The sequence below is a fragment of the Streptomyces sp. NPDC002698 genome (assembly GCF_042888945.1).
Classification (GTDB): Bacteria; Actinomycetota; Actinomycetes; order Streptomycetales; family Streptomycetaceae; genus Streptomyces.
The window spans coordinates 158,760-200,394 of sequence record NZ_JBIAQM010000002.1; the positions used below are offsets into that span (position 1 = coordinate 158,760).

The window sequence follows — 41,635 nt, forward strand, 5'->3', positions numbered from 1 at the left end:
CCCCTCCCACCCCCCCCCGCGCCCCCCCCCACCCCCCCCCCCCCCCCCCCCACCCCCCCCCCCCCCCCGGCGGGCCCCCCCCCCCCCCCCCCCCCCCCCCCCCCCCCCCCCCCCCCCCCGTGTCCGACGCCCGTCAGCCGTGCGAGACCTTCAGGCCGTAGAAGGCGACCCTCGCCCCCTTCGTGGTGCTCCCGGAGGACGACTGGTTGTACGAGCCGGCCTTGAAGTACTGCTTGTAGGGGAAGAACGACGACGGGATCGCGTAGTGCGTGGTGCTGCCGTTGACGGTCAGGTCGATGGTGTCGCCGCCGGAGACGGCGATCGTGTACGTCCACGTCTTGCCGACCGCCACGTGTCCGACCGTGTGGGTCGTCTGGCCGCCCGAGGGCGAGTTCTCGGTGCCGACCACGATGTCACCGCTCGCGCGGTAGTACAGCTCCACCAGCGGTTTGGTCGACGATCCGCCGGAGCCGAGGTGGATCTGACCGACGCACACGTTGGAGGTGACCGACACCACCCGAAGTGTCGCGCTCAGCCGGTGGCTGCCGCCGAGCGACCAGTTCGCCGCGCTGCCGCTGCGGTTCATCTCCCGCAGTTCGGAGCGGGCGTAGTTGGAGTTCGGCGTCGTGACGCCCTTCTCGGGCGCCCAGAAGGTCATCGCGCCGTCGCGGGTGTCGGTGTAGAAGTACGCGTCCTGGTAGCCGTTCGCGCCCTGCAGCCGGGCGGAGGAGATGGTGGTGGGCGAGCCCGGGGAGCCCACGGGCTCCTGGAGTTGCCACACCGACAGGTCGAAGTTGCCGCCGGGCGCGACGTTCGGGTCGGCGGCGCCGGCGCTGGACGTGCCCAGGACGGTGACTACGGCGACGACTCCCGCGACGGTGGCCGTCGTCAGGAGCCGGGGCGCGGCACGTCCGGCAGCGAAGGAGGGGGTTCGGGTATGTGGTCGCTTGTTCACCATGGCGGTCGGGGCCTTTCGTCTGGTCGGATGGAGCAGACGGTGGGGAAAGGCGAGGTTCACATGGATGAACATTGAGTTCACCTGTGAACCTCATGTGCCGTGACGCTAAAGGTCTGCACCAACTCCGTCAAGAGGTCCCGCGCCCACGGCGGTCGAGGACCTCGGCCAGGACGTCCGAAGAGCGCGGGTGCGCCTGGGCGCGCGGCCGACGAGCCCGAGGAGGAAGCCGGCCGGAACGGTGACGAGCCCCGGTGTCTGGAGCGGGAACCAGCGGACGTCGTGGTCGGGGAAGACCGCGAACGGGGTGCCCGACACCGCGGGGGATCCCGCGAGCAGCAGCACGATGAGCGGAAGGGTCCCGTAGACGGTCCAGCGCACCCCGGTGGAGGAGTGACCGGGCAGGAAGAGCGCGTACAGCAGAACCGGGGCCAGCACCGAGGCCGCGACGGTGAACGACAAGGAGAGCAGCGTGAGTCTGCCGCGGTCCCCGAGGAGCGCCGACACGACGACGGCGACCGCTCCGACCAGGACGATCCCCAGCCGTGCCCGGCGGATCTCCCCGGCGGGCGAACGGCCCCCGCCCCCGTGCGCGGGCCGCCCGCCGAAGTCACGGGCCAGACTGGAGGCGGCCGCCAGCGTGATGCCCGCGACGGCCGCGAGGGTGGTCACGAAGACGGCGCAGGCGACGATCGCGAACAGCATGCTGTGCCGGGTGCCCCCGGCGACGGGGTCGAGCGCGCCCGTCACCATCAGCAGGGCGGTCGCTCCCCCGGGGTCGGCGGCCCGCACCGGACCCCGGCCCAGCAGGGCACAGGCACCCAGCCCGGCCACCACGACCCCGGCGCACACCACCGCCACCGGTCCGACCGCCCAGCCGACGGCGCGCCTCGCGGTGCGGGCCTCCCGGACCGGGTACAGCCGCATGGTGATGTGCGGCAGACAGGCGGCTCCGACCAGGAGGGTGGCCTCGAAGCCGATCAGGTCGAGGCGTCCGGCGACGGAGTGACCGAAGTGGAGCCCGGGGCGCGCGTAGGCGGCGCCCGCTCCGGACTGCTCCCGGGCGGCACCGAACAGGGCCGGCGGCGACCATCCGTACCGGGCGAGGACGACCCCGGCCAGCAGCAGCATGGCGATGAGCACCACACCGACCTTCAGGATCTGTACGTACCCGACGCCGCGCATCCCGCCGAACGCGGCGTAACAGACCATCAGGATCCCTCCGGCGACGGTGCATCCGGTGAGCGCGCCGTCCGGGAGCCCGAACATGGCCGCCATGACGCGTCCGGCGGTGGAGAGCTGCACCAGGAGCAGCGGGGTGAGGACGACGAGAGAGGCCACGCCGAGCGCCCGGCGCACGGAGGGGGCGCCGAGGCGGTCGGCGACGAAGTCCCCCAGGGTGAACACCCCTTTCCTGCGCAGGGGTTCACCCAGGAACCGCATCATCAGATAGAGCGAGACGACGGTGGCGCAGGCGAACAGGATGCCGTCCGCGCCGTCGAGGGCGACCGCGCCGGTGGTGCTGAGCAGGGTGGCCGCGGAGATGTAGTCACCGGCGATGGCCAGCCCGCCTCCGACCGGCCCGAAGGCCGCGCCGCCGCCCGCGTAGAAGTGCTCGGGGTCGTCCAGATCGGCCGCCGCCAGACCGCACAGCAGCAGGGACACGGCGACGAAGCCGAGGAAGACCATGACGGCGAGCGACTCCCCGTCGCCGGAGCTCATCGGCGGTCCTCCGACGGCGCCGCCGCGCACGGCCTCGTCCCTGCGCCCGGGACGGAAGCGGACGGAGATGCTGGAGATGCGGGAGATGTGTGACGTGAGGGCGATACGGAGGATGCGGGAGACGCGGAAGCTGCGGGAGACATGCCGGGCATGGCATCAACCGCGCCGGGGGCGCGTACAGGGCACGGCGCGTTCGGGCGGCCGGTGCACAGTGGCCGCGGCGCGGGTCTGTGCGGCGGCACAGCGCGTTGATCCATTGGGATGATTCACGGGCGCGGCGGGGTGAACGACGGGACGGTACCCGCCGCTTGGGCGACCGCCGGTCCCCCGTGGTCACTAGCGTGGCTCCCTGTGTCGATGAGCTATGCCTTTGTGAACCTGAAACCCGGAGTGGGCAAGACGACGAGCGCGGTGTGGCTGGCCCACGCGTTGCACGAGTCGGGCTTCTCACCCCTGTTGGTGGACAGTGACCCCGCGTCCTCGGCGCTGCGGTGGAGCGAACTGGCGGGAGGTTTCCCCTTCCCCGTGTTCTCCCTCCCCGTGGGCGACGTGCACCGGCGCGTGAACGACTTCCTCGGCGACCGGCAGGCCGTGGTGTTCGACGCCCCGCAGATGGAGGATCACGCCCACATCGCCCGGAGCGTCATGCGGTACGCGAGCGAGTGGATCGTGCCGGTGACACCGTCCCCCATCGAACTGGACCGCATGGCGCCCATCGGCCGCGAGATGGGCGACGTCCAGTCCCTGCGGGCCCGTCCGGCCCGCTCCGCCGTACTGCTGAACCGTACGAACCGTCCGGACGCCACACGTACCGGTCCCGACGCCGATGCCCGCGAAGCGCTCACGGAACGCGGCTTCGACGTGCTGTCCACCCACATCCCCCGACTCGACCTGTACTCCCAGTCGTTCGGCAGCCCTGTCACGGTCAAGGGATCGGCGTACATGGATCTCGCGGACGAACTCGTCAAGCGTCAGGACACGATGTGAACCAGCGCAAGGACACCTACCGGGCCGCCCTGCAACGGGAACCCGATGCCGCCCCGCCCCGTCACACCAAGGTCGCGCGGCTGCACACGCGATACGTCCGGGTGACGATCGAACTGGACCCCGCGCTCCCGGACGGACTGACCCGCTGGGTGGGACCGCCCGTGTCAGCGATCCTGCGTGTCGGCGCCGCCGCCCTGCGGCCTCTGACGGGTACCCCGTAGGCGCGTCGGGGGACCCCGTCCCCCGACGCCGGCAGGGTCCGGGGTGTCCGTTCGTCCGGGCCGGGAGCGTGTCGCTCGAACCGGCCGGGCACGGCGCCGCGACGAGGGCTCAGGTCTCCAACGGGTGGCCGCCGTCGCCCTCGACGACGACCCGGTCGACGCCGGGCTCGTCGCCCCGTTCGACCATCGTCAGGTCGATCCGCCCGTCACCGCTGGTGTCGAACTGGTAGAGATCGGCCTTGCCGTCGCCCGTGGTGTCGGTCATCCAGACGTCGGTCTTTCCGTCGCCGTTGGTATCGGCGCTGAGGACGACGTGATGCTCGTCGCCCTGGGTCTCGATCACTTCGTCCGTGCCGTCGTTGGTCTCCATGACGGCCGGTTGCCCCGGTCGACGGGGCCGAAACAAGGGCCCGCCCGGGCCCGGTCACTCCCGAGGCGGTACGCCGCGGTGCGGGGCCACCGGCCGGTGCCTCGTCCGTAAGGCAGGATGGGTGCCATGACCGAGATCCGCACCCCCCGCCTCCTCCTCCGCCGCTGGTACGACGACGACCTCGCCCCCATGGCGGACATCAACGCGGACCCCGAGGTCATGCGCTGGATCGGCGACGGTTCGGTCCGCGACCTCGACGCCACCGCCGAGGAGATCGAGCGGTGGGAGGACGAATGGGACGAGGAGGGCTTCGGCATCTTCGCCGTCGAACTGCTCGCCTCGGGAGAGCTGGCCGGTTTCGCGGGGCTGTCGGTGCCCGAGTACCTGCCCGAGGTCATGCCCGCCGTGGAGATCGGCTGGCGGTTCGGCTCACCGTTCTGGGGCCAGGGCTACGCGTCCGAAGCCGCCCACGCCACACTGGAGTTCGCCCTCCAGGACCGCGGCCTCGACCGTGTGATCAGTGTCGACCGGATCAGCAACGAGGCCTCGCTGAACGTCGTCCGCAAGCTCGGCATGAAGCCCGAGAGGGAGACCACCCACCCCGTGTACGGCTTCCCCCTGACCGTCCACGCGATCGACCTCACCGAGTTCCAGGCGTGATCCCCTCCGCGGTGTGAGCCCGCTTGCCGTGGGAACACGACTTCCCTTACGGCGAGGCTGCGGCGGCATGCGCGGTGGTGGTCGGAGAGCCGGCCCGGCTCTCCGCGCGCGGAGAGCCGGAAGTACCGATCGCCCGCGCCCACCCGCTGGAGCGGGTCCGGGACGCGTTCCGCGAGCTGGAACCGCGGAAGACCCACGGCAAGACCGTGCTCCCGCCCCGACCCCGGCCGCCGGGACGACCGGCGGCAGGCCGGGTGCGGCCATCAGCGGGATCCGACGTCACGCGTCCGCGGCCACTGCCCTCAGACCGGCCAACGACTCCCGTATGAACCGGACCAGTTCCTTCTCCTCGGTCCGCTCGACCCAGCGCCGGAAGGCGAACTTGAAGACGGCGATCCCCACCTCCGCGGCAAGGCCCGCGGAGGCCTCGTCGACCCCGCGCAGCCGCAAGGCGTCCGCGAGGGTCGCGGACATCGACGCGAGTTTGATCAGCTCGCGCTCCTGAAGGTCGGAGTTGGCGTCGATGACGGACTGCCGCTGCCGAGCGTGCTCCTGGCGCGCCTCCAGCACAGCCGCGGCACCTTCGAGGGCCGCCGCCACGGCATCCATCGGGGTGGCTGACTCGGGAGCCTGCGCGACGGCGTGCGCGAGCACCTCCCGCAGCTCGCCCGAACCCGCGAACAGCACCTCGCGCTTGTCCGCGTAGTGCCGGAAGAACGTGCGCTCCGTCAGCCCCGCCCGTTCGGCGATCTCCGCCACCGAGGTGCGGTCGAAGCCGCGCTCGACGTAGAGCTCCAGTGCCGCCCGTGCCAGGCGGCCGCGCGCGTCCGGCTCCCATCGACCCATGCCCGGCATCGTACTCGATGACAGTCACTGACATCGAGTGCTACGTTTGATGACAGTCACTGACATCGCGTGGTGGCCTCCCGTGTGCCCCGGGTGCGCGGACGGTCACCCCAGGCTGGAGGCTTTCTCATGCGTGTTTTCGTCACCGGGGCATCCGGATGGATCGGCTCCGCACTCGTCCCCGAGCTCATCGGCGCGGGGCACCAGGTCCTCGGGCTCGCCCGCTCGGACGCCTCGGCCGCGGCCCTGAAGCAGGCCGGGGCGGACACGGTGTCCGGCACCCTCGACGACCTCGACGTCCTGCGCGAGGCCGCCGAGGCGTCGGACGGCGTGATCCACCTCGCCTTCAAGCACGACCTCGCGTTCTCCGGCGGTTTCCAGGACGCCGCCGACGCGGACCGCCGCACCGTCGAGCTCTTCGGCGAGTCGCTCGCGGGTTCCGGGCGACCGCTGCTCATCGCGTCGGGGCTGATCGGCGTGGCCTCGGGCCGCCCGAGCACGGAAGCGGACGGACGGACCCCGGACGACCGGTCCGCACAGCTGCCGGGCGGCCCGCGCACCCGTATGGGCACCGCCCACGTGGCCCTCGCCCTCGCCGACCGGAACATCCGCTCGTCCGTCGTACGGCTCCCCCCGACCGTGCACGGCGAGGGTGACAACGGATTCATGGCGGCCCTGATCGGCATCGCCCGCGACAAGGGCGTCGCGGGGTACATCGGCGACGGCACCCAGCGCTGGCCGGCCACGCACCGCGGCGACGCCGCCCGCCTCTTCCGCCTCGCCCTGGAAGGCGCACCGGCGGGATCGGTCCTCCACGCGAGCGCCGAGGACGGCGTTCCGATCCGTGCGGTCGCCGAGGTCATCGGCCGTCACCTCGACGTGCCCACCCGCTCCGTCCCCACCGAGGAGGCGGCCGAGCACTTCACGTGGCTGTCGGGGTTCCTCGGCCTCGACAGCCCGGCCTCCAGCGAGCGGACCCGCGACCTGCTGGGCTGGAACCCGACCGGGCCGGGCCTGATCGAGGACCTGGACCTGGGGCACTACTTCCGGAACGGCGGGCAGTAGGGCAGCTCTCGCCGGGCCGTGACGCCCTGTTCCACCCGGGTTCGCGAACCCCTTCCGCAGGCCGATGGACGGCCCCGGCGCCACAGGAGTCCGGCGGCCCGCCGAAGCCTCGCCCCGTCGTCCGGGCCGCTCAGTTGCTCCGCCGGCGCGGCCGCCACGCCCACGTGCTCCATGAACACCGCCCGGTTCGGCGAGGACGGCGGGAGTACGTGCCCGTGCCCACGGCCGACCGGGCGCCCCCTCTCCCGGGTGGGGCGGGGCGGCGGTCGCGTCCCTCGGGCTTTCAGCCTCTCCGGAGTTCGAGCGTGATCGGTGTGGTGATGCGGACCTTGGCACCCGGGCGGGGAGTGCTGGAAACGACGGTCCAGGCACCCAGTCCACTGCCCGGGTCGGCCATCACGTCATGTCCGTCGGGTGCCACGGCCTCGATGTTGTCGAAGCACATGAGGTCCTTGCCGAGCGGGTCGAACGGCCGGCCCTCGACATCGGGCATGGACTGGGGCCATTCCTGCGCCCGACAGCGCGCGTTGACACTGTCGGCCGCCGCGTACGAGGGCGATGGCTTGGAACGCTTGGACTGCGAGGCGCTGCTGCAGGCACCGAGAACGGGGACGAGCACGGCGGTGACGGCGGCGATGACGGCACGGCGTTGCATGCGGATTCTCCTCTGCTCGGGCTGGCTACTTGACCGTTCCGGTCCGGAGAGGGCCTTCGGTCATGAGGTCCGCCCGCTTGCCCACGCGGCCCATGGTGATGACGGTGTCCGTACCGCTCGCCCTGTCGTCGTCGACGGGTTCGGCTCGGCCTTGCCGATGGACTGCGGAGCCGAATCCGGTGAGCACGGTCGTACGGCCGACGACAGCGGTTCTTGCGTACATGGTCCTCCCAAGGACGGTTCCGAGCGCCGTCATTGTGGCGCCCATGTGACTTGGAGTGGATGATCACGAACGCTTCGTGTCGTACCTGTGACCCGCGACGGTGCGGTACCGCCGTCACGCCCGGGACGCCACGGGTGCCGGACGCTCGGCCCGCAGCCGGCGCCAGACCGCCCGGGGGCAACGGCCCTTCGGGCGGCCGTCGGTGAAGTCCTGGTAGGGCACTCTGAGCGGTTGAAGGCCGATCTCGACCCAGTGGTCCTTGCCCGAGGTGAGATCCCAGCCGTCGCTCGGCATACGGATGTGATCGTGCCGGTGGTCCTTGTTCTGGCTGGTGATCTTGAGGACTTCCGCGTAGTGGAGACGGCTCCTCATGACCACGCAGTAGCGTTCCTTGCCGCCCTCGGTGTCCCGGAACGGAACCGCCGCGTGCCAGATCTCGCCCGGACCCGGGCGACGGCTCCCTGAGGCGAGGCCGCCGTCGTCCCACCTGCGGACCGCCACCCGGCACAGGTAAGCGACGAGACCGGCCGCACCGCACTGGGCCATCGCGCGGGCACTCCACTCGGGCGCGTCGAACCGGGCCGCGGCCCAGTGGGCGGCGATCCGGCCGAGCACGAGCACCACTGCCGCGCGAGCGAGGACCACCCATCCGGCGACGGACCTCCGGCGGCTCGCGAACAGGGCAACACCCAAGGCGGCGACGACGGGTACGCCGTGGACGACCGTGTGCTGCACCGGGCCCCGGACGTGCAGCGGCGGTTCCTGAGACGCCATCAGGTCGGGCAGGGTGACCGGCAGAGCCAGGGCGTAGCCGACGATGATCCACAGGTTCAGCAGCAGACAGCCCTTGACGGCCGTGCCCAGGCAGGACGTATTGGTGCGACGAGCCACCGGATCCCCTCTTCGTCTGTACCGGGTGCCGGAGTATTCAGGAACCCGGGACCCCGCGGGACGCGAAGTCGGAAGTTGCCGGGCGGCCGCAGGCCGTGTGCTACGGCCCCGCGTGGTCGGCACTCGCCGCAGGACCGCCCGCCGTGCGCCCCTCCGATGTGCGGCGTTCGGGTCACAGCCGTCACGTCCCGTGCGAACCGAAGGGCGGTGTGGGCCGGGGGGCGAGGGGTCGGGGGTCGGGGGCCGGTGGCGAGGGGCCGGTGTCACGATGCCGAGGGTGTGCCGATGCCGACGCCAGGGCACATGAGCGAATATGCCCCTTTCCTTGCATCACATCGTCATCGACGCGCACGACCTCCCCTCACTGGCGCGGTTCTGGGCCACGGTCCTGGGCTGGCGGATCCTCTCCGAGCGGGAGCGGGAGGTCGTGATCGGGCCGGACGAGACGGCTCCGGTGGGCATCTGTTTCATGCCGGTCACGGACCGGAAGGCCGTCAAGAACCGTCTGCACCTCGATCTGACCTCCCCGGCCGAGGACCGGGAGGCGGAGATCGAGCGCGTCCTCGCGCTCGGGGCGCGCAGGGCGGACGTGGGACAGAGCGGCGAGGAGTCGTGGACCGTGCTGACCGATCCGGAGGGCAACGAGTTCTGCGTGGTACGCCCGAAGGCGACCCTCATCGGCTAGGAGCCCGGCAGGCGACGGGGGACCGGGGCGGACGCCGGCGGGGCGCGGACGAGCGCGGGCGGGGCCCTCGCACTCGCCGGGCCCGAAGACCCGACCGGCGTCGTCCCAGGTACCGCGTGCCCCGGGACCGCACGGTGGGCGCCCCTGACGCCGTGGATCCCCTCTTCGGGTGTACCGGTGCCGCGTTGTTCAGGCGGTCGGCGCCTCGCGGGGCGCGGCATCGAGGTCACCGGGTGAACGGCGGTCCAGGCACCGCGCCCCGGTGTCGGCGGCACTCGCCGCCCGGGGCGCCAGTGGCGTGTCTCCGGTGTGCGGCGTTCGGGTCATAGCCATGGCGTAGCGTGCGAGCCGGGGCGCGATGCGGCGGCGGGGCGGACGGACGGACCATAGCCTGAACCGACAGGGAGATCAGTCGACGTCTGGAGCAGCGCGTGGCCGGGCTGGATGTGTGGCAGCGGCTGGGAAAGTGGAGGCGCCTGCTGCCGGCGGTCCTGCTCCTCGCGGCCGTGGTGATCGACTTCGTCACGCCGCCCACGGTCAGCGCCGCCGCTCTCTACGCGGCCGCGATCCTGACGTCCGCCGCTCTGCTGTCCCTGAGCGGGACCGTCATCACCGGGGCGGTGGCGTTCCTCCTCGACCTCGCCATGTTCGGGTACTTCGGCTTCCACGGAACCGCGACCCAGTTCAGCGAACTGTCCATGATCGCGACGGTCACCGTGATCGCGGTCTTCCTCAATCGCCTTCTGTACCACTTGCACACCCAACTGCGGTCGGCGCGCGACATCGCCGCCGCCGTACAGCGGGCCGTCCTGCGGGACCCGCCGGAAGCGAGCGGTCCCCTGCGGTTCGCCGCCCGTTATCAGGCCGCGCAGGCGGATGCGCAGATCGGCGGAGACCTCTACGCGGTGGTCGAGACGCCGTTCGGCGTGCGGTGTCTGATCGGCGATGTGCGCGGCAAGGGGTTGAAGGCGGTCAGGGCGGTCGAGGGCAGCATCGGCACCTTCCGCGAGGCGGCCCTGCATGAACCCGCCCTCACCGCGCTCGTGGAACGGCTGGAGCGAGCCGTCGCCCTCGAGATCCAGCAGTACGGGGGTGTGACCGAACTCGAAGGGTTCATCACGTGCGTGGTGGCGGAGTTTTCCCGGCACGGCAACGAGGTCCGCATGATCAACCGCGGCCACCCCGCACCCATGCTGATTCTTCCGGACGCCGTACGGTACGTCGAACCCGGCCGGCCGGCCTTGCCCCTGGGCCTGACCGCGCTGGCCACCGCCCCGGAGCGCGTCGACACGGTGAGGTTCCCGCAGGGCGCCACTCTGCTCCTGTACACCGACGGACTCACGGAGGCCCGGAACTCGAAGGGCGACTTCTACGACCCTCTCGGCCGGTTCAGCCGGCTTCGGCACGCCGATCCGGACGCCTTCCTCGACGCCCTGCTGTCCGACGTGCACGAACACACCGGCGGCCGCAGAGCCGACGACTTGGCGATGCTGGCGATCACCCATGCGTCCGACACCGCGTGACGCCGCTCACGGAGAAGTCCGGGACAGCGCTCAGGCCGCTCCCCGCCGGCCGGCGTTCCTGGTCACGCCTCGCCGCTCGAAACGACCGGCCACGGGAGCGCTCACTACAGGACCCGAGCGGTGCGGGCCGACGAAAGCCAGCTGGGGAACTCCCGCAGAAGCCGGTCGTAGAGCAGATCGTCGCGCACCTTGCGCGGATCGCGGCCGGCGTGGAAGAAGCCCGCGTTGTCGACGACGCGGTGTCCGGGCACCGCCAGGTCGTCGAGGCGGCGGAGGAAGGCGAACTCGTTGTCATCGGGGTCGCCGAACCCGATGAACTGCCAGAACAGCGGCAGGCGGGCGGCTTTGCACAGGTACCGCTCGGCGGCGGACTTGCTGGTGGGCCCGCCGTCGGTCTGGAAGATCACCAGGGCTGGGGCGTCACTGCCGGAGGCCAGGTAGTGGTCGATGACCTCGTCCATGGCCCAGTGGTAGTTCGTCCGTCCCATGTGACCGAGGTTCTCGTGCAGTTTGTCGATGCGGCCACGATGCCCTCCGAGCCTGAGATCGGTGGATCCGTCGACGTCGGTGGAGAAGAACACCACCGGCACCGTGCCGTCGTCGTCGAGGTGGGCGGACAAGGAGAGGACCTGCTCACCGAGATGCTGCATGGTGCCGTCCTTGTAATAGGGCCGCATCGAACCGGAGCGGTCCAGTACGAGATACACGGCGGCGCGCACCCCCTCGAGACCGTGCGCGCTCACGCTGGATCCGGCCGCCTTGTACAGACTCACCAGATCCGGGGCCTGCGCCTGCATCTTGGACAGACTGATCGCCGGGGCGTCGTTCTGTGCCCTGCCCATGGTCACCGCTTCCGTGTCGCCTGACCCCTCATCCTTGCGGTTGAGGCGTTACCACGAGGCAGAGTTGGACAACGCGGTGGACTCGGCGCCGCGATCGGGGGCGTACCGAAAGCTCGACGCGCCGTGGGGAAAACCCGAGCGCCTGCCCCGTTCAGGCGTCGGCGACCGCCGTCTCCGCGGGGCGCTCCGCGACTTGCGGGCGAGACGTCCGGCGCCCCGCGAGGCGGCAGCCGAGACAGTCGCCGTGGCCGTCGCGGGCGGTGACGTCCCTGACGCGCCAGTCCCACTGGGCGACAGGGCGCGGGCCGCTCGGTTTGCCCCAGCCCGCCAGGTGAAGCGCCCACGTGGCCAGCAGGGCCAGGGCCAGCACCGCCGCTCCCACAAGCGCGAGAGGCCCCGACCCCGTGACCATCGCGAGTCCGCAGAGCCCGAATCCCAGCGTCGCGATACCCGCACCGCTCCAGCCGGCAACGGTGTGGCCAAGGTCGTGGTCGTCGTCACCGTGGATGAACAAGATCTCGCTCCTTGAGAGCTGTGAAAATGGCAAGGTTGACTACATCGCGAGATCTCTTATCTCGCGAGCTAATTATCTTAGATTCTAAGAGGACTCGTGAGTGATCACAAGGAGCGTCCGGCCGCCACGGCGGACCAGGCTCTCTACGCCATGGACCGGATGATCGCCACCGCCCAGTTCGGACAGCAGGACATCGCCCGCCGGATGGGCCTGAACGTCACGGACCTCACCTGCCTGGGCTTTCTCATGGAAGCGTCCATGGCCGGCGAGTCACTGGTCGCGGGCGATCTCGCGGAACGGGCCAGGCTGACCACGGGAGCGGTCACGGGAGTGCTCAACCGCCTGGAGAAGGCGGGCTACATCCGGCGCACCGCGGACCCGGGCGACCGCCGCCGCGTGTACGTGGTCATGGAGGAGACCGCCCAGGAACGCATTCTCGAGATCTACGGCCCCGTCTACCAGCGGTTGACGACGCTCTTCGCCGACTACGGACCGGACGAGATCGCCGTGCTGGCGGACTGGTTCACCAGGGCCCGCACCATGTTCGACGAGGCGTTGCACGAAATCCGGGAGGGAGTGTCCGCGTCACCGCCGGCCGAGGGGACTCCATCTCGTCGAGGGTGACGCTCCCGCGCCCCGGGAAGGCGGTACTTGTCGTGGCCGTAGCCGTGGTCGGCAACCAGGGCGTCAATGGCCGTGCGCGGCCGACCGGACCGGATCCGCTTCGAGCCCCTTCGGGCGGCCCGTACGGGGGAGGATCACGCCCGGGCCGAAGCCCCGCTTCCTGGGCAGGCACTCCCCCTGAATACCGGCGCGCAACACGAACAGGATCCCGCGCAAGGCCTGCCGGTCCGGTGCCGCGGTGTGCCCCTCCCCCCACCTCCATGGTGACGACCGACGGTCGACGGAGGGCTATTGCTCGCCGAGCAGGGTGGGCAGTTCGCGCATGTCGTGGAAGACGACGGTGTCCGGGCCTTCGAGCTGCTCGGCCGGGGTGAGTCCACCGGCGTAGCCGAAGGCTCGCATGCCCGCGGCACGGGCGGCCTGGACGCCGGGCCGACTGTCCTCGATCACCGCACAAGCTGACGGATCGACGCCCATTCGTCGCGCGGCGTGCAGGAAGAGGTCGGGAGCCGGTTTGCCGCGGCCGACTTCGGTGGCGCTGAAGATCCGGCCCGCAAAGTATCCGTACAGTCCGGTGCGCCCCAAGGTATGTCTCATCTTGTCGTGTGAGCCGCTGGAAGCCACGCAGGCCGGCAGGGTCATGCTGGTGAGCACCTCGGATATCCCCTCGACGGGGTCGAGCTCGGAATCCACGGCCTCGCTGTGGAGTTCCTCGAACCGCTTCAACCAGACCGCCGCCGTCTCCTCACCCAGCCGAGCGGCGACCTGCGCGTGGATGTCGGCGTGCGAACGCCCGATGAACCGGGCGATCACCTCTTCCGAGGTGATCGGCCAGCCCAAGGTGGCGCCGAGGGCGACCTGAACGCTTACGGCGATGCGTTCGCTGTCGACCAGCACCCCGTCGCAATCGAATATCACCAGTTCGACAGGTTTGATCATTTCGGCAGCATAGGGCTGGGGCGGGCTCCGCCGCCGCCGAGATGTCAGGCCGCCATGCCGTATCCCCGGTGCGGGGGCGGTCGTTCGAGGCCGCCACTCTTGAGGTGCGAGGCGTGCAGCGGTGTTCGGGCGCCTCTGGGCACCCATGAGGAGTTCTCGAAGCGAGCGGGCCCACGCTCTCCCGCGAGGGCCCGCCGTCGACGCCGGGGTCAGGATCCGCCGGCGGACTCCACGACGTCGCCCGCGCTCACCGCTTCGTCCCGTGCCATGCCGAGGAAGCGCTGGACCGTCTGGATCGGCATGTCGAGCCCCTCCGACGCCTCCTGCATCCCGCCGAACACCTGCACCGCCTCGGCGACGGCCATGGCCACCTCTACCTCGGCCTTACGGACCTTGGCCTCGGCCTTGTCCACGGTGTCGACGACCGCCAACTGACGGCGCTGCTTCTCCTGAAGGCGCTGCTTGCGCGACAGGGCTCTGTCGGAGTTCGAGTTCTGCACAGACATGGCCAAGATCATAATCAGTTGCCGGCGCACCCGTGAAATCTGCAACTTGCCTGCACGGCGTGGGCATTCACGGTTCGAGGCAAGGCCTCCCGGCACCAGCACCGGCTCGGTCTTCAGGCCCCCCGCATGAGCTCCGCGTTGACGGCGTCGACCTTGGCGTACAAGGGCCCGTCGACAAGGACGTCCTGGCCCCTCCCCCGCCGCCACGGGTCCACGTCGATCACGGTGACGAGCGCGTTGCCCAACCCGACGACGACCCACCAGTCCCGCCCGTCCGCCCGCACCCGCCAGGTCGACTTCACCCACTTGCCGGTGTCCGTACGCACCTCGGCCGAGACCAGTTCCCAGCTCGTCGGGTCGAAGGACACCAACTCCTCCACGGGAGCCTCGCGTTGACGGATCCGCTCGGTGACGTGGCCGCCGCGGGCCACCAGCCGCACCGGCTCGCGCAGGATGTGGCGGACGCGTACGAAGAGGGAGTCGGGGCCCGACTCGACAGGGAAACGGGCGGTCTCGAAACGGGGCGGCACGGCGAACTCCTCACGACCGGGCGGGTGGGCCGGAGACGGACACGGAACACCAGGTCAACAGGCTCCGGCACACCACCGACAGGAAGGCCTCTCTTCCCCGGCGGTCCGTACTAAAGTCCGTCCCCCGACGGATCTTGGCCCGGAGTGGAAATGACGCGAGACGGCACTGACATGCTCCGACCTCTTCTCATACCGCTGCCGGCGGCGGCCCTGGCCGGATGCACGCTCCTCGGCCAGGCCACGCCGTGCACCATGGCCGACGGCGACTCGCGGGTCTCCGTCGTGTGGCGGCCCGACGACTTCGGCGGCCGGGACTCGGCGAGAATCAGGCTCTGTGTGAACAGCCGCTGCGAGGAGTGGACGTCGGGTCGTCCCGCCGACCCGTTCGCCTCGCTGTCGGTCCGACTCCCGGACAGGGTCGGCGCGTCCACCCTGCCGGTGCGGCTCACCGTGACGTCGGCGGAGAGCGGTGACACGGTCGTCGAGGACAGAACCCGCGTCAGGCTGACCGAACAGCACCCCAACGGCACATCCTGTCCGCCCACCGTCTGGACGGCGACGTTCCGAGCCCACCCGGACAAGGGCCTCACATCACCCAGGGGCTTGAAACTCCAGGGGTGAGTCACGCCTCGCCACCCGACTCGGCGGGAACCGGCCGTCGGAGCAGATAGACGCCCGCGATCGAGACCAGTACGGCCATGCACGCGATGAAGACCAAGCCGGCACCCTCCAGGCCGATGGGGCCCACCAGTACGCCCACACCGATCACCGGCACCGAGATGCCCGCGTACGCGACCACGAACAGCGTGGAGATCACCGCCGCTCGCTGATGTTCCGGCGAGGCCTGGGCAATGGTGGTCAGAGCGCCGCGGAACGCGAGGCCCTGGCCGGTTCCGCCCACGATCGCGCTCAGCACCACCAAGGCCATGAGGTCCCATCGGAGCGCGCCCGCGAGCAGGACGAGGCCGGCGAGGAGCGCGGCGCAGCCCAGGGGCAGGGACCGTCCCGCTCCGACCCGGCCGACGGCGAGCTGCCCGGCGGTCGAGGCGAAGAAGGCGAGTGCGACGACCAGTCCGCTCACCGCGTGGTCGGTCACGTCCAGGGACTCGGCGAGGAACGCGGGGCTGACGGAGGTGAACACCCCGAAGAGGGCGAACCCCACGAACGCGGCGATCGCGGGCGGCGCGAACACCGGCCGCACCTGTGGGGGCAGGCCGGGCCGTTGCGGTCGTACGGTGCTCAGCGGCCGGCGTTCGCGTACGGTCTCCGGAAGCCGCAGCAACACGGCGGCGGAGAGTGCCACCAGGGCGAGGTGGACGGCGAACGGCAGGTACAGCGGCCAGGGGGCGTACTGCGCGAGGAGGCCCGCGAGCAGCGGACCGCAGCCGAGTCCGCCCATGTTGGCGGCCGTCGCGACGAAGGTGGCCCGGGCGGCGCCGCCCGGCGGTGCCAGCTCCATCACGTAGGCGGTGGCGGCCCCGGTGAACAGGCCCGCGGACAGGCCCGACATCAGCCGCCCCACGTACAGCCAGCCCAGACCGGTGGCGGCCAGGAAGCAGACGGCGCTCGCCGCCGCGAAGCCGAGGCCACACAGGAGCACCGGACGCCGGCCCACCGTGTCCGAGGCGTTGCCCGCGAGCAGCAGCACGCCCATGACCCCGAAGGCGTACACGGCGTACACGACGGTGACGGTCAGCTCGGAGAAGCCGAACTTCTCCTGGTAGAGGCTGTAGAGGGGGGTCGGCAGCGTGGTACCGGCCATGCAGACGGCGAACACCGCCCCGCTGAGCAAACACTGGCGCCACCCTCGGCGATCACCGTCCATGGCGCCGACAGTAGCGTCGTGGCCGCCGCGATCCGGCCCGACGTGCCGCCGGACAAAACCGGCGGAGGCCGTGGAGCGGCATGAGCGTTTCCGGACGCTCGTTCCTCGTGGGTGAGCGGTGTGGCTGTGCGCGGTCCGCCCTCCTCGGCGGGAGGGCGGACCGCGCCGACGCCCCGTCAGGGGGCCGGTGCGAGGCGCGTACGGAGCGACGGGGAGGCGTGCGCCGGGCGCCTCGTCGTCAGGAGCAGCCGGCCGGTGTGGCCTGTGACGCGTCGTGGATCAGCGCGTCGTGGGCGGCCTTCAGCCGGGCCACGTCGGGCTTGACCACCGTTCGGTCGTAGGTGACCAGGCCGTTCAGTTCTCCTTCCACGTCCGAGATCTGGGTGTAGACGGCGCCGTTGCCGCCCTTGCAGGCGAGCTTGTGCACCTCGGCGAGGCGGGCCAGGTAGTCGTCGGTGTACGCCGAGGGGTCGACGTCGACGTAGGACTGCTGGACGGACCAGGCGTGTCCGGGCACCGCGAGTCCGAGACCGCCGTACTCGCCGCTGACCAGGGCCCGTTTCCCGTCCGGGTTCGGTGGCAGCGCGGGGCTCGGGTAGCCGTGCTCGTCGATGATGTCGCCGGTGCCGCCGTCCACGCCGAGGTTGATGCCCGACATGGAGTTGACGAGGCGCGTCGGGTCCCAGGCCTTGGCCTGGTCGGCGATGCGGGCTTCGTCGTACTGTCCCCAGCCCTCGTTGAAGGTGACCCACATGACGACCGACGGGCTGCTGATGTGCTCGTCGATCATCTGCTTCATCTCGCGCTCGTACTCGGCGCGGGAGGCGGCGTTCGGGTTGACCCCGGCGGTCATGGCGGGCATGTCCTGCCAGACCATCAGGCCGAGCCGGTCCGCCCAGTAGAACCAGCGGTCGGGTTCCACCTTGATGTGTTTGCGGACCGAGTTGAAGCCCATCTCCTTGTGCGTCTTCAGGTCGTACGCCAGGGCCTCGTCGGTCGGTGCGGTGTGCAGGCCGTCGGGCCAGAAGCCCTGGTCGAGGGTGGCCATCATGAAGACGGGTTCGCCGTTGAGGACGGTGCGCGGGACTCCGTTCACCTGTTCCACGGCGATGGACCTCATGCCGAAGTAGCTTCCGACGCGGTCGGCGCCGACGCTGACCTTCAGGTCGTAGAGGAAGGGGTCGTCGGGTGACCACAGGTGCGGGTCGGTGATCTTCAGGACGAGCGGCTGCCCGGTGCGGCCCTTGACGGTGGCCACCTCGCGGTGTCCGGCGTACGCGGTCGCGGTGACCGGCACTCCGTCCCGCACGCCCTTCGGCTCGACGGTGAGCCGGCTGTTCCCGACGTCGGGCGTCAGCTTGAGGGAGTCGACGTGGTCGGAGGCCACGGGCTCCATCCACACCGTCTGCCAGATACCGGAGGACGGGGTGTACCAGATGCCGCTGGGGTCCAGGCGCTGCTTGCCGACCGGCGGGTTCTCGCCGCCCTGCGCGTCGGTCGGGTCGTAGACGCCGACGATCAGTTCCTGGGTGCGGCCGGGCTTCAGCGCGGCGGTGATGTCGGCGCTGAACTTGTCGTAGCCGCCCTGGTGTTCGGTGACCTTGGTGCCGTTGACATAGACCTCGGCCCGCCAGTCGACGGCGCCGAAGTTGAGCTGGAGGCGCTTGCCGGAGCCGACCTTCCAGTCGGACGGGACGGTGAAGGTCCGGCGGTACCACATGCGGTCCTCGTGCCGTTCGATGCCGGAGAGCTGGGACTCCACCGGGTAGGGCACGCGGATCTTCTCGGCGAGATTCTTTCCGACCGGGGGCTGTTCGCCGGCCTTGGCGGGGGCGAACTGCCAGGAGCCGTTCAGGTCGCGCCAGTCGGCCCGGGTGAGCTGGGGCCGGGGGTACTCGGTGCGGGCCTTGCCCGCCTCCACCTCGTCGGCCCACTTCGTCCGCAGCTCATGGGTGGAGTGGTTGGGTCCGCTGCTCCAGAAGGCGCTGACAACGTTGCCGTTCGTCCCGGAGAGGCCGCCCTTGCCGTCGTAGCGCAGGTCGGCGGTGCCCTTGGCCGTACCGGTCTTGTTGCCGACGACGGGTTCCTTGAGGCCGACGATCAGGGACTTGGGGTCGGCGGGGTCCAACTTCGCTGTGGCCAAGGGCCACTTGGCGCCGCCGATGACGGCTTCGACGTGATCGGTCAGGCCCGCCGGGGGTGCGGTCAGCGGCTGGGCGAAGTCGAGGCGCAGGCTGCGACCGTCGCCCTGGACGGTGGTCGCGACGGCGCCGTCGTAGGCGTATCCGTCGGGCAGTCGGAGTGCCGACCGCGGAACGGCCGTCTTGGTGCCGCCGGGCGGGGTCCAGCGCAGATGGAGGTTGGATCCGCCGAAGTGCTCGAAGTACTCGACCTTGATGTCGTAGGCCTGCCCGGCGGTCAGGTCGATGGGCTGGGCGGTCTGTTCGCGGTCCCAGTCGTCGACCCAGTGGTCGATGGCGAGGTGTCCGTCGACCCACAGCCTGAAGCCGTTGTCCCCGATGACCGAGAACGTGTGCGGGCCGGTCTTCTCGGGGACGATCCGGCCGGTCCAGCGGACGTTGACGTCGTCCGACCGTCCGGTGGCGAAGGCGAGTCGGGGCTCCAGGTTGTCGAAGTCGAGGTTGGTGTCCAATCCGGTGGCTTTGAGCTCGTGGAAGTCGAAGGCGCCGGGGGCGGACTGGGTGTAGTACTCGCCCTTCAGGCCGTGGACTTCCACGGGGTCGTCGGCCGCTGTGGCGGACGGGGCTCCCGTGAGGCCCGCCAGGCCGAGTAACGCGGCGACCAGGATGGCCAGTTGGGGTCGGAGTCTGCTGATGCGCACGGATCCTCCTTGGCTGAGGAAGGGTGGCGGCTCGTTGCTTCAGTCTGTACAACGTTGGAAGTAGCGGGAGTGGGCATCACAGCACGGGTCCCGGCCTCTGTCCAGGGTCATGACAAACGCCCAGGTGACAGAGGCGCACATCGATGAAGAGGAGATCCCTTGCGGGTCAGCCTGAAGGACGTCGCGGAGCACGCCGGCGTCTCGATCAAGACGGTTTCGAACGTCGTGAACAACTATCCGCACGTCACCCCTGCCATGCGGGCCCGGGTCCAGGAGGCCATCGACGAGCTGGGCTACCGGCCGAACCTGACGGCACGCCACCTGCGCAAGGGACGCACGGGCATCATCGCCCTCGCCGTCCCCGAGCTGGGCAACCCGTACTTCGCGGAGCTGGCGGGAGCCGTCATCGACGCCGCCGCCGAGCACGAGTTCACCGTCCTGCTCGACCACACCCGCGGCGACCGGGAGCAGGAAGTGCTGGTGAGCCAGGGTTTCCGGGCCAATGTGATCGACGGTCTGATCCTCAGTCCGCTGGAGCTCGAGGACGAGGACCTGCGCTCCCGCACCGACGACGTACCGCTCGTGCTGCTCGGCGAGCGGCAGTACGAACTGCCCTACGACCACATCGCGATCGACAACGTGTCGGCCGCGCGCAGTGCGGTACGCCATCTGCTGAGCCGCGGACGCTCGCGGATCGCCTACCTGGGGGCCCGCACGGATTCGGCCAACCGGCCCGCGCATCTGCGACTGGCCGGCTGGCGCGCGGAGTTGACGGAGGCCGGGGTGCCGGCGCCCGACGAACTCGTGGTTCCGGTCGGCGGCTGGGACCGCGACGAGGGCGCGCGGGCGATGGCCTGGCTGCTGGACTCCGGGGTGCGTCCGGACGCCGTCTTCGCGTACAACGACCTGGTCGCGATCGGTGCGATGCGGGTGCTGCACGAACGGGGTCTGCGGGTGCCGTGGGACGTGGCCGTGGTGGGTTTCGACGACATCGAGGAGGGGCGGTTCGGGGCGGTGACCCTGACGACGATCTCGCCGGACAAGCAGGCCATCGCGCGGATGGCGGTGGCCTCCCTGCTGCGGAGCCTGTCGGGCCGGACCGAACCCGGCGGACGTGAACTGACTGCGGATTTCAAGCTGGTTGAGCGCGAGAGCACGCTGGGGCGGCGCTGACGGGATTTCGGACGGAGGGGTTTACAGGCCCCTTCCAACGATGTAAAAACCTCCCGGAACGACGAGTACACCGAGTTGACCGCAAGAGCCGATCATCCCCGGGAGCGCTCTCAGCGCCGGGGCCGCGCCGTTTGGGGACTCCATGAAGCCGCTCGCACCACGTCACCGCACCTCCGCCAGGACCCTCCTCGCCACCGGCCTCATCACGAGCCTCGCGCTCGTCTCCGGATGCGCGAAGTCCGAGGACGACACCGCAGGCAAGGACAAGAGCTCCGCGAGCCAGGACGACCAGGGGCAGGTCGTCGCCTCACCGTCCTCGGGTTCGGGACCGGCCTGCGCCATCGACGCCTACGGTGCCGAGAAGACCGACCTGAAGTCGGCCACCGTCGGCTTCTCCCAGTCCGAGAAGGAGGCCAACCCCTTCCGGATCGCCGAGACCGCGTCGATCAAGGCCGAGGCGGACAAGCTGGGCGTGAAACTGCTGACGGCCAACGCCCAGTCGCAGTTCTCCAAGCAGATCAGCGATGTCCAGGACCTCATCGCCAAGGGCGCCGACCTCCTCGTGATCGCGCCGCTCAACTCCGACGGCTGGGAACCGGTCCTGCGCTCGGCGTCCGCCAAGCACATCCCGATCATCACCATCGACCGCAAGATCAACGCCACCGCCTGCAAGGACTACGTGAGCTTCATCGGCTCCGACTTCGTGGAGCAGGGCAAGCGGGCCGCGGACCAGATGATCGAATCGACCGGCGGCAAGGGCGAGATCGCCATCCTGCTCGGCGCCGCCGGCAACAACGTGACGACCGAACGCACCCAGGGCTTCGAGGACCGCATCAAGGAGAAGGCCCCCGGCCTCAAGATCGTCTTCAAGCAGACCGGTGAGTTCGCCCGGGAGAAGGGCCAGTCGGTCACCGAGAACCTCATCCAGTCCAAGCCCGGCATCACCGGGATCTACGCCGAGAACGACGAGATGGGCCTCGGCGCGGTCAACGCCCTCAAGGGGGCCGGCAAGCAGCCGGGCGCGGTGAAGATCGTGACGATCGACGGCACCCGCAACGCCGTCCAGGGCATCGTCGACGGCTGGATCGACGGGGTCGTCGAGTCCAACCCGCGCTTCGGGCCGCTCGCCTTCCAGACCCTGGACACCTTCACCAAGGGCGAGAAGGTCTCCCAGGACATCGTCATCCAGGACAGCGCGTACACCAAGGACAACGCCAAGACCGACCTGGGCAAGGCCTACTGACATGTTGTCGGTGACCGGCCTGTCGAAGACCTTCCCCGGCGTGAAGGCCCTGTCCCTCGTGGACTTCACGGCCCGCGCCGGGGAGGTGCACGCCCTCATCGGTGAGAACGGCGCGGGCAAGTCGACCCTCATCAAGGTTCTCACCGGCGTCTACCGGCCCGACGAGGGCGAGATGACGTACGACGGCGCCCCGGTCCGCTTCGCCACCCCGCTCCAGGCGCAGCACGCGGGAATCTCCACCATCTACCAGGAGGTCAACCTGGTCCCGCTGATGAGCGTGGCCCGCAACCTCTTCCTCGGCCGTGAACCCCGCGGCCGCCTCGGCCTGATCGACTTCCGGAGCATGCACCGGCAGGCCGAGGAGGCACTGCGCGACCTGGGCCTGCGGGTCGACGTACGCCGGCCACTGCGTGAACTGGGCGTCGGCGCACAGCAGATGGTGGCTCTCGCCCGAGCCGTCTCGGTCGACGCCCGGGTGGTCGTCATGGACGAACCGACCTCCTCGCTCGAACCGCGCGAGGTGCGGACCCTGTTCGGGGTGATCCGGATGCTGCGCGAGCGGGGCATCGCGGTGATCTACGTCAGCCACCGGCTCGACGAGTTGTACGAGATCTGCGACGCGGTCACCGTGCTGCGCGACGGCAAGGTCGTGCACACGGGCCGGATCGCCGAACTCGACCGGCTCAGGCTCGTGGGGCTGATGCTGGGGCGGGAGATCGCGGACGTACGGCAGGAGGGCCTGACCAAGTTCTCGGGCGGTCACGACACCGCGGCCGAACCCGTGCTGGACGCAAGGGAACTGACCGTACGTCACCGGCTGCACGACGTGTCCATCTCCGTACGGCCCGGTGAGGTGGTGGGGCTCGGCGGGCTGCTCGGTTCGGGGCGTACCGAGACCGCCAAGGCCATCGCGGGCGCGCTCCCCACCGACTCCGGGCGGGTCGTGGTGGCGGGCGTGCGCGTACGCACGGGATCGACGCCCGCCGCGATCCGGGCCGGCATCAGCCTGCTGCCCGAGGACCGCAAGGCCGAGGGGATCGTGCCGGGCCTCTCGGTCCGGGAGAACATCGCGCTCGCCGCGCTGCCGGGGCTCTCACGCTTCGGTCTGGTCGACGAGGCACGCATCGACCGGATCGTGGAGACGTTCATGAAGCGGCTGCGGATCAAGGCCGCGAGCCCCCACCAGAAGGTGGGCGAACTGTCCGGCGGCAACCAGCAGAAGGTGCTGCTGGCCCGCTGGCTGGCCATGCAGCCCAAGGTCCTGCTTCTCGACGAGCCGACCCGGGGCATCGACGTCGGCGCCAAGGCGGAGGTGCAGAAACTGATCGACGAACTGGCCGGCGACGGGCTGGGCGTCCTGCTCATCTCCTCCGACCCCGAGGAACTGATCGAGGGCAGCGACCGGGTGATCGTCCTCAAGGACGGCGCGGTCGTGGAGGAGCTGACGGGCGACGCCGTCACCGAGGACCGGCTGATGCGCGCGATCGCCACCGCACCCGCCGCACCCGCCGTCACGGCCACCGTCACAGCCGCGGCCACCGACAAGGGCACCGGACCGGGAGGCCACGATGACTGACCTGACCCTCGGCCGGGTCTCCGCCGACCGCGACCGTCTGCTGGCCCTGCTCCAGGAGTACGGCGTCTACCTGGGCGTCGTGGTCCTCTTCCTGGTGAACACCGTCTTCACCCCGCACTTCCTGTCCACGGAGAACTTCCGCACCCAGGCGGTCCAGGTCGCCCCGGTCCTCATCGTGGCACTCGGCATGGCACTGGCGATCGGCAGCGAGGGCGTCGACCTGGCGGTGGGCTCGGTGATGGCCCTGTCCACCTCGCTGCTGTCCCTCTATCTCGGCTACGGACCCGGGGTCGCCGTCCTGATCGCGCTGGTCGGCGGCGCCGTGATCGGTGTCGCGAACGGCTCGCTCATCGCGTTCGTCGGCGTCCAGCCGATCGTGGCGACACTCGCCCTGATGGTCGCCGGGCGCGGGCTGGCCCTGGTGCTCCTCCCCCAGCTCAAGGACGTCCACGACCCGGCCATGGCGGAACTCGGCTCCGGCGACGTCCTGGGCGTCCCGTACGTCGTCCTGATCGCCGCGGCCCTCGCCCTGCTCGTCGGCTTCGTCGTACGCCGCACGACCTTCGGCCGCAGCCTCCTCGCCATCGGGGACAGCCGCCCCGCGGCCCGGCTCGCCGGACTGCCGGTACGCCGCGTCCTCATCCTCGTGTACGTGTGCTCGGGCGTCCTCGCGGCCGTCGCGGGCGTCCTGGCCACCGCCCGCCTCACCGCGAGCGACCCGTCCTCGCTCGGCAACCTGATGGAACTGTCCGCCATCACCGCCGTCGTGGTCGGCGGGACACCGCTGAGCGGTGGCCGTATCCGGATCGGCGGCACGGTCGCCGGCGCCGTCCTCATCCAGTTGCTCACCACCACGCTCATCAAGCACGATCTGCCGCCGTCGTGGACCCAGATCGCCCAGGCCGTGGTGATCGTCCTCGCCGTGTACGCGGCCCGGGAACGAGGAAAGCGATGACGACCGACGTGGACGTTCCGGTGCGCGCGAAGAACACGGCCGAGGAGGAACCGACGGGCGCCGGCCGTTCCGAACGGCTCAGCGCCCTCGCCCAGCAGCACGGCGCGCTGGTCACGCTGGTCGTCGCGATGACCGCGGCGTCCATCGGCTTCGACACCTTCCTGACCGGCGACAACCTGGAGAACATGGCGCTCTCCTCGGCGTTCCTGGCCGTGGTCGCGCTCGGCATGACCTTCGTCATCATCACCGGCGGCATCGACCTGTCGGTGGGCTCGCTGTTCGCGCTCGGCGGCGTGCTCGCGGCCTGGGGATCGCGGTACGGAGCGGTCGTCGCGCTGCTGCTTCCCCTGGCCGTCTGCGGACTGATCGGCCTCGTCAACGGACTGCTGATCGCCCGTTCGCGGCTCGCTCCGTTCATCGTCACGCTGGCCTCGATGCTCGGCGCGCGGGGCATCCTGCTCTCCGTCACCGACGAGGGTTCGAAGACGTATCTCGTGGAGAAGGGGTCGTTCTTCGCGAAGATCGGACAAGGGGAGCTGCTCGGCGTCGGCGTGCCCGTGTGGATCACCGTCGCGCTCTTCGTGCTCGGCGCGGTGGTCCTCAGGCGCACCCGGTTCGGGCAGTACGTGTACGCGGTCGGCGGGAACGAGGACGCCGCGGCGCTGATGGGCGCCCCCGTGGCCCGTACGAAGATCTCCGTCTACACGCTGTCCGGGCTGTGCGCGGGACTCGCCGGAGCGCTCAACGCGGCATGGCTCGCGTCCGGCGTCACGATCCTGGGCTCGGGCATGGAACTGGAGGCGATCTCCGCCGTCGTCATCGGCGGCACCCTGCTCACCGGCGGGTTCGGTTTCATCAGCGGATCGCTCGTCGGAGTACTGCTCCTGAAGGTCATCCAGAACGTCATCAACCAGATCGGCTCCCTGGACTCCGCCTACCAACAGGTCGTCAGCGGTGCCTTCCTCGCCGTCGTCGTCATCGCCCAGACCTGGCTCGGACGCAGACGCCGGGTGCTGTGAGGGCCACGCCGGCCGGTGCGGAAACAGAAGACCCGCACCGGTCGGTGCGGGTCTTCTGCGGTGATGCCGTCCTGCGGGTTCGTGCCTCGTCGGGTCCGACCGGGCCCGGACTACGGCCGGTCATCCCCACGTTCCGACCGGATGCCACCCGCGTACGCCCCGGGTGGATGAGCCTGCGGTCGCTGTTCAGCGACCGAGGAGGTGGGCCGGACCCTAACCCTGGTGCCCCTGGCGAGGACCCTGACCCTGCTGGCCCTGCTGGCCCTGCTGTCCCTGCTGACCCTGGCGCGGACCCTGCTGGCCCTGACCCTGCTGACCCTGGCGAGGTCCCTGGCCCTGCTGGCCCTGCTGGCCCTGGCGCGGACCCTGCTGACCCCGGTGGTCGCCGTGGCCACGGTTGTCACCGTGACCCCGGTTGTCACCGTGACCCCGGTTGTCACCGTGACCCCGGTTGTCACCGTGACCCCTGTGGTCGCCGTGACCCCGGTTGTCCCCGTGGCCGCGGTGGTCCCCGTGGCCGCGGTGGTCGCCGTGCCCACGGTGGTCGCCGTGCCCACGGTGGTCGCCGTGGCCGCGGTGGTCGCCGTGGCCGTGGCCGCGGTGGTCGTCACGGCCGTGGTCGCGGTCGTAGTACCGGTCCCAGGAGACGCTGTCGACGAAGCGGCCGCGAGCGGTCCGCAGCGTGGCGGTGTCGGAACGGTTGTCCCAGACCTCGTTGCGGCGGTCCTGGAAGAGGTCACGGCTGGTGTCACGGCCGTAGCCGGTGTGGACACGGACGGTGGCACGGCCGGCCAGGGTGAAGTGCCTGAAGCTGTAGCGGTTGCCGTCCTCGTCCGACAGCGTCCACCCGTTCAGGTTCACCCCGTGGCGACCGGAGTTGGTGATTTCCACCCACTCCGCGTTCAGAGAACGCGCGGAGCGGTCGTCAAAGCCCGGCGCGTCGCTCTGGACCCTGCTGATGTCGACGTGTGAGCGGTCGAAGCGCGGATCCGCGGCCGAGGCCGACACGGACGCCGAGCCGACCAGCGCACCGGCCGCGATGACCGCGGCCGCCACGCGGCGGGCAGTGACAGACGTGGAAACGGACATGAATGCTCCTCAAGGTTCGAGAGCCGGCACACCCCGTGCGGGCACCCCTCTCGGGGAACCCGCACGGTGCGACCCTGTGCGAGTCCCGGCCCGGTGGCCGAGGACTCATAACTTGCTGCACATCCCCGCCCAGGACGGGCGACACCCGACCCCTGTTACCAATTACGGACATATCAGTTACAGGCGTCTGTATATGGCCTTTAACTACGGAAAGCTGAAAAGTGATGGACTGTCATTGTCAACTCCCTTACACAGACAACAACTAGGGCGTATCGGGCCATGCCGCCCGTCAGCACAGGCCACCCACAGGTCACCCGAAAGTGAGTAACACCCCTCCGGCCCGCGCCGAGGCGTTCGATTCCTTTTCGTTCGGCGTCCGGTCGACACACAGTTCCCGTAGTGGGCCGTGGCTGGGCCCTGACCGCCTGACTCAACGCCTGCACCGCCTGCGCGACCACCGGTCCGCGGGTCGCCGCACTCCGCCCGCCCGCCGTTCACGGGAGCACCATCGCCCCGAGATTTCGCGCCCCTGCCGTACGCGACAGGGGCGGCTCTTCGCCGTTGACAAACACCAACACCTTGCCGGGGTACGGCCTTTACCATGGGGAGGCCGAAGCCGCGCGGCCCGTCGGCGCATGGCCGGGAGGGGAGAGACCGTGGCAGCGGAACGCAGCCTCAGCAGGTTTTCCGGGTGGTCGGAACTCCAGCCGTTGTGCACCAGCGGAATGCTGGAGGACCGGCGGCCCTTCTTTTCCGGGACGAACGTGCAGAGCCGGATGTCCGAGGTACGGCGGGCGATCAACGACATCCGCATCCACTGGGACCGCTACCCCGATTTCATGTCGGAACTGCGCACCTATATGGAGCGGGTGAGTCCGGCTTCCCCGGAAGCGGCCGATCCCGAACTGAACGGCCAGTTGGCGGAGCTCTTCGCCAGCACCAAGGACTGGGCCGACCACCGGGCGGACGGCGGTCCGCAGGCGGAGGACTACAGCGCGGTCCGCCTCTACACCTCGGACGCCGGATACCAGCGCATCTTCAGCACCATCAACACCGCTTTCCGCACCGTGTCGCTGACCGGCGACCCCGTCGCCCTGCGCAGCGCGGCATTCCTCGTGGAGCTTCTGAGCATCGACCTGTTCAACTACCGCCACGCGCACCGCACGGCCGACAATTTCCAGGGCACCGTCTACCGGGGCATGGCGGTCAACGCCGAGGAACTGACGGCCTTCACCCGAGCCGCCGCGGGCCCGGTCGAGCAGCGCTACCTCTCCGTGCCCCTGGCCATGATGTCGGCCAGCCGCAGCAAGGAGAAGGCGATGGCCTTCGCCCGCGAGACCGCCAGGCGCTCCCCCGACCGCCACCCGCTGCTCTGGAGCATCGACGTCGCCGGGCTGCCGCCGGAACTCATGGGCGCCTACCGCTCCGCATTCCCGGCGAGCACGGTCACGTCGATGTGCGCCGTGCCCGTGGACGGGCTGTCGGCGTACGCATACGAGAAGGAGGTGCTGCTGCGCGGCCCCTTCTTCCAGATCCTCGGCATGACGGAGGACGGCGCCGCGGGCCCGGGCCGCGGGCCGATGCACACCATCGAGGCCGTCATGCTCAACAGCAATCGCGACCACGTCACCACGATCGCCTCGGACGAGGGGGAGGACCGCCGGGCCAGGGACCTCTTCCGCACGATCGTCACCATGCACCGCGCGGGGCTCTGCCTGGACTACGCGCGCACCCGCGGATTCGACGCGGACGCGGACGTCTACCGCGCACAGCTCGACAGGAGCAGGGCCGAACTCGACCGGTTCACGGCGGCCGCGTAGCGCCGGCCCCGGCGGATCGCAGACCAGAGGACGACAATTGGCCGTCACCGTGCCAGGCCCCGCATCCGGCCTCGGCCTCTACTACCCGTATTTCCACGTCCGCGACGAGCGGTGGCTGAAGATATCCGCGCTGTACTGGCCCGCCATCGTGCGCATCGTCCCGGAGGACTACGCGGTCCGCGACTCACGGACCGTGCGTGTCCTGACCGACCAGGCCGGCTTCATCGAGAACGCCGGCCCCACGACCGCGGTGGACGCCATCGCACCCCGCTTCCTCGAACTGCTCGCGGGCCACGAAGGCGCCCTGCGGGCCGGGCTGCGCGTACAGCAGCGCGACATGGCCGCCTTCGACCACACCGTGTCGGGCACTTCGGCCGCGGCGCCCCACAGGCCGCGCCTGGCCGCGCTCCACGAGAGCCAGGTTCGCCCCGACCTGACGCGGGCCCTGGTGGAGGCGGGGCTGGCGGTCCGGGGGCGGCTGACCCTGTCCCACGAGGTGGACGCCCGCTGGCTGGTCCTGCGCGAGCGCTTCGTCTCCCTGTACATGAGCTGCCTCGCGGAGGAGTTCGGCTCGGCGAACCACCTGGAGCTGACCACCGACCAGCCGCATGCGTTCGCCCTCGCCAACGGCTGGTCGGCCGATCTGCTGGCCGGGTATCTGCTGCGGACGCCCACACAGCCGGCTGCGCAGGCCGGGTCGTCCCTGGCCGAGCGCATAGGCATCCTCGCCCTGGGGCTGGTGGTGCCCGCGGACATCGACCGGGTGTCCGCCGAGCAGATCGTACGGCTGCGCCGGCGCCACGGCCGGGAATTCCTCGCCTTCCGCCAGGCGGTGAGCCAGGCCGCCGCCGAGCTGGCGTCCCTGGCGGACATCCCGGACGGCCGTACCTTGGACGCCTATCTGCGGAACGAGGTCAACGACCGTTTTGCCGTACCCCTGGACGAGTTGCGCCAGTGCCTGGCCGGGATGAACCTCGGCGCCGCGATGACCGCCGTCAACGTCAAGACACAGCTTCCCTCCAGCGTGACGCTGGCCGGCGGCGCCTGGATCGCCGGCCAGCCGCTCGTGGCCGGTGCCGTCGCCGCCGGGTTCGGGCTGCTCGCCATCGGCCACACCTCCCGCCAGGAGCGCAGCACGGCCCTGGCCGCCGCGGGCCCGGCCGGTTATCTTCTGCACACCGGGAACGCCCTCAGCCAGCGCCGTCTGCTGTCCCGCACCCTGCGCCGGATGACCGGTATCGCGGGCCCGGCGGCGCGCGGCTGACGCCCGGCACCTGCGGGAGCGGCCGGGCCTGCCGCTGCCGGGTCCTGGAGTCGGCGGGCGAGCACGGTGTCGTTGGACCGGGCGAGTAAATCCGTCGCGTGCGGAACGTGGGCCGTCTAGCCTCGGGGCATGCCTGCCGGAAAGACGTCGTACGTGTGCCTGCCCTGCCGGGCGTCGTACAAGCAGCCGTACGACGGGGACCGTCCCGTGCGGATCTGTCCCCGGTGCGCCTCGCCGCTCATCCACGTGGGGTCGGCCTTCGCAGCGCCCAGGCGCCGGGACACCGCGGCCTGGAGGACACTCTCCGTCCTGCTCCACGCGGGCGTCCGCTTCCACAAGAGTTGCTGCGGCGGACCCGGTTACCGCCCCCGGACCCTGCGCGAAGTCCGTGAGCGGATGGCGTACGCACGACGCACCGGCGAGCCCTTCGCCCGGGCGCTCAGGCGTCACGACGTGCCCTGAGCGGGGGCGCCGGATCCGCGACGGGCAGCGGTGGCGCGAGGCCGTCCGCGCGCTCAGTCCTCCAGACGGACCGGCATCAGCATCGAGAACGTGTGCTCGTCGTCGGGCCGTCGGATCGCGACGGGCGCGGTGGGGGCGCCGATCTCCAGGACCAACTGGTCGCGGGCCGCCGCGGCGAGCGCGTCGAGCAGGTACTCACGGTTGACGGCGACGTGATTCCGATCGCTCCAACGGTCTTCGCCGACGGTCACGGTTCCGTCGCCCGTCACCTTGAGCAGGGTGAGGCCGGCGGGGGTCCCACCCGGTCCGCTCGCTTCGCTCGTCACGACGGGACCGGTCTCCACCGCTTCGCGGAAGGTTCCCGCATCGACCAGGGCCCGGTGGCCGTCCGGCGTTCGGACGAGACGGCGGTAGTCGGGGAAGTCGTGGTCGAGGCAAGGGCCGGCCGTCTGCCCGTCCCCGCTCTCCAGCGTCACGCGGTCACCGTCGACGGCGAGCCGGACCGGCTCCTCGCCGCTCAGCAAAGCCCTCATCGCGTCCACGAGCGGGGTCGGAACGATGGCCTGCACACGGGTGTCGGCATGCCCGCTGGTGCCTGCCCGCGCGACGGCCATCCGGTACCGGTCCGTGGCCACGACGTCGAGTGTCCCGCCCTCGATGTCGAACAGGACACCGGCGAGCATCGGCAGCTCCGGGTCCCGCCCGGCGGCGAAGCGGACCGCGTCGAGCGCGCCGGCGAGTTCCGGCGCGGCGACGGACAGACGGACGACGGCTGTACGGGGCGGTGTCATGGGTTTCTCCCTGCTTTCGAGAAGTGCTCGGAGCGTGGAGAACTCGTCGCGGGCATCGGCCAGCCCCGTCTCGAGGCGACGCACATGCGCCTCCAGCAGCCGGCGTACCAGATCGGTGTCCGCGCCGGACCAGCCCGCGAGCACCAGGCGGGTGTCCGCCAACGGCATGGCGGCCCGGCGCAACCGGGCCAGCAACCGTGCCTCGTCCAGCTGCCCGGGGCCGTACCAGCGGTAGCCGCTCACCGGATCCACCCAGGCGGGGACCAGCACCCCACCACGGTCGTAGAACCGCAGGGCGCTCACGCTCAGTCCGCTGTCCCGGGCCATCTCGCCAATGCTGCGCATCTCGCTCTCCACACCCACGACCCTGCGCCCTCGACCATGTCGAGGGTCAACCCCGTTCATACTCGGGGACCCGGCCGGAACGGGGCGGGGCGGGTCGAGTCGGGGCAGGTCAGGCCGGACAGTCGGCCAGGGTTCCGGCCGTGCCCCAGCGGATCATCAGATAGCCGGAGCCGTCTCTCTCCGCCACGGCGTAACGGGAGTACGGCCACGCGCCGCCCGCGCCGTCCCGCTGCCGCACCAGAGCCCGGCACGCCTCGCCCGCCGCCATGCCCGCCCAGGCCGCGGCCTGCCGCTGATTCCACGTCCTGTAGTCCGACCACACGTACATCGCCGAGCGACTCGGATCGAAGCCCACCTTGAGCTCCGCGTTGCCGAGCGCGCGATCCGTACCGAGCGTCGTACGCATCCCGTTGGTCCGCTCGATGATCCTGCGGGTGGCGCGGTCCGCGACGCCGATCTCGTCGCGGTCGGTGCTGGGAATCATGGCCTGGCCGAGGCCCTGTTCGTCCGGCTCCCAGCCCAGTCCGGCGCCGGCAGGGCTCAAGTCGTCGTCGGCCGAGGTGCACCCGGCGTCGGTGAGGAAGTCGTCGTCCCAGGTCACCAGCGGGTCATGACCGGTCGCTTCCCTCACCATGACAAAGGCGCGGTACGGCAGTTCCGGGTGCAGACGCAGGACGGACTCCCGCAGCGTCCGGCACATCAGACCGGCGACCTCCGTCTCCGCGTACAGCGTTCCCGCCTCGTCGGAGGCGAGCCGGTACGACAGGTAGACCTCCCCGCGTGACGCGTGGAACCTCACGGTGCTCGGGACGAGGTCGATGGCGTCGCCGAGTTCCCGGACGAGAACACCCTGGTCGCGCAGGACGGCACGGGCCACGTCGTGTTCGCCCTCGCCGCGTGCCGACCTCGCGTCCGCCCAGCTCTCCGCACTCGCCGGACGGCCGCTCGTGGCCTGCTCGCGCCGCACCGACGTGCTCGCCCTCGTGCTCGCCCCGGACGGCTGCGGGATGCCGGCCGGGGAGGAGACGACAGCCGAGGAAGCGGGGACGGAGGCCACGGGAACCGAGGAGGCGGGGACGGAGGAAGCGTTCGACGTCGGATAGCGGCCGCTCTCCGGCTTGCCGGGCATCAGGGCGACCACTCCGCCCGCCAGGCCCCCGATGACCGCGGCCGCGACGACGAGCACGCCCGCCCATGGTCTTCGCCCGCGTCTCGCGGGCCGTGGCCACGCCGGATCGTCCACGTGAGGCATGTCCCAGACCGCGGTGATCATGTCCTCCGCCCGCGTGAACAACGTGTCGGCTCGCATCGCCTGGATGAGCTGCGCGGCCAGGAGTTCGAAGCACTCCTCGGCGGCGTCGGCGGCCGAGGGACGGTCCCCCGGTTCCTTGGCCAGTGCCCGCAGCACGATCTCGCGCAGGGGCGCGGGGACACCGCCCAGGTCGGGTTCACCCGACATTACGCGGAACGCGACCACGTCGGGCGCGCCCGTCCCGAACGGGGACTTCCCGGTGGCCGCGTAGGCCACGAGCGCTCCCCAGGCGAACACATCGCTCTCGGACCCGGCGGCTCCCGTCCGGTACTGCTCGGGACCGATCCAGCCCGGGGTACCGGTCGTGGCCCCGGGACGGGTGACTCTGGTGTCGTCGTCGCCGTGCGCGATGCCGAAATCCAGGACGCGGGGACCGGAGGGCGTGAGGATGACGTTCTGCGGTTTCACGTCACGGTGCACCACGCCGGCGGCGTGCACGGCGGCCAACGCCTGCGCGGTGGCGGCCGCGAAAGCGTACAGACTGGGTCCGGTGACCCGTCCTTGGGCCAGCACGTGCTCGTGCAGCGTCGGCCCGGCGACGTACTCGGTGGCGAGCCACGGCTGCGTGGCGTTCGCGTCCGCAGTGAGCAGCGGGACCAGGTACGGGCCGGTGACACGGGAGGACATGTCGACTTCACGCCTGAAACGGGCCCTGAATTCCGGTTCTTGGGCCTGCGAGGGCTGAATCACCTTCACCGCCACACGCGTTCCGTCGGAGGCCACGCCCGCGTGGACGGTACCCATGCCACCGGCACCGAGACGACCGACGATCCGGTACGGACCTATTCGGGAGGGATCGCCGGCCTGAGCCGGCTGGACTCTTCCGGAGGATCCGGATTCGCTCACTGATGGTTCCTTCGTGCGGGACTGAACAGGTGCGCAGGCGGAGATGTGACGGGTGGTCGGGGGCGGAGGCGGGTCGGGGGCGGTGACGAGTCGGGGACGGGCCCGCGTCCCGGCAGGTTGCCCCGACATGAGGTTGCCCCGACATGCCTTCCGGGTGACTTCCCGTCCGGATGTTATGCGCTCACCCGCCTCCTGGGTAGAGAAACCCCTGATCAGACGGCGCGCTCCCGACCGCCGGGTGACGAGACGCTTGCGGACCGTGTCGCGGGCCCGGACACCGACCGGGCGACCGCCGACGCCTTTCCCTTCAACTGCCTTACGAGGAAACCCTGTTGTCGTTTCAACCGACGCGGATTCCTGTCCGCGCGGATCGGATCCGTCGGACAGCCGAGGCGAAGCCGAAAGCCGGCCTGGGGCGAAGCCGAAAACCGGCCTGGGGCGAAGCCTGCCGACGAGCGGCCTCGGCTCCCCCTCCCCCCACGCGTCACAGGAACCCGTCCGACCGACTCGTCCGCCCGACTCGGCCGACCGACTCGGGCGGACGGCCGAGCGGGGCCCGTCCCCGCCGCGGATCCGGACCCGCGGCGCCGGCGCCGCCCGTGCCTCCCACCCGGTCCCGGTCGACAATGGGCGTACGGCGGGGACGGGCCCGGGGAGGCGCCGGGGAAGGAACGTCCATGCCGAAGCGGCCCCTCTCCCCCGGTCGCGTACGGGCCGCGCGGCAGTCCGTACGGGTCACGGTCGCGTCCGCCACGGGCTTCTACTCGGCCCTCTACGCGCTGGACCAGCCGGTCGTCGCCGTCTACGCCCTCTTCGCGCCGATCGCGCTCGGCGTCCTCTCCCCGATCCCGGGCGGCGGCCGGGACCGGGCGCGGACCATGCTGATCGTGCTGCCGCCGGCCGTGGCGCTGACGGCCCTCGGCACCGCTCTCGCCGTGACGACGGCCTCCGCCGTCGCCGGGATGCTGGTGGTCGGCTTCGCCATCTCCTTCGCCTCCGCGTACGGACCGGCCGCGGCGGGCGCCGTCCCGGGGCTGCTGCTCTTCTACGTGCTCGCGTGCTTCCCGCCGTACGCGCCGGACACCCTTCCGCAGCGCCTCGGCGGCCTGCTGGCCGGTGTCCTCCTGCTGGTCCTGTGCGAGCTGCTGCTCCTGCCCGCCCCGCCCGTCCAGAGGTATCGGGCACGGATCGCCGCCGCCCTGGACCTCGCGGCCGCTTCGGCGCTCGCGTCCGCACAGGGCCACCGTCGTTCGCCCGAGCGGGCCCGGCGCCTGCGTGAGGAAGGGCTGGCGCTGCGGCTGTCACAGGCGCCACCGGGCTCACGTCCGACGGGGGCGGGCCGTACCGACCGGGGACTGGCGCAGGCCGGAGCCGCGACACGGCGGGTACTGGACCAGCTCGCCCGGATGGCCGAGCGGCCGGACTCCGCCACGGCCGCCGATCCGCCCTCCGAGGAGCTGCTGCGCGATGTCGCGGCCGGCTGCACCGCGACGGCGGACGCTCTGCGTGGTGCCCGCGCCGTCCCGGGGCCCGAGGCCCTGGAAGAGATGGTCGCCGGCTTCGTCGCCGTCCGCGGACGTCCGTCCGGCAGCGGGCCCGACACGGACGCCAAAGCGTCGCGGCGACTGCTGGAGTGCCGGTCCGACCTGCTGGTCATGGCGGCCTCGGCCCTGACCGCCCAGGCGGCGGTGGCCGTGGCGATCGGCGGGCGCCGCGACGCGGCCGGGCTGCCGCCCGAACAGTTCTGGTACGCGGGGCTCTCCACGGCGCGGCTCCTCGCGCTGCGTCTGACCGGCAACCTCACCCTGCGCTCGGTCCTGTTCCAGAACGCCGTACGCACGGCCCTGGGTCTCGGCGCCGCCCGTCTGGTGGCCGGGGCCCTGGACCTCTCGCACGGTTTCTGGGTGCTGCTGGCCGTGCTGACGCTGGGGCGTACGACCGCGGGAGCGACCTGGTCCACGGTGCGCTCGGCGGCGATCGGCACACTGGTGGGCGCGCTGGCCGCCGGGGTGCTGATCTTCGAGGCCGGCGGCACCGTCGAGGTGTACGCCGCCGTGCTGGTGCCGGCCATGTTCGTGGCGTTCTCGGTGGGGCCGATCGCGGGACCGGCCTGGGCGCAGGGTCTGTTCACCCTGGTCGTCGCCGCCGCCTTCAGCCAGCTCGCCCCGGCCGACTGGCGGCTGGCGGGGACACGGCTGCTCGACGTCCTGGCGGGCTGCACGATCGGGCTGGTGTGCGGAGTGCTCGCCTGGCCCGCGGGAGCCCACGCCGAGGTTCGGCGCGGTGTGGCGGACATGCTGCGTTCCGCGGCGCCCCTGGTGCGGGTCACCGTGTCCGCCGTGGTCCGCGCCTCCGGGACGTCCGGCGCACCCGAGGCGTCCGGGAAGTCGGGGACGTCCGGCGATACGCGGCCTCGGCACGATGACACCGATGAGGCGCTCCGGCTGACCCGGCACCGGCTCCGCATCGCCGAGCGCGCCTACGCGCAGTACCGGACCGAGGGCGGCAGGAACGCCGTCGACAGCGGACCGGACTGGCACCTGGCGCTCAACTGCGTCTCCCACGCGGTGATCGGATCCCATTGGCTGCCCCGGCAGGCGTACGGCCCGGCACCGCCCGAAGCGGTCCGGTGGGCGCGGGAGTCCGCGGGGCGACTGGCCTCGGCGATGGACAGCGCGGCGGCCTTCCCGCCCGGTGGCGTCCGGGCGGCGCCGGTGCCCCTTCCGCACGAGGTCGTCTCCGCCGCCCCGGCCCCCGTCCTGCCCGCGCTGGTCGACATCGACACCTGGCTGCGGACTCTCGCGGCGGAGCTGACGGCGATCGGCGGGAGCCGTCCGGACGGGCCGCCGCCTCCGGTCCGAGGCGACGGAACGCCACCGGCGACCGCCCGCGATGTCACGACCGGTACAGCCGCGACGCCACGGCCCGTACAGGAGGGTGACGGCGCCGGAGGGTGAACGTGCCCACGGCCGGAACGGCGACCGTTTCGGAGCGGTTCCCCTCCGGGACGGTGCCCCTTCCCGGAGGACACTCCTATCCCTGACGGCACCCCGCCCCGGACGTTCCCCTTCCGGGACGGCGCGCGTTCCGGGACGGCGCGCGTTCCGGGACGGCGCGCGTTCCGGGACGGCGCGCGTCTCCAGAGGGTTCCTCAGGGATTGCGTCCGATGAAGGCGAGCAGGCGCGTCTGCACGTCGGCGGTCTCCGGGACGTCCACCCGTGGCCCGTACTGCCCGCTCCCGCGCAGCACGTCGTCGAGGGGCAGCATGCCGTCGAGCATCCGGGCGCACCTGCCGGGGTCGAGGTGCTCGTCCTGGCCGCTGGCGCGTGCCAGGTCCCAGGTGTGCATGAAGACGTCGGCTGTGTAGAAGCGGTCGACCGCCTGGTCCAGCGGGACCTCGCCGATGTGCGGGTTCGACAGCGTTCGGTGCGCCGTGGCCGGATCGTCGAGGAGTGCCTGCACTCCGTCGCTGTGCACCGTCCAGGCCTTCACCGGGTCGTCGTCCACCGACGGCCCCTTCGGCAGTTCGACCCCGGCGCCCGCCTTCAGGAAGTCGGGGAACCACTCGACCAGGTGACGCACCACGTCCCGGGCGACCCAGCCGTCGCACGGCGCGGGGTTCTCCCAGGCCCCGGGGCGCACTCCGCGCACCCGTTCGGTGAAGACCTCGGCGACAGTGCGGTGCTCGTCGGCTGCGCTCGTCATGATCTCAAGCCTTCCGTATCGGTTCTTCTTCAGGCGTTCCCGCTCCGGCGGCCGCCGAGCAGTTCGTCGAGGCGCTCGTGGCCCTCGCGGACACCGCGTCGCATACCGCTTCTGATCATCGCGTCGCGGGCCTCGATGGACGCCATGAGCGAGGTGGTGGTGACCCGGGTCCGGCCGCCGAGGTCCTCGAAGAGGGTGGTCTCCAGGCTGACGCCGTCCGGGAAGCCGTCGTAGGCGAAGGTCTGCACGATGCGCTCGTCCCGGCGCACCTCGTGGAACACGCCGCGGAAGCCGTACTCCGTCCCGTCCGCCTCGTGATGCGCATAGCGGTACGAGCCACCGGTGCGCGCCTCGTACACGTCGATCCGCATGGTCAGCCGCCGCGGGCCGAGCCACTGCACGACGAGATCGGGATCGGTGTACGCCCTGAACACACGCTCCGCGGGGGCGTCGAACTCCCGGGTGATGAGGATGGTGGGCAGCGCCGGGTCGGCCACGATCCGCGTCTCGTGCCGGTCGCTCCGGTTCGCGGTGCTCATGATGCCGCCTCGTTGCCGGAGGTGCCTTCGCCCGGCTGGTCCCCCATCCGTTCGAGGACGGCGTCGAGCCGGCGGAAACGGTCCTCCGCCTCGCGGCGGTAGCGTTCGATCCATCGCGTCATCAGGTCGAAGACCTCGCCTTCGAGGTGGCAGGGCCGACGCTGGGCGTCTCTGCTGCGACTGACCAGACCGGCGTCCTCCAGCACCCGGATGTGCTTGGACACGGCCTGCACCGTCACGTCGTAGGGCTCGGCCAGTTCGTTGACCGTGGCGTCCCCCGCGGCCAGCCTGGCCACGATGTCGCGCCGCGTCGGGTCGGCCAGGGCCGAGAACACCCGGGACAGCCGCTCGTCGGACACCTCTCACCTCACGTAATCAACCAGTCGGTTGAATAACCGTATGCCCGGTCCCCGCCTTAGTCAACCAACTGGTTGGATACACCTCGACGGGTCGGCGCTTCGCGGCCGTCGGCCCGGACGCGCCCACGACCCGGTCCGTCCAGGCCGGCCCGTCCAGGCCGGTCCGTCGCGGCGGCCGACCGCGTTCCGGCCTCGGCACCCGGGTCAGTCCTTCGCGGGTGCCGGCTCCACCACCGTGAACTCGGCGGGCCCGACCGCGAGAATGCCGTCGGTCAGCGGGCGGCAGCGGATTCCCCCGCCGTCGCGCAGCGCCCGTCGTGAGCCGGGGCCGAGCGTGGTGTCCATCCAGGCGCAGGGCCTGGCCGCGCCGCGTACGGCGAGCACCACGGGCCCGGTGCCGCAGTCCAGGGCGATCGTCGCGCCGACACAGGCGTCGATGTCCACCCCCCGGAGCAGAACGTTGCGCCGGGTCAGCCGGAGGTCCGCCTCCGCGGCCGCGCCCCGCGGAAAGCGCTCGGCCGCCATGAGGGTGATCGACGCGTCGCGATGGGCCGGACGGTTGAAGTAGCGGTCGCCGACGATCCCGAGTCCGGCGCGCACCTGAGCGGTCGCCACCAGTTCCGCGTCGGGCAGCGGGGGCACCCCGTCGCCCGGTCGGCCCTCGAACCGGTGCACGGCCGAGAGCAGCAGCTGAAGGACTTCCACTTGCCCCATCCCATCGAGCCTAAGGGACGTCCGCGGGAGCGGTCCGCGCCGCCGTACGGGCGAAGGGCGCCGAAGGGGTCGCCTGCCGGACACTGCCGGACATCCCGCTGACACGGGGACACCCCGCGTGACAGGGTCGGCGGTGATCGAAGACAACAGCGGCAAAGGGGCTTCCGTGGACACGCGAACGTGGGACACGCTGGTCGGCTCGATGAAAAGCGCCTACGTCAAGGGAGTGCGCGAGGGTGCGGTACCCCGGCCGGTCATCATGCCGCTCGTGCGGGGCGAGCTGGTCGGGCTGGTCTGGGTCCGCCCGACCGAGCCCGGGGCCGACGCGCTCACCGGCATCGCGGCGCTGTCGAACATCGCGGCGGCGGCCGGCGCGGACGAGGTCGTCCTGGCCTGGGAGACCCAGGAGGTCGCCACCTCCTGCGAGTTGCCCGTCGCCGGCCCCTCCCCGTGTCTGAACATGGTCCGCGCCACCCCGGACGGGCATGTGCTGCACCAGTTCCCCTACACCGAGGAGTCCTTGCCCGCCGGCTCCGGGAACGCGGAGGAGTCCGCGACCGCCCTCGACTGGGACCAGGCCCCCGCGCCGCGACCGGACGGCGAGCTTCCGCCGCCGGTCCAGGCCGCCGTCGCGTACGCGTTCACCCCGATGGAGCTGGACCACCCCAACCCCTTCGGCGTCACCGTCGTCCTGATGGAGGAGGACGGCTACACCGTGCGTCTGTCCGACGGCTTCGACCACTGAGCCCGTGCGACGCGCCCGCGACGCTCCTGCCCCCTAGGCTGACCGGGCGCGGCAAGGCCGCGCGCCCTCAGCGGGCGGTCCGTGATCGCAGCACAGGAGGAACCGTGTCCGGTCAGTTCGAGGCGACAACCGAGATCAACCGCCCCGTCGAGGAGGTGTTCGCCTACCTCGCCGCCGGCACGAACGACCCCCAGTTCAGCCCCAGGGTGCAGGCGATCACGAAGACTCCGGAGGGCCCGACGGCCGTGGGCACCGTCTTCACCAGCACGGTCAAGGACGCCGGCATGAAGACGGGCCGGAAGTTCCGCATCACCGAGTTCGAGCCGTCCCGCCGGATCCGCTGGGCCGAGGTCTCGAAGAACATCGTCATGGCGAAGGAGGGCGGCTACGACCTCGAGTCCACCGGCCCCCGGACCACCCGAGTACGGATCTTCAACGTCCTCGAGGGCCATGGCATCGGCAAACTCCTGGTCGGCCTCGCGCTGAGCGCGGCCCGCAAGGACGCGGACGCCTTCGGCAAGCGGATCAAGGCAGCCGTCGAGGCCTCCTGAGACATGGCGGGAGGACGGGGGGCAGGGCCACGGCGCTACGGGGTCACGACGTAGCGGCGGCCACGACGTAGCGGCGCCGCCGATCCGGCGCCGCTACGGCTTCCCGGCCCCGGCCCCGGCATCCCCCGTCGGCCCGGGACGCCGCTCGGCCGGGGCGGACCGGTGGTCCGGTGAGCGCCCGGTGGGTTCCGGTTCGGGGCGTGCCCGCAGCTCGGTGATCACGGACCAGGCGACCGACACCATCGGCACCGCCACGACAGCGCCGGTCACACCGGCCAGGATGCTCCCCGCGATGACGGAGAGGGCCACGACCACGGGATGCAGCCGGACGGCCCAGCTCAGGACGAGCGGGTGCAGGACGTGCCCCTCCAGTTGGCCGATGACGACGATCAGGGCGAGCACGATGAGCGCGACGACCGGCCCCCGGGTGGCCAGCGCGACGACCGTGGCCACGGCGAGGGCGACGGGCGAGCCCACCAGGGGGATGAACGCGGCGAAGAACTCCAGCAGCGTGAGGGGCAGCGCCAGTGGTACGCCCAGGACGAACAGGGCGATGCCGACGAGGACGGCGTTGGTGGCCGCCACGATGATGATGCCGCGCGTGTAGCCGGCGAAGGTCCGCCAGGCCGCACGCCCGCCGCGGTCCCACGGGTCCCGCGCGCCCTCCGGCATCAGCTCCTGGAACCAGCGCCAGAACCGGTCCCCGGAGCGGATGAAGAACAGCGAGCAGAACAGCGCGAGCACCAGGCCGGTGACGAACTCCACCGCGCGGCCGGCGCCGCTGAGGGCGCTGCTGATCAGCTCGGAACGGTGCTCGGAGACGAAGGTGGCCACCTTGCCCTGGAGGTCCGACATCACCGCGTGGCTCAGATGGAACGGCGAGCCCTCCAGCCAGCGTTCGATCCGTCCCAGTCCCCCGGCGAACTCATGGCCCAGCCTTCCGGACTCGCCCGCCACGACACGGCCGACGAGCGCCATCACGCCGAGCACCAGCAGGATGCTTCCCAGGATGCTGACGATCACCGCCACGGTCCTCGGCATGCGCCGCGCCAGCAGGTCGGCTAGGGGACGCAGGACCGCCGTCACGACCAGCGCGAGGAACAGGGCCACGGCGACCAGCTGGAGCTTGCCCAGGAGGGCGAAGACCGTATAGGCGACCACACCGACCACGAGCAGCCGCCACGCGTAGGCCGCGGCCACCCGTAGCCCGTGACGCACCAGGACGCCCTGGTCGTCTCCGGCGCCGTACCGTCCGTACGCGCCGGCCGTTCGCGCCCGCGTGACCGTCCAGACGCCACGGGAGGAGCGGTTCCCCACGACATGACGCGTCCGGCGCCCGCCGCGGCCCGTGCCGGGCGCGCCGGGCCGCCGGTGAGCACGACGCGATCCGGCGTTCACCTGTGTGCCACCGTTCTCCCGTCGTCGCGCCCACCCGCCACGCGTGCCCGGACGCGCACCGGCGCCCGACCTCGGGGAAGCGGGCGACCGGTTCCGGGCCGTCGATCACGCGGGCGTCCTGGCCAGCGTGGTGTCGCGCACCGCACCCCGCAACCCGAAGGACACCCGGCCCTCGGCCGCGGCCGAGGGCCGGCGGCGCGGCACTTCCGGAGACGGGGGGGGGCCGCGCCGGCCCCCCCCGCGCCCGCCCCGGGCGCCCCCCCCCCCCCCCCCGCCCCGTTAAGTGGATTTATGGGGTTGGCG

The 41,635-nt window shown here is 71.2% G+C and carries 41 protein-coding genes; 19 read left to right on the top strand and 22 right to left on the bottom strand.

The genetic code is table 11. From position 1 onward, the window contains the following. Positions 1-133: 133 nt before the first annotated feature. Both ACFYW9_RS03035 and ACFYW9_RS03040 read right to left on the bottom strand, forming a co-directional pair. Positions 134-1,030, bottom strand: a complete 897-nt coding sequence (locus ACFYW9_RS03035; protein WP_389143923.1) for a polysaccharide lyase family 7 protein — start codon at positions 1,028-1,030, stop codon at positions 134-136. A gap of 33 nt (positions 1,031-1,063) precedes the next feature. Further along, positions 1,064-2,677 (bottom strand): cation acetate symporter, encoded by a 1,614-nt coding sequence (locus ACFYW9_RS03040; protein ID WP_389143926.1) that lies wholly within the window; start codon positions 2,675-2,677, stop codon positions 1,064-1,066. A 357-nt stretch (positions 2,678-3,034) separates the two neighbouring features. Here ACFYW9_RS03040 and ACFYW9_RS03045 point away from each other — a divergent pair, with 357 nt between their 5' ends. Together ACFYW9_RS03045 and ACFYW9_RS03050 are read left to right on the top strand one after the other, a co-directional pair. Next, positions 3,035-3,664, top strand: a complete 630-nt coding sequence (locus ACFYW9_RS03045; protein WP_389143929.1) for an AAA family ATPase — start codon at positions 3,035-3,037, stop codon at positions 3,662-3,664. After that, on the top strand, positions 3,661-3,885 hold the full coding sequence (locus tag ACFYW9_RS03050) for a hypothetical protein (protein ID WP_351864449.1): 225 nt from the start codon (positions 3,661-3,663) through the stop codon (positions 3,883-3,885). The genes ACFYW9_RS03045 and ACFYW9_RS03050 overlap by 4 nt, the downstream gene beginning before the upstream one ends. Positions 3,886-3,994: 109 nt before the next feature. Here ACFYW9_RS03050 and ACFYW9_RS03055 read toward each other — a convergent pair whose 3' ends face one another. After that, on the bottom strand, positions 3,995-4,255 hold the full coding sequence (locus tag ACFYW9_RS03055) for a hypothetical protein (RefSeq protein WP_326783698.1): 261 nt from the start codon (positions 4,253-4,255) through the stop codon (positions 3,995-3,997). Positions 4,256-4,381: 126 nt separating this feature from the next. Between ACFYW9_RS03055 and ACFYW9_RS03060 the strand changes: the two genes are divergently transcribed. Next, positions 4,382-4,915, top strand: a complete 534-nt coding sequence (locus tag ACFYW9_RS03060) for a GNAT family N-acetyltransferase (protein ID WP_351864446.1) — start codon at positions 4,382-4,384, stop codon at positions 4,913-4,915. 279 nt (positions 4,916-5,194) lie between these two features. Here the strand turns inward: ACFYW9_RS03060 and ACFYW9_RS03065 are convergent, their stop codons facing one another. Further along, on the bottom strand, positions 5,195-5,761 hold the full coding sequence (locus tag ACFYW9_RS03065; protein WP_351864443.1) for a TetR family transcriptional regulator: 567 nt from the start codon (positions 5,759-5,761) through the stop codon (positions 5,195-5,197). 129 nt (positions 5,762-5,890) lie between these two features. Between ACFYW9_RS03065 and ACFYW9_RS03070 the strand changes: the two genes are divergently transcribed. Further along, on the top strand, positions 5,891-6,826 hold the full coding sequence (locus ACFYW9_RS03070) for an SDR family oxidoreductase (RefSeq protein WP_389143934.1): 936 nt from the start codon (positions 5,891-5,893) through the stop codon (positions 6,824-6,826). Positions 6,827-7,109: 283 nt separating this feature from the next. On the opposite strand, the gene ACFYW9_RS03075 is transcribed toward ACFYW9_RS03070, so the two are convergent. The 3 genes from ACFYW9_RS03075 to ACFYW9_RS03085 all read right to left on the bottom strand — a co-directional run bounded on the left by ACFYW9_RS03075 (position 7,110) and on the right by ACFYW9_RS03085 (position 8,595). Continuing rightward, positions 7,110-7,481, bottom strand: a complete 372-nt coding sequence (locus ACFYW9_RS03075) for a hypothetical protein (protein WP_389143937.1) — start codon at positions 7,479-7,481, stop codon at positions 7,110-7,112. A gap of 25 nt (positions 7,482-7,506) precedes the next feature. Beyond that, positions 7,507-7,704 (bottom strand): hypothetical protein, encoded by a 198-nt coding sequence (locus ACFYW9_RS03080; RefSeq protein WP_389143940.1) that lies wholly within the window; start codon positions 7,702-7,704, stop codon positions 7,507-7,509. Positions 7,705-7,818: 114 nt separating this feature from the next. Then, positions 7,819-8,595: a hypothetical protein gene (locus ACFYW9_RS03085; RefSeq protein ID WP_389143943.1), complete on the bottom strand. Its 777-nt coding sequence runs from the start codon at positions 8,593-8,595 to the stop codon at positions 7,819-7,821. Positions 8,596-8,908: 313 nt separating this feature from the next. Between ACFYW9_RS03085 and ACFYW9_RS03090 the strand changes: the two genes are divergently transcribed. Both ACFYW9_RS03090 and ACFYW9_RS03095 read left to right on the top strand, forming a co-directional pair. Beyond that, entirely contained in the window at positions 8,909-9,280 is a 372-nt protein-coding gene (locus tag ACFYW9_RS03090) for a VOC family protein (protein WP_389143946.1), read from the top strand. 431 nt (positions 9,281-9,711) lie between these two features. Beyond that, positions 9,712-10,803, top strand: a complete 1,092-nt coding sequence (locus ACFYW9_RS03095; protein WP_389143949.1) for a PP2C family protein-serine/threonine phosphatase — start codon at positions 9,712-9,714, stop codon at positions 10,801-10,803. A gap of 104 nt (positions 10,804-10,907) precedes the next feature. On the opposite strand, the gene ACFYW9_RS03100 is transcribed toward ACFYW9_RS03095, so the two are convergent. Both ACFYW9_RS03100 and ACFYW9_RS03105 read right to left on the bottom strand, forming a co-directional pair. Next, entirely contained in the window at positions 10,908-11,645 is a 738-nt protein-coding gene (locus ACFYW9_RS03100; RefSeq protein ID WP_351864428.1) for a VWA domain-containing protein, read from the bottom strand. Positions 11,646-11,796: 151 nt separating this feature from the next. Next, complete coding sequence (locus ACFYW9_RS03105) at positions 11,797-12,159, bottom strand: HGxxPAAW family protein (RefSeq protein ID WP_389143953.1); 363 nt, start codon at positions 12,157-12,159, stop codon at positions 11,797-11,799. 150 nt (positions 12,160-12,309) lie between these two features. Between ACFYW9_RS03105 and ACFYW9_RS03110 the strand changes: the two genes are divergently transcribed. After that, complete coding sequence (locus ACFYW9_RS03110; protein ID WP_351864752.1) at positions 12,310-12,783, top strand: MarR family transcriptional regulator; 474 nt, start codon at positions 12,310-12,312, stop codon at positions 12,781-12,783. Positions 12,784-13,071: 288 nt separating this feature from the next. On the opposite strand, the gene ACFYW9_RS03115 is transcribed toward ACFYW9_RS03110, so the two are convergent. From ACFYW9_RS03115 to ACFYW9_RS03125, 3 genes are all read right to left on the bottom strand, one after another. Next, positions 13,072-13,722: an HAD family hydrolase gene (locus ACFYW9_RS03115; RefSeq protein ID WP_389143956.1), complete on the bottom strand. Its 651-nt coding sequence runs from the start codon at positions 13,720-13,722 to the stop codon at positions 13,072-13,074. A gap of 209 nt (positions 13,723-13,931) precedes the next feature. Continuing rightward, positions 13,932-14,228 (bottom strand): hypothetical protein, encoded by a 297-nt coding sequence (locus ACFYW9_RS03120; RefSeq protein ID WP_389143959.1) that lies wholly within the window; start codon positions 14,226-14,228, stop codon positions 13,932-13,934. A 113-nt stretch (positions 14,229-14,341) separates the two neighbouring features. After that, positions 14,342-14,758 (bottom strand): hypothetical protein, encoded by a 417-nt coding sequence (locus tag ACFYW9_RS03125; protein WP_389143962.1) that lies wholly within the window; start codon positions 14,756-14,758, stop codon positions 14,342-14,344. Positions 14,759-14,929: 171 nt separating this feature from the next. Here ACFYW9_RS03125 and ACFYW9_RS03130 point away from each other — a divergent pair, with 171 nt between their 5' ends. Continuing rightward, positions 14,930-15,379, top strand: a complete 450-nt coding sequence (locus ACFYW9_RS03130) for a hypothetical protein (RefSeq protein ID WP_389143965.1) — start codon at positions 14,930-14,932, stop codon at positions 15,377-15,379. Position 15,380: 1 nt separating this feature from the next. Here the strand turns inward: ACFYW9_RS03130 and ACFYW9_RS03135 are convergent, their stop codons facing one another. Together ACFYW9_RS03135 and ACFYW9_RS03140 are read right to left on the bottom strand one after the other, a co-directional pair. After that, positions 15,381-16,583: an MFS transporter gene (locus tag ACFYW9_RS03135; protein WP_389143969.1), complete on the bottom strand. Its 1,203-nt coding sequence runs from the start codon at positions 16,581-16,583 to the stop codon at positions 15,381-15,383. Between the two features lie 238 nt (positions 16,584-16,821). Further along, entirely contained in the window at positions 16,822-19,425 is a 2,604-nt protein-coding gene (locus ACFYW9_RS03140; protein ID WP_351864408.1) for a PA14 domain-containing protein, read from the bottom strand. A gap of 159 nt (positions 19,426-19,584) precedes the next feature. Between ACFYW9_RS03140 and ACFYW9_RS03145 the strand changes: the two genes are divergently transcribed. The 5 genes from ACFYW9_RS03145 to ACFYW9_RS03165 all read left to right on the top strand — a co-directional run bounded on the left by ACFYW9_RS03145 (position 19,585) and on the right by ACFYW9_RS03165 (position 25,391). Beyond that, positions 19,585-20,598: a LacI family DNA-binding transcriptional regulator gene (locus ACFYW9_RS03145; RefSeq protein WP_328444680.1), complete on the top strand. Its 1,014-nt coding sequence runs from the start codon at positions 19,585-19,587 to the stop codon at positions 20,596-20,598. A 142-nt stretch (positions 20,599-20,740) separates the two neighbouring features. Next, positions 20,741-21,841 carry an ABC transporter substrate-binding protein gene (locus tag ACFYW9_RS03150; RefSeq protein ID WP_389143974.1) on the top strand — a complete coding sequence of 367 codons (1,101 nt, stop codon included), beginning with the start codon at positions 20,741-20,743 and terminating at the stop codon, positions 21,839-21,841. Between the two features lies 1 nt (position 21,842). After that, complete coding sequence (locus tag ACFYW9_RS03155) at positions 21,843-23,417, top strand: sugar ABC transporter ATP-binding protein (protein WP_389143977.1); 1,575 nt, start codon at positions 21,843-21,845, stop codon at positions 23,415-23,417. Then, entirely contained in the window at positions 23,410-24,372 is a 963-nt protein-coding gene (locus ACFYW9_RS03160) for an ABC transporter permease (RefSeq protein WP_351864399.1), read from the top strand. The genes ACFYW9_RS03155 and ACFYW9_RS03160 overlap by 8 nt, the downstream gene beginning before the upstream one ends. Then, positions 24,369-25,391, top strand: coding sequence for an ABC transporter permease (locus ACFYW9_RS03165; protein ID WP_389143982.1), 1,023 nt, complete (start codon positions 24,369-24,371; stop codon positions 25,389-25,391). The genes ACFYW9_RS03160 and ACFYW9_RS03165 overlap by 4 nt, the downstream gene beginning before the upstream one ends. Positions 25,392-25,604: 213 nt before the next feature. On the opposite strand, the gene ACFYW9_RS03170 is transcribed toward ACFYW9_RS03165, so the two are convergent. Beyond that, positions 25,605-26,480, bottom strand: coding sequence for a lamin tail domain-containing protein (locus ACFYW9_RS03170; RefSeq protein ID WP_389143985.1), 876 nt, complete (start codon positions 26,478-26,480; stop codon positions 25,605-25,607). Between the two features lie 656 nt (positions 26,481-27,136). Between ACFYW9_RS03170 and ACFYW9_RS03175 the strand changes: the two genes are divergently transcribed. The 3 genes from ACFYW9_RS03175 (at position 27,137) to ACFYW9_RS03185 (ending at position 30,026) form a co-directional block, all read left to right on the top strand. After that, the gene (locus ACFYW9_RS03175; protein ID WP_389143988.1) at positions 27,137-28,300 is read left to right on the top strand and encodes a hypothetical protein; all 1,164 of its coding nucleotides are present in this window, start codon (positions 27,137-27,139) and stop codon (positions 28,298-28,300) included. Positions 28,301-28,349: 49 nt separating this feature from the next. Beyond that, entirely contained in the window at positions 28,350-29,564 is a 1,215-nt protein-coding gene (locus ACFYW9_RS03180) for a DUF6236 family protein (RefSeq protein ID WP_389143991.1), read from the top strand. A 129-nt stretch (positions 29,565-29,693) separates the two neighbouring features. Continuing rightward, the gene (locus tag ACFYW9_RS03185; RefSeq protein WP_389143994.1) at positions 29,694-30,026 is read left to right on the top strand and encodes a deoxyxylulose-5-phosphate synthase; all 333 of its coding nucleotides are present in this window, start codon (positions 29,694-29,696) and stop codon (positions 30,024-30,026) included. Between the two features lie 53 nt (positions 30,027-30,079). Here the strand turns inward: ACFYW9_RS03185 and ACFYW9_RS03190 are convergent, their stop codons facing one another. Then, entirely contained in the window at positions 30,080-31,162 is a 1,083-nt protein-coding gene (locus tag ACFYW9_RS03190) for a MerR family DNA-binding transcriptional regulator (protein ID WP_389143997.1), read from the bottom strand. A gap of 109 nt (positions 31,163-31,271) precedes the next feature. Beyond that, a complete protein-coding gene (locus tag ACFYW9_RS03195) occupies positions 31,272-33,320 on the bottom strand; it encodes a serine/threonine-protein kinase (protein WP_389144001.1) in 2,049 nt (682 codons plus the stop codon). A gap of 677 nt (positions 33,321-33,997) precedes the next feature. Here ACFYW9_RS03195 and ACFYW9_RS03200 point away from each other — a divergent pair. Beyond that, positions 33,998-36,277, top strand: coding sequence for an FUSC family protein (locus ACFYW9_RS03200; RefSeq protein ID WP_389144004.1), 2,280 nt, complete (start codon positions 33,998-34,000; stop codon positions 36,275-36,277). A gap of 194 nt (positions 36,278-36,471) precedes the next feature. Here ACFYW9_RS03200 and ACFYW9_RS03205 read toward each other — a convergent pair whose 3' ends face one another. The 4 genes from ACFYW9_RS03205 to ACFYW9_RS03220 form a co-directional block, all read right to left on the bottom strand. Next, a complete protein-coding gene (locus ACFYW9_RS03205; protein ID WP_351864373.1) occupies positions 36,472-37,026 on the bottom strand; it encodes a TIGR03086 family metal-binding protein in 555 nt (184 codons plus the stop codon). A 29-nt stretch (positions 37,027-37,055) separates the two neighbouring features. Continuing rightward, complete coding sequence (locus ACFYW9_RS03210; RefSeq protein ID WP_389144007.1) at positions 37,056-37,565, bottom strand: SRPBCC family protein; 510 nt, start codon at positions 37,563-37,565, stop codon at positions 37,056-37,058. Then, on the bottom strand, positions 37,562-37,924 hold the full coding sequence (locus tag ACFYW9_RS03215) for a metalloregulator ArsR/SmtB family transcription factor (RefSeq protein WP_351864367.1): 363 nt from the start codon (positions 37,922-37,924) through the stop codon (positions 37,562-37,564). Before ACFYW9_RS03215 ends, ACFYW9_RS03210 begins: the two co-directional genes overlap by 4 nt. Positions 37,925-38,128: 204 nt before the next feature. Continuing rightward, positions 38,129-38,638 (bottom strand): molybdenum cofactor biosysynthesis protein, encoded by a 510-nt coding sequence (locus tag ACFYW9_RS03220; protein WP_389144012.1) that lies wholly within the window; start codon positions 38,636-38,638, stop codon positions 38,129-38,131. A gap of 166 nt (positions 38,639-38,804) precedes the next feature. Between ACFYW9_RS03220 and ACFYW9_RS03225 the strand changes: the two genes are divergently transcribed. Both ACFYW9_RS03225 and ACFYW9_RS03230 read left to right on the top strand, forming a co-directional pair. After that, positions 38,805-39,383 carry a hypothetical protein gene (locus ACFYW9_RS03225; protein WP_389144015.1) on the top strand — a complete coding sequence of 193 codons (579 nt, stop codon included), beginning with the start codon at positions 38,805-38,807 and terminating at the stop codon, positions 39,381-39,383. A gap of 104 nt (positions 39,384-39,487) precedes the next feature. Then, positions 39,488-39,934, top strand: a complete 447-nt coding sequence (locus ACFYW9_RS03230) for an SRPBCC family protein (protein ID WP_389144019.1) — start codon at positions 39,488-39,490, stop codon at positions 39,932-39,934. Positions 39,935-40,027: 93 nt separating this feature from the next. On the opposite strand, the gene ACFYW9_RS03235 is transcribed toward ACFYW9_RS03230, so the two are convergent. Next, entirely contained in the window at positions 40,028-41,155 is a 1,128-nt protein-coding gene (locus tag ACFYW9_RS03235; RefSeq protein ID WP_389144767.1) for an AI-2E family transporter, read from the bottom strand. Positions 41,156-41,635 lie beyond the last annotated feature (480 nt).

Excerpts from the sequence above, each read along its gene's own strand:
- ACFYW9_RS03035 (WP_389143923.1), bottom strand. The coding sequence starts at position 1,030 with ATGTTCATCCATGTGAACCTCGCCTTTCCCCACCGTCTGCTCCATCCG.
- ACFYW9_RS03040 (WP_389143926.1), bottom strand. The coding sequence starts at position 2,677 with ATGAGCTCCGGCGACGGGGAGTCGCTCGCCGTCATGGTCTTCCTCGGC.
- ACFYW9_RS03045 (WP_389143929.1), top strand. The coding sequence starts at position 3,035 with ATGAGCTATGCCTTTGTGAACCTGAAACCCGGAGTGGGCAAGACGACG.
- ACFYW9_RS03055 (WP_326783698.1), bottom strand. The coding sequence starts at position 4,255 with ATGGAGACCAACGACGGCACGGACGAAGTGATCGAGACCCAGGGCGAC.
- ACFYW9_RS03060 (WP_351864446.1), top strand. The coding sequence starts at position 4,382 with ATGACCGAGATCCGCACCCCCCGCCTCCTCCTCCGCCGCTGGTACGAC.
- ACFYW9_RS03065 (WP_351864443.1), bottom strand. The coding sequence starts at position 5,761 with ATGGGTCGATGGGAGCCGGACGCGCGCGGCCGCCTGGCACGGGCGGCA.
- ACFYW9_RS03070 (WP_389143934.1), top strand. The coding sequence starts at position 5,891 with ATGCGTGTTTTCGTCACCGGGGCATCCGGATGGATCGGCTCCGCACTC.
- ACFYW9_RS03075 (WP_389143937.1), bottom strand. The coding sequence starts at position 7,481 with ATGCAACGCCGTGCCGTCATCGCCGCCGTCACCGCCGTGCTCGTCCCC.
- ACFYW9_RS03080 (WP_389143940.1), bottom strand. The coding sequence starts at position 7,704 with ATGTACGCAAGAACCGCTGTCGTCGGCCGTACGACCGTGCTCACCGGA.
- ACFYW9_RS03090 (WP_389143946.1), top strand. The coding sequence starts at position 8,909 with ATGCCCCTTTCCTTGCATCACATCGTCATCGACGCGCACGACCTCCCC.
- ACFYW9_RS03100 (WP_351864428.1), bottom strand. The coding sequence starts at position 11,645 with ATGGGCAGGGCACAGAACGACGCCCCGGCGATCAGTCTGTCCAAGATG.
- ACFYW9_RS03110 (WP_351864752.1), top strand. The coding sequence starts at position 12,310 with ATGGACCGGATGATCGCCACCGCCCAGTTCGGACAGCAGGACATCGCC.
- ACFYW9_RS03115 (WP_389143956.1), bottom strand. The coding sequence starts at position 13,722 with ATGATCAAACCTGTCGAACTGGTGATATTCGATTGCGACGGGGTGCTG.
- ACFYW9_RS03120 (WP_389143959.1), bottom strand. The coding sequence starts at position 14,228 with ATGTCTGTGCAGAACTCGAACTCCGACAGAGCCCTGTCGCGCAAGCAG.
- ACFYW9_RS03130 (WP_389143965.1), top strand. The coding sequence starts at position 14,930 with ATGCTCCGACCTCTTCTCATACCGCTGCCGGCGGCGGCCCTGGCCGGA.
- ACFYW9_RS03135 (WP_389143969.1), bottom strand. The coding sequence starts at position 16,583 with ATGGACGGTGATCGCCGAGGGTGGCGCCAGTGTTTGCTCAGCGGGGCG.
- ACFYW9_RS03150 (WP_389143974.1), top strand. The coding sequence starts at position 20,741 with ATGAAGCCGCTCGCACCACGTCACCGCACCTCCGCCAGGACCCTCCTC.
- ACFYW9_RS03155 (WP_389143977.1), top strand. The coding sequence starts at position 21,843 with ATGTTGTCGGTGACCGGCCTGTCGAAGACCTTCCCCGGCGTGAAGGCC.
- ACFYW9_RS03160 (WP_351864399.1), top strand. The coding sequence starts at position 23,410 with ATGACTGACCTGACCCTCGGCCGGGTCTCCGCCGACCGCGACCGTCTG.
- ACFYW9_RS03165 (WP_389143982.1), top strand. The coding sequence starts at position 24,369 with ATGACGACCGACGTGGACGTTCCGGTGCGCGCGAAGAACACGGCCGAG.
- ACFYW9_RS03170 (WP_389143985.1), bottom strand. The coding sequence starts at position 26,480 with ATGTCCGTTTCCACGTCTGTCACTGCCCGCCGCGTGGCGGCCGCGGTC.
- ACFYW9_RS03185 (WP_389143994.1), top strand. The coding sequence starts at position 29,694 with ATGCCTGCCGGAAAGACGTCGTACGTGTGCCTGCCCTGCCGGGCGTCG.
- ACFYW9_RS03190 (WP_389143997.1), bottom strand. The coding sequence starts at position 31,162 with ATGCGCAGCATTGGCGAGATGGCCCGGGACAGCGGACTGAGCGTGAGC.
- ACFYW9_RS03200 (WP_389144004.1), top strand. The coding sequence starts at position 33,998 with ATGCCGAAGCGGCCCCTCTCCCCCGGTCGCGTACGGGCCGCGCGGCAG.
- ACFYW9_RS03205 (WP_351864373.1), bottom strand. The coding sequence starts at position 37,026 with ATGACGAGCGCAGCCGACGAGCACCGCACTGTCGCCGAGGTCTTCACC.
- ACFYW9_RS03210 (WP_389144007.1), bottom strand. The coding sequence starts at position 37,565 with ATGAGCACCGCGAACCGGAGCGACCGGCACGAGACGCGGATCGTGGCC.
- ACFYW9_RS03220 (WP_389144012.1), bottom strand. The coding sequence starts at position 38,638 with ATGGGGCAAGTGGAAGTCCTTCAGCTGCTGCTCTCGGCCGTGCACCGG.